This window comes from Brevundimonas sp. UBA5713 (assembly GCF_002419815.1).
Classification (GTDB): Bacteria; Pseudomonadota; Alphaproteobacteria; order Caulobacterales; family Caulobacteraceae; genus Brevundimonas.
Window position 1 is genome coordinate 1 of record NZ_DIGV01000010.1, and the last position, 51,257, is coordinate 51,257.

The 51,257-nt window shown below is 61.0% G+C and carries 60 protein-coding genes, 1 tRNA gene and 1 pseudogene; 18 read left to right on the forward strand and 44 right to left on the reverse strand.

The window, feature by feature from the left end; genetic code table 11:
- From B3B04_RS01170 to folD, 3 genes are all read right to left on the reverse strand, one after another.
- On the reverse strand, positions 1 to 735 hold a 735-nt coding region (locus tag B3B04_RS01170; RefSeq protein ID WP_292038967.1), incomplete at its 3' end, for a TPM domain-containing protein.
- 12 nt (positions 736 to 747) lie between these two features.
- Positions 748 to 1,422 carry a LemA family protein gene (locus B3B04_RS01175; RefSeq protein ID WP_292038970.1) on the reverse strand — a complete coding sequence of 225 codons (675 nt, stop codon included), beginning with the start codon at positions 1,420 to 1,422 and terminating at the stop codon, positions 748 to 750.
- Positions 1,423 to 1,539: 117 nt separating this feature from the next.
- The gene (folD, locus tag B3B04_RS01180) at positions 1,540 to 2,466 is read right to left on the reverse strand and encodes a bifunctional methylenetetrahydrofolate dehydrogenase/methenyltetrahydrofolate cyclohydrolase FolD (protein ID WP_409516064.1); all 927 of its coding nucleotides are present in this window, start codon (positions 2,464 to 2,466) and stop codon (positions 1,540 to 1,542) included.
- Positions 2,467 to 2,568: 102 nt separating this feature from the next.
- Here folD and B3B04_RS01185 point away from each other — a divergent pair, with 102 nt between their 5' ends.
- Both B3B04_RS01185 and fni read left to right on the forward strand, forming a co-directional pair.
- Positions 2,569 to 4,350, forward strand: a complete 1,782-nt coding sequence (locus tag B3B04_RS01185; protein ID WP_292038973.1) for a PPC domain-containing protein — start codon at positions 2,569 to 2,571, stop codon at positions 4,348 to 4,350.
- Positions 4,351 to 4,372: 22 nt separating this feature from the next.
- Positions 4,373 to 5,407: a type 2 isopentenyl-diphosphate Delta-isomerase gene (fni, locus tag B3B04_RS01190; RefSeq protein ID WP_292038976.1), complete on the forward strand. Its 1,035-nt coding sequence runs from the start codon at positions 4,373 to 4,375 to the stop codon at positions 5,405 to 5,407.
- A gap of 3 nt (positions 5,408 to 5,410) precedes the next feature.
- On the opposite strand, the gene B3B04_RS01195 is transcribed toward fni, so the two are convergent.
- Positions 5,411 to 5,827 (reverse strand): hypothetical protein, encoded by a 417-nt coding sequence (locus B3B04_RS01195; RefSeq protein WP_292038978.1) that lies wholly within the window; start codon positions 5,825 to 5,827, stop codon positions 5,411 to 5,413.
- 122 nt (positions 5,828 to 5,949) lie between these two features.
- The gene (locus B3B04_RS01200) at positions 5,950 to 6,315 is read right to left on the reverse strand and encodes a response regulator (protein ID WP_292038979.1); all 366 of its coding nucleotides are present in this window, start codon (positions 6,313 to 6,315) and stop codon (positions 5,950 to 5,952) included.
- Positions 6,316 to 7,334: 1,019 nt separating this feature from the next.
- On the opposite strand from B3B04_RS01200, the gene B3B04_RS01205 reads away from it, so the two are divergent.
- From B3B04_RS01205 to B3B04_RS01215, 3 genes are all read left to right on the forward strand, one after another.
- Positions 7,335 to 7,673: a hypothetical protein gene (locus B3B04_RS01205; protein ID WP_292038981.1), complete on the forward strand. Its 339-nt coding sequence runs from the start codon at positions 7,335 to 7,337 to the stop codon at positions 7,671 to 7,673.
- A gap of 35 nt (positions 7,674 to 7,708) precedes the next feature.
- Positions 7,709 to 8,335 carry a hypothetical protein gene (locus tag B3B04_RS01210; RefSeq protein WP_292038984.1) on the forward strand — a complete coding sequence of 209 codons (627 nt, stop codon included), beginning with the start codon at positions 7,709 to 7,711 and terminating at the stop codon, positions 8,333 to 8,335.
- Positions 8,336 to 8,622: 287 nt separating this feature from the next.
- Positions 8,623 to 9,330, forward strand: a complete 708-nt coding sequence (locus tag B3B04_RS01215; RefSeq protein WP_292038987.1) for an SOS response-associated peptidase family protein — start codon at positions 8,623 to 8,625, stop codon at positions 9,328 to 9,330.
- A 600-nt stretch (positions 9,331 to 9,930) separates the two neighbouring features.
- Here the strand turns inward: B3B04_RS01215 and B3B04_RS01220 are convergent.
- Entirely contained in the window at positions 9,931 to 10,311 is a 381-nt protein-coding gene (locus tag B3B04_RS01220) for a hypothetical protein (protein ID WP_292038990.1), read from the reverse strand.
- Complete coding sequence (locus tag B3B04_RS01225; RefSeq protein WP_292038994.1) at positions 10,308 to 10,889, reverse strand: glycoside hydrolase family 19 protein; 582 nt, start codon at positions 10,887 to 10,889, stop codon at positions 10,308 to 10,310. Before B3B04_RS01225 ends, B3B04_RS01220 begins: the two co-directional genes overlap by 4 nt.
- A 574-nt stretch (positions 10,890 to 11,463) precedes the next feature.
- On the opposite strand from B3B04_RS01225, the gene B3B04_RS01230 reads away from it, so the two are divergent.
- On the forward strand, positions 11,464 to 11,670 hold the full coding sequence (locus B3B04_RS01230; protein WP_312128434.1) for a CsbD family protein: 207 nt from the start codon (positions 11,464 to 11,466) through the stop codon (positions 11,668 to 11,670).
- A 341-nt stretch (positions 11,671 to 12,011) separates the two neighbouring features.
- Here B3B04_RS01230 and B3B04_RS01235 read toward each other — a convergent pair whose 3' ends face one another.
- From B3B04_RS01235 to B3B04_RS01380, 30 genes are all read right to left on the reverse strand, one after another.
- Positions 12,012 to 12,257 carry a hypothetical protein gene (locus tag B3B04_RS01235; protein ID WP_292038998.1) on the reverse strand — a complete coding sequence of 82 codons (246 nt, stop codon included), beginning with the start codon at positions 12,255 to 12,257 and terminating at the stop codon, positions 12,012 to 12,014.
- Entirely contained in the window at positions 12,254 to 12,577 is a 324-nt protein-coding gene (locus B3B04_RS01240; protein ID WP_292039001.1) for a hypothetical protein, read from the reverse strand. Before B3B04_RS01240 ends, B3B04_RS01235 begins: the two co-directional genes overlap by 4 nt.
- 27 nt (positions 12,578 to 12,604) lie before the next feature.
- Positions 12,605 to 12,886, reverse strand: coding sequence for a hypothetical protein (locus tag B3B04_RS01245; RefSeq protein WP_292039003.1), 282 nt, complete (start codon positions 12,884 to 12,886; stop codon positions 12,605 to 12,607).
- A 198-nt stretch (positions 12,887 to 13,084) separates the two neighbouring features.
- Positions 13,085 to 18,721, reverse strand: a complete 5,637-nt coding sequence (locus tag B3B04_RS01250; RefSeq protein ID WP_292039006.1) for a hypothetical protein — start codon at positions 18,719 to 18,721, stop codon at positions 13,085 to 13,087.
- The gene (locus tag B3B04_RS01255; protein WP_292039009.1) at positions 18,714 to 19,160 is read right to left on the reverse strand and encodes a DUF6950 family protein; all 447 of its coding nucleotides are present in this window, start codon (positions 19,158 to 19,160) and stop codon (positions 18,714 to 18,716) included. The genes B3B04_RS01250 and B3B04_RS01255 overlap by 8 nt, the downstream gene beginning before the upstream one ends.
- Positions 19,160 to 19,816, reverse strand: a complete 657-nt coding sequence (locus B3B04_RS01260) for a hypothetical protein (RefSeq protein ID WP_292039012.1) — start codon at positions 19,814 to 19,816, stop codon at positions 19,160 to 19,162. Before B3B04_RS01260 ends, B3B04_RS01255 begins: the two co-directional genes overlap by 1 nt.
- A gap of 6 nt (positions 19,817 to 19,822) precedes the next feature.
- Positions 19,823 to 20,419 (reverse strand): hypothetical protein, encoded by a 597-nt coding sequence (locus B3B04_RS01265; protein ID WP_292039015.1) that lies wholly within the window; start codon positions 20,417 to 20,419, stop codon positions 19,823 to 19,825.
- Positions 20,419 to 23,127, reverse strand: a complete 2,709-nt coding sequence (locus tag B3B04_RS01270; RefSeq protein ID WP_292039019.1) for a tape measure protein — start codon at positions 23,125 to 23,127, stop codon at positions 20,419 to 20,421. Before B3B04_RS01270 ends, B3B04_RS01265 begins: the two co-directional genes overlap by 1 nt.
- A 61-nt stretch (positions 23,128 to 23,188) precedes the next feature.
- A complete protein-coding gene (locus B3B04_RS01275; RefSeq protein WP_292039022.1) occupies positions 23,189 to 23,560 on the reverse strand; it encodes a hypothetical protein in 372 nt (123 codons plus the stop codon).
- Positions 23,561 to 23,717: 157 nt separating this feature from the next.
- Complete coding sequence (locus tag B3B04_RS01280; protein ID WP_292039025.1) at positions 23,718 to 24,173, reverse strand: gene transfer agent family protein; 456 nt, start codon at positions 24,171 to 24,173, stop codon at positions 23,718 to 23,720.
- Positions 24,173 to 24,607 carry a phage tail tube protein gene (locus B3B04_RS01285; protein ID WP_292039027.1) on the reverse strand — a complete coding sequence of 145 codons (435 nt, stop codon included), beginning with the start codon at positions 24,605 to 24,607 and terminating at the stop codon, positions 24,173 to 24,175. Before B3B04_RS01285 ends, B3B04_RS01280 begins: the two co-directional genes overlap by 1 nt.
- A 70-nt stretch (positions 24,608 to 24,677) precedes the next feature.
- A complete protein-coding gene (locus tag B3B04_RS01290; RefSeq protein WP_292039031.1) occupies positions 24,678 to 25,091 on the reverse strand; it encodes a DUF3168 domain-containing protein in 414 nt (137 codons plus the stop codon).
- Positions 25,088 to 25,510, reverse strand: a complete 423-nt coding sequence (locus B3B04_RS01295; RefSeq protein WP_292039033.1) for a hypothetical protein — start codon at positions 25,508 to 25,510, stop codon at positions 25,088 to 25,090. The genes B3B04_RS01290 and B3B04_RS01295 overlap by 4 nt, the downstream gene beginning before the upstream one ends.
- Complete coding sequence (locus B3B04_RS01300; protein ID WP_292039036.1) at positions 25,503 to 25,862, reverse strand: phage head closure protein; 360 nt, start codon at positions 25,860 to 25,862, stop codon at positions 25,503 to 25,505. Before B3B04_RS01300 ends, B3B04_RS01295 begins: the two co-directional genes overlap by 8 nt.
- 173 nt (positions 25,863 to 26,035) lie before the next feature.
- On the reverse strand, positions 26,036 to 26,362 hold the full coding sequence (locus B3B04_RS01305; RefSeq protein ID WP_292039039.1) for a head-tail connector protein: 327 nt from the start codon (positions 26,360 to 26,362) through the stop codon (positions 26,036 to 26,038).
- Between the two features lie 3 nt (positions 26,363 to 26,365).
- Positions 26,366 to 26,602, reverse strand: a complete 237-nt coding sequence (locus B3B04_RS01310) for a hypothetical protein (protein ID WP_292039041.1) — start codon at positions 26,600 to 26,602, stop codon at positions 26,366 to 26,368.
- 110 nt (positions 26,603 to 26,712) lie between these two features.
- Entirely contained in the window at positions 26,713 to 27,963 is a 1,251-nt protein-coding gene (locus tag B3B04_RS01315; protein WP_292039042.1) for a phage major capsid protein, read from the reverse strand.
- Between the two features lie 18 nt (positions 27,964 to 27,981).
- Positions 27,982 to 28,866, reverse strand: a complete 885-nt coding sequence (locus B3B04_RS01320; RefSeq protein ID WP_292039044.1) for a head maturation protease, ClpP-related — start codon at positions 28,864 to 28,866, stop codon at positions 27,982 to 27,984.
- Positions 28,853 to 30,013 (reverse strand): phage portal protein, encoded by a 1,161-nt coding sequence (locus B3B04_RS01325; protein WP_292039047.1) that lies wholly within the window; start codon positions 30,011 to 30,013, stop codon positions 28,853 to 28,855. The genes B3B04_RS01320 and B3B04_RS01325 overlap by 14 nt, the downstream gene beginning before the upstream one ends.
- A 118-nt stretch (positions 30,014 to 30,131) precedes the next feature.
- Positions 30,132 to 31,688, reverse strand: a complete 1,557-nt coding sequence (locus B3B04_RS01330) for a terminase large subunit (protein WP_292039049.1) — start codon at positions 31,686 to 31,688, stop codon at positions 30,132 to 30,134.
- Complete coding sequence (locus tag B3B04_RS01335; protein ID WP_292039051.1) at positions 31,688 to 32,161, reverse strand: hypothetical protein; 474 nt, start codon at positions 32,159 to 32,161, stop codon at positions 31,688 to 31,690. The genes B3B04_RS01330 and B3B04_RS01335 overlap by 1 nt, the downstream gene beginning before the upstream one ends.
- A 101-nt stretch (positions 32,162 to 32,262) precedes the next feature.
- The gene (locus B3B04_RS01340) at positions 32,263 to 33,123 is read right to left on the reverse strand and encodes an AAA family ATPase (RefSeq protein WP_292039053.1); all 861 of its coding nucleotides are present in this window, start codon (positions 33,121 to 33,123) and stop codon (positions 32,263 to 32,265) included.
- An 850-nt stretch (positions 33,124 to 33,973) separates the two neighbouring features.
- Positions 33,974 to 34,243 carry a hypothetical protein gene (locus B3B04_RS01345; protein ID WP_292039054.1) on the reverse strand — a complete coding sequence of 90 codons (270 nt, stop codon included), beginning with the start codon at positions 34,241 to 34,243 and terminating at the stop codon, positions 33,974 to 33,976.
- 563 nt (positions 34,244 to 34,806) lie between these two features.
- The gene (locus tag B3B04_RS01350) at positions 34,807 to 35,337 is read right to left on the reverse strand and encodes a transcription termination/antitermination NusG family protein (RefSeq protein WP_292039056.1); all 531 of its coding nucleotides are present in this window, start codon (positions 35,335 to 35,337) and stop codon (positions 34,807 to 34,809) included.
- Complete coding sequence (locus tag B3B04_RS01355) at positions 35,334 to 35,636, reverse strand: hypothetical protein (protein WP_292039058.1); 303 nt, start codon at positions 35,634 to 35,636, stop codon at positions 35,334 to 35,336. The genes B3B04_RS01350 and B3B04_RS01355 overlap by 4 nt, the downstream gene beginning before the upstream one ends.
- A complete protein-coding gene (locus B3B04_RS01360; RefSeq protein ID WP_292039103.1) occupies positions 35,636 to 36,379 on the reverse strand; it encodes a hypothetical protein in 744 nt (247 codons plus the stop codon). The genes B3B04_RS01355 and B3B04_RS01360 overlap by 1 nt, the downstream gene beginning before the upstream one ends.
- A complete protein-coding gene (locus B3B04_RS01365; RefSeq protein ID WP_292039061.1) occupies positions 36,276 to 37,181 on the reverse strand; it encodes a helix-turn-helix domain-containing protein in 906 nt (301 codons plus the stop codon). The genes B3B04_RS01360 and B3B04_RS01365 overlap by 104 nt, the downstream gene beginning before the upstream one ends.
- A 214-nt stretch (positions 37,182 to 37,395) precedes the next feature.
- Positions 37,396 to 37,632, reverse strand: coding sequence for a hypothetical protein (locus B3B04_RS01370; RefSeq protein WP_292039063.1), 237 nt, complete (start codon positions 37,630 to 37,632; stop codon positions 37,396 to 37,398).
- Positions 37,629 to 38,036 (reverse strand): hypothetical protein, encoded by a 408-nt coding sequence (locus B3B04_RS01375; protein WP_292039065.1) that lies wholly within the window; start codon positions 38,034 to 38,036, stop codon positions 37,629 to 37,631. Before B3B04_RS01375 ends, B3B04_RS01370 begins: the two co-directional genes overlap by 4 nt.
- A gap of 140 nt (positions 38,037 to 38,176) precedes the next feature.
- Positions 38,177 to 38,380, reverse strand: a complete 204-nt coding sequence (locus tag B3B04_RS01380) for a carph-isopro domain-containing protein (protein ID WP_292039067.1) — start codon at positions 38,378 to 38,380, stop codon at positions 38,177 to 38,179.
- 82 nt (positions 38,381 to 38,462) lie between these two features.
- Between B3B04_RS01380 and B3B04_RS01385 the strand changes: the two genes are divergently transcribed.
- The gene (locus tag B3B04_RS01385) at positions 38,463 to 39,101 is read left to right on the forward strand and encodes a helix-turn-helix domain-containing protein (protein WP_292039070.1); all 639 of its coding nucleotides are present in this window, start codon (positions 38,463 to 38,465) and stop codon (positions 39,099 to 39,101) included.
- On the opposite strand, the gene B3B04_RS01390 is transcribed toward B3B04_RS01385, so the two are convergent.
- Entirely contained in the window at positions 39,098 to 39,979 is an 882-nt protein-coding gene (locus B3B04_RS01390) for a hypothetical protein (RefSeq protein WP_292039073.1), read from the reverse strand. The two genes, B3B04_RS01385 and B3B04_RS01390, sit on opposite strands and share 4 nt — an antisense overlap.
- Before the next feature lie 168 nt (positions 39,980 to 40,147).
- Between B3B04_RS01390 and B3B04_RS01395 the strand changes: the two genes are divergently transcribed.
- The 8 genes and pseudogenes from B3B04_RS01395 (at position 40,148) to B3B04_RS01425 (ending at position 43,676) form a co-directional block, all read left to right on the forward strand.
- Positions 40,148 to 40,378, forward strand: a complete 231-nt coding sequence (locus B3B04_RS01395; protein WP_292039074.1) for a hypothetical protein — start codon at positions 40,148 to 40,150, stop codon at positions 40,376 to 40,378.
- Positions 40,375 to 40,749, forward strand: a complete 375-nt coding sequence (locus B3B04_RS01400) for a hypothetical protein (RefSeq protein ID WP_292039075.1) — start codon at positions 40,375 to 40,377, stop codon at positions 40,747 to 40,749. Before B3B04_RS01395 ends, B3B04_RS01400 begins: the two co-directional genes overlap by 4 nt.
- The gene (locus B3B04_RS01405) at positions 40,746 to 41,315 is read left to right on the forward strand and encodes a hypothetical protein (protein WP_292039076.1); all 570 of its coding nucleotides are present in this window, start codon (positions 40,746 to 40,748) and stop codon (positions 41,313 to 41,315) included. Before B3B04_RS01400 ends, B3B04_RS01405 begins: the two co-directional genes overlap by 4 nt.
- Positions 41,312 to 41,626 (forward strand): hypothetical protein, encoded by a 315-nt coding sequence (locus B3B04_RS01410; RefSeq protein WP_292039077.1) that lies wholly within the window; start codon positions 41,312 to 41,314, stop codon positions 41,624 to 41,626. The genes B3B04_RS01405 and B3B04_RS01410 overlap by 4 nt, the downstream gene beginning before the upstream one ends.
- A complete protein-coding gene (locus tag B3B04_RS01415) occupies positions 41,623 to 42,048 on the forward strand; it encodes a hypothetical protein (protein WP_292039080.1) in 426 nt (141 codons plus the stop codon). Before B3B04_RS01410 ends, B3B04_RS01415 begins: the two co-directional genes overlap by 4 nt.
- Before the next feature lie 196 nt (positions 42,049 to 42,244).
- Positions 42,245 to 42,553: a hypothetical protein gene (locus B3B04_RS01420; RefSeq protein WP_292039082.1), complete on the forward strand. Its 309-nt coding sequence runs from the start codon at positions 42,245 to 42,247 to the stop codon at positions 42,551 to 42,553.
- A pseudogene (locus B3B04_RS14630) lies at positions 42,550 to 42,690 on the forward strand (helix-turn-helix domain-containing protein); the annotation flags it as partial. The gene B3B04_RS01420 and the pseudogene B3B04_RS14630, both read left to right, overlap by 4 nt.
- A gap of 17 nt (positions 42,691 to 42,707) precedes the next feature.
- Positions 42,708 to 43,676, forward strand: coding sequence for a tyrosine-type recombinase/integrase (locus B3B04_RS01425; RefSeq protein ID WP_292039083.1), 969 nt, complete (start codon positions 42,708 to 42,710; stop codon positions 43,674 to 43,676).
- Between the two features lie 73 nt (positions 43,677 to 43,749).
- Here the strand turns inward: B3B04_RS01425 and B3B04_RS01430 are convergent.
- The 3 genes from B3B04_RS01430 to B3B04_RS01440 form a co-directional block, all read right to left on the reverse strand.
- Positions 43,750 to 43,824 (reverse strand) — tRNA-Val (locus tag B3B04_RS01430).
- 83 nt (positions 43,825 to 43,907) lie between these two features.
- The gene (locus tag B3B04_RS01435; RefSeq protein WP_292039085.1) at positions 43,908 to 45,197 is read right to left on the reverse strand and encodes a dicarboxylate/amino acid:cation symporter; all 1,290 of its coding nucleotides are present in this window, start codon (positions 45,195 to 45,197) and stop codon (positions 43,908 to 43,910) included.
- Between the two features lie 113 nt (positions 45,198 to 45,310).
- Positions 45,311 to 45,994, reverse strand: a complete 684-nt coding sequence (locus B3B04_RS01440) for an HAD hydrolase-like protein (protein ID WP_292039087.1) — start codon at positions 45,992 to 45,994, stop codon at positions 45,311 to 45,313.
- A gap of 64 nt (positions 45,995 to 46,058) precedes the next feature.
- Between B3B04_RS01440 and glmU the strand changes: the two genes are divergently transcribed.
- The 3 genes from glmU to gor all read left to right on the forward strand — a co-directional run bounded on the left by glmU (position 46,059) and on the right by gor (position 49,566).
- Positions 46,059 to 47,408 carry a bifunctional UDP-N-acetylglucosamine diphosphorylase/glucosamine-1-phosphate N-acetyltransferase GlmU gene (glmU, locus tag B3B04_RS01445; RefSeq protein ID WP_292039089.1) on the forward strand — a complete coding sequence of 450 codons (1,350 nt, stop codon included), beginning with the start codon at positions 46,059 to 46,061 and terminating at the stop codon, positions 47,406 to 47,408.
- Positions 47,405 to 48,085, forward strand: a complete 681-nt coding sequence (gene rpiA / locus B3B04_RS01450; protein WP_292039091.1) for a ribose-5-phosphate isomerase RpiA — start codon at positions 47,405 to 47,407, stop codon at positions 48,083 to 48,085. Before glmU ends, rpiA begins: the two co-directional genes overlap by 4 nt.
- Before the next feature lie 98 nt (positions 48,086 to 48,183).
- Positions 48,184 to 49,566: a glutathione-disulfide reductase gene (gene gor / locus B3B04_RS01455; RefSeq protein ID WP_292039092.1), complete on the forward strand. Its 1,383-nt coding sequence runs from the start codon at positions 48,184 to 48,186 to the stop codon at positions 49,564 to 49,566.
- Here gor and B3B04_RS01460 read toward each other — a convergent pair whose 3' ends face one another.
- The 3 genes from B3B04_RS01460 to B3B04_RS01470 form a co-directional block, all read right to left on the reverse strand.
- Positions 49,567 to 50,004, reverse strand: coding sequence for a molecular chaperone DnaJ (locus B3B04_RS01460; protein WP_292039095.1), 438 nt, complete (start codon positions 50,002 to 50,004; stop codon positions 49,567 to 49,569).
- A 7-nt stretch (positions 50,005 to 50,011) separates the two neighbouring features.
- The gene (locus tag B3B04_RS01465; RefSeq protein ID WP_292039096.1) at positions 50,012 to 50,845 is read right to left on the reverse strand and encodes a division plane positioning ATPase MipZ; all 834 of its coding nucleotides are present in this window, start codon (positions 50,843 to 50,845) and stop codon (positions 50,012 to 50,014) included.
- A gap of 96 nt (positions 50,846 to 50,941) precedes the next feature.
- On the reverse strand, positions 50,942 to 51,257 hold a 316-nt coding region (locus B3B04_RS01470), incomplete at its 5' end, for an SPOR domain-containing protein (RefSeq protein WP_292039097.1).

A 51,257-nucleotide genomic window follows, 5' to 3' on the forward strand; every position in this document is an offset into this window, starting at 1 on the left:
ACCGCCGCCGCTGCTGGCCAGCGAGGACAGAATTTGCGCCGTCGTCCAAAGGACCACGCCTGCGCCGTCTACCGCACCGGAAACGCGGCGACCACGGCCACCCGCAGCGGCACCGGCCACGGCACCCCCGACGGTCACCACGCTAAAGACCAGGAAGATGATGCCAATGATCAGAAGCCCGCCATCATCCTCCTGTGTCGCCACCATCTCTGCCGCGCGCGCTTGCGCTTCTTCGGGATCGAGCGTCAGTTGCGTGGCAATGGCATTCACACCGGCATCGATGCCGCGGAAATAATCGCCCTCGCGGAACGGAGGCAGGATGTCATTGCGGATGATGACCGAGGAATACGCATCGGTCATAACGCCTTCGAGGCCATAGCCGACCTCGATGCGGACCATGCGGTCGTTGGGGGCCACCAACAGCAGGATACCGTTGTTGGCTTCGCCCTGACCAATGCCCCAGTGACGGCCCAGCCGATAGCCGTAGTCGGCAATGTCGTAGCCACCCAGCGTCGGCAGGGTGACAACCACCAACTGGTCTGTCGTCTGGCCTTCCAGCGCCTGTAGCTTGGAGGTCAGCTGGGCTTCCTGCTCGGGGGTCAGAATTTCGGCATTGTCGACGACCCGACCGGTCAGCGGCGGAAAATCTGCGACATTCTGGGCCATGGCCGGAAGCGGCAGTGCCGTTCCCAACCACAGACCCAGAACAAACAGAAGGGCGACGGCCCTTTTCATCGATGTGTCGCCTTAACCGGCAGGTGCGGCAGCGGGAGCCGAGCCCGGCGCGACCGGAGCGGCATTACCGCCCGGTTGAGCAGCGGGGTTAAGGGCGTCGAAGTTCACGTTCGGTGCGTTTTGTGCATCGGCCGTAGCGGTGAACAGCTGCATTTCCTTGGAGCCCGAGTGCAGGGTCTTGGCCCAGATGATGCTCGGGAAGGTGCGCAGGGTGGTGTTATAGTCGCGAACGGCTTCGTTATAGTCGCGGCGGGCGATCTGGATGCGGTTTTCAGTGCCTTCCAGTTGCGACTGCAGCGTCAGGAAGTTCTGGTTCGACTGCAACTGCGGATAGGCCTCGACCGTCACCAACAGGCGCGACAGGGCGCTGCTCAGCTCGCCTTGGGCGGCCTGGAATTGTTGGAAGGACGCGGGATCGTCAGCGTTGACGTTGATGCTGGTGGCCTTGGCGCGGGCTTCGATGACCTGCGTCAGGGTGGTGCGTTCCTGAACGGCGGCACCTTGGACGGTGGCGACCAGATTCGGCACCAGATCGGCACGGCGCTGATACTGGCTCTGGACATCGGCCCAGGCGGCTTCGGCGCGTTCCTGCTTGGTCGGAATGGTGTTGTAGCCGCAGGCACCAACGGCCGGAGCCAGAGCGATCACTGCTGCAACGGTTGCCACGCGGGGGGAAATACCAGCCATTTAGCGTCCTCCTGTCGGTCACGATGACCGATGCTGAACATAGGATAGGGGGGCGAAGGGGCCTCTGCGCAAGAGGAAAGGCCCCATCGCCCTGTAAAAATACGCCTCGATGGACGTTTAGCGGGCCAGCAAGTCGTCTGGCTGGACGCCCGCGGTGCGACAGGCGGCGGTGTAGGTGTTCACCAGCAGGCAGGCAATGGTCATCGGGCCCACGCCGCCCGGAACCGGGGTGATGCGACCGGCGACCTTGGAGGCTTCCTCGAACGCGACGTCACCGACCACACGGGTCTTGCCTTCGGCGGCCTTGACCGGATCCTTGGACGGCACGCGGTTGATGCCGACATCGATGACAGTGGCCCCGTCCTTGATCCAGTCGCCCTTGATCATTTCCGGACGACCCACGGCGGCGACCAGAATGTCCGCGGTGCGGCAAAGGCCCGGCAGGTCCTTGGTGCGCGAATGGGCAACGGTGACGGTGCAGCTTTCGCCCAGCAGAAGCTGGGCCATCGGCTTGCCTACAATGTTGGAGCGACCCACGATCACGGCGTTCAGGCCCGACAGATCGCCCAGCTGGTCTTTCAGCAGCATCAAACAGCCCAGCGGCGTGCACGGCACCAAGCCGTCCTGACCCACGGCCAGACGGCCCGCATTCACCACGTGGAAGCCGTCCACGTCCTTGTCCGGCGAAATCGCGTCCAGCACGGCGTTGGCGTCGATGTGGGCGGGCAGGGGCAGCTGCACCAGAATGCCGTGGATGCCGGTATCGGCATTCAGCTCGGCGATCAGGGCCAGCAGTTCGTTCTGGGTTGTGGTGTCCGGCAGGCGGTGCGTGTCCGAACGCATACCGGCCTTAAGCGTGGTCTCGCCCTTGTTGCGGACATAGAGCTGGCTGGCAGGGTCTTCGCCCACGATGACCACGGCCAAACCGGGCTTCACGCCCGTTTTGGCTTCCAGCGAGGCGGAGGCTTCAGCCACGCGCTCGACCAGTTTGGCGGAAAACGCCTTGCCGTCGATGATCTGCGCAGGGTTGATTTCGGCGGTCATGTGGCAAAGGCTCCTGACGGTACGGAACAGATTTGGAATGGCGGCGATTTACAGTGACCGCGCATCCACGTCTATGATGTGCGACCACTTGAAGGGCGATCCATGAAAAACTCTCTGTTTCTGGCGTGCAGCCTTGCTGTGCTGTCTTTGGCGGCTTCGCCTTCATTGGCTCAGGAACAGGGAGGGCCGATCACGATCGGCAGGAGCGTTTCGGTGGCTGTGCCGGACGAGGGCGTTGATTACGTGCTGGAACTGCGCGTCGGCCAGAGAATCGAATCCGTAATGCGTTCCTCGGATATCGATTCCTATCAGGAGATCTATCTGGAGGGTGCCACCGACGATGCCTTGGCCAGCAACGACGATGGCTTTAGTGACAGTGTTGATTCCCGTCTGGTGTTCACACCCGGCGAGGCGGGACGCTACATCCTGCGCGTCGGTGCTCTAGGCTTTCAGGAATCCGGTCAGGCTACGCTGGAGGTGAACAACGCCCCCGCGCGTGAGGCTCGTGCCAACCGCATTGCCATTGGCCGCACTGTTAATGGCCGCCTCGGCTCGCGCAGTGCGGAAGATGATGAAGGCAACAGCTTTGACCTGTATCGCCTGCGACTGGATCGCGGGGATCGCGTCGCCATTCGCCTGAAATCCGATGACTTCGACCCCTATCTATCGGTCGGACAGAGCCGCAATGGTGTCTATCAGGAATTGGCCAGCAATGACGATGGCGAGGATCTGAACTCCTATCTGGTGTTCACGGCTCCCGAGAGCGGCGAGTTCGATATACGCGCCCGTTCTCTCGCGGGTAGTGCCGAAGGGCGTTATGCCGTCAGCGTCGAGAACGGACCGCCACGTCCGGTTTCTTTGCCGCTGGCAATCGGCGAGCCGGTTGCCGGTCGCATCGATGACAAGAGCCCGCAGAATATGAGCGGTGGCCGATCAGTCTACTACAGCCTGAATGTGCGGGCTGGAGAGAGCTACGAAGTCGCGCTGACCTCGGACGACTTTGACACCTACCTCGAGGTTTTTGATCCTCACGATAAAAGCATTGCTGCCGATGATGACAGCGGTGGTGACTTGAACTCGCGGCTGCAGCTACATCCCGAGGAAGACGCGGTCTACACCATCGAGGCGCGCCCCTTGTCGTCGGGTATCACTGGCGATTTCGAGATCAAGGTCGAGACCGTAGCGCCGCCGCCGCCGCCGTCTTCGCTGGCATTCAACACCAAGGTCGATGGTGAAATCACCGACGAGGATGCGTCAGCGGACAGTTACCGATACGACGCCTATACGGTGTCCTTGACCGAGGGGCAGCGAGTTCAGGTGGTCATGCGCTCGGCGGACTTTGATTCCTATCTGGAGATCGGACGGGATGCCAAACCTTTTGAAACCCTTGCCGAGGACGATGACGGTTTGGGGCAGGGGCTGAACGCGCGCCTGCTGTTCGAAGCCCCCGAAGCGGGCGACTATGTGATCCGTGCCCGTCCGTTTGGCGATGATCGCGGAGCCTATGATATCGAACTCAGCGATCGTGGACCTGATCCCAAACCGGGCAGCGTGCTGGTGGGAAGCACCGTCCGCTCCTCGCTTTCCGATCGAGACAACACGGCCGATGGCGGGGCGTTCTTTGACGACTACGTCTTCCAGGCCAAGGCCGACGAGAAGCTGCGCTTTATCATGGCAGCGCAAGGCTTTGATGCCTTGGTGAGGGTTGGCCAGATCCGCAACGGCGAGTTCCGCGAGCTGGCGTCTGACGACGACGGCCTTTCGGACACCCATGCGCGCCTGAACTGGACGGCCCCGCGCGAAGGCGAGTACGTGGTGCGGGCAACCAGCTTTGCTCCCAACTCGACAGGCGAATATATACTGACGGTCGAACGTCAGCCCTGATGCTGTAACCTAAGTGGTGTAAATGTCCGCGTCCCCGACAGTCTCTCGCAAGGATCAGCATCTGGACGTGGTGCTGTCGGGCCGCGGGCAGCATCTCACCACGACCGGCTTCGAGGACTGGCGATTTGTCCACGAAGCCTTGCCGGACGTGGATTACGACCGGATCGATCTGGGCGCTGACTTTCTCAATCGTCGCTTGAGAGCACCGTTTCTGATCAGTTCGATGACCGGTGGCCCCGCGCGGGCCGCCGATATCAACCTGCGACTGGCAGAGGCCGCCCAGCATCTGGGCATTGCTCTTGCCGTCGGATCGCAGCGGACCGCGCTGGAAGACGGCGGTGGCGCGGCGGGCCTGGATCGGTCGTTGCGCGACCGCGCGCCCGAAGTGCCTATTTTGGCCAACATCGGTGCGGCGCAACTGACGCGCGGCTTTGGTCGCGACGAGGTCAAGCGGCTGATCGATATGATCGATGCCGATGCGCTTATCGTGCACCTGAACCCCCTGCAGGAAGCCTGTCAGCCGGAAGGTGATCGCGATTGGTGGGGTGTCGCCTCCGCCCTGCACGCCTTGATCCGCGATCTGGATAGGCCGGTCATCGTCAAGGAAACCGGCGCAGGTATTTCGGCCAAGACGGCAGAGCGACTGGTCGCCATGGGCGCGCATGCCATCGACGTGGCAGGGGCAGGCGGTGCCAACTGGGCGCTTATCGAAGGCGAGCGCGCAGAGAGCCCGTTGGACAGGGCACACGCCGCGGCATTTGCTGACTGGGGTATTCCAACGGCCCGTGCAATTGCCGAGGTCCGCAATGCCCTGCCGGACGTGGTGGTGATCGGATCAGGCGGCATCCGCGACGGTGTGCAGGCTGCCAAGGCCATCAGGCTGGGGGCCGATATCGTGGGCGTGGCCTCCGGCGTGATCGAGGCGGCAACGCGGTCGACAGAGGACGTCGTTGCCTATTTCCAGCTGCTGGAGCGTCAGCTGCGCACCACTTGCTTCTGCGTCAACGCCAGCAATCTGGCGGCGCTCAAGCGTGTGCCGCTGATCCTGAACAGCTAGGCGTCAGGGCTGTTCTTCTTCGAAGAAACGCCCGTCATAATCGCTGTCCTTGCGCTTGTCCGGCTGGGGTTTGTGAGCCTCAAAGCCGTCATCGCTGCGATAGACGCGCTTTTCGACGGGCACGTCACCGGTTCCCGTCTCTGCCGCCCACGCACCGTTGTCCCAGGTCACGTAGTCGTCGGCGTCTTCGACGGGGGCGGCGCGCTGTAGGGTTTCCGCGTGGTCATAGGCATCGGTCAACTCGCCAACGGATAGTTTGCCGCTGGTTTCGGCCAGTTCCGGCTCTTTGGGGGCGACCACGTCGATGTGCAGGGCAGGGCCGTCAACGGTCTGGCCCGGTCGGCTGTCGGAGCAGCCTGCCAAGCCCAGAGCCGTCAGTATCAGTGCAGCCGAACCCCAAACAGAAGCCTTGTTGTACATCGTGACCTCTTACTCAAACCACGCGGACTTATATCCCCATTGCCGCGATGGCACCAAGGAAACCGCAAAGCCCGGCGATTAGCCATCCCCGACAAACGGGATCGGGCGGTTTGAGGCTTTGGTCAGGCGGTAAGAGCTTTCAATAGCGCGTCGCGCACCGCGCTTTCGGTAAAAGGCTTTTGAATCGTGGTGTTGCCCCGCCATTCCTCCGGCAGGCCCCCTTCGCCATAGCCGGTGGAAAAGACGAACGGCACGCCGCGATCTCTCAGTGTTTGGGCAATCGGAAAAACCAATTCGCCAGCAACATTCACGTCAAGAAGGGCTGCATCCATCTGGCCGCCGGTGGCCAGTTCAAGACCTTCCGTCACAGAGCCGGCCGGCCCGACGGTGGTGCACCCTAAATCTTCCAAGATTGTCTCCAACAGCATGGAGACAAGGGACTCATCCTCGACAATCAGAATGCGGCGATCCGCAAGGGTGTCAGTCATTCAAGCAACCTGAATTAGGCGGTGACACTGCGCGCGAGGAGTCCAAGTCAACACACCCACCCCCGCACAGCTTTCCAAGGGCCCCGAATAGGCCTCCGGCGCTACATACCGATATAGCAACGCCTGAAGATGACGTTGGTGCCGATATCGTGTCATTTTTTGTATGCGAACGTAAAATCTGCATACAGATCAAACTGTAAACAACAGTGGTATGACGCGTGGGGAGGGGAAGATGGTGGACGCGACAGGGATTGAACCTGTGACCCCCTCGGTGTGAACGGGTCTCCCTGCGGCTAAAACATTGAAATGTATAGGCCACACCGTGCCTTATTTTGCCATTTGACCGTGAACAGAACAAGAATATAGGGCCCTTCCGGTTCAATCGAACCAGAGAGCAACTAGGGTTTGGTTCACAATCTGTTCTTTTCGCGCTATGCCCCGCTCATGTGTGAGCCATTCGGACCAGACGTCAGGCTGTGTGATCTTCATCCGGGGGATCGGCTGGAACTGCATTGTCGGTGCGGCCAGAGGGTCGGGCCTGCGACTGCACACTGGCCGGACAGGACGAAGCGTGTGCCGCTGCGGACCTTGCAGCCGCGCTTGAAGTGCGACCGATGCGGAGCGCGCGGGCCAGCCATGACGGTTCGCGTCACAGGTCGGGGTGGTGAGCCGATTGTTCTGTGGGAGTTAGCGGGTCAGCGCATATTGCCGGGCCACTGACCCTACAGCCGCCTCTGCCATTGAAGAACGACGGTTTATCCTGAGAGGTTCCGATGATGCAGGTGGTATGAACTTGGGGCCAAGAAGACCGTCGACGTGCGCTTATGAACTCAAGCCTTAACGTCAGGCGCTAAGGCAATCGATCGCTTCGGTAAGCACAAATCAATTAGCGCACTAGCTTATCAATTAAGCTCCATAGGATCCTCAGACGTATTCGTTCCAAAACAACAATTATTTATCAGTCGGAACAAAGTTAGCTCTTTTTACCTTTCATTTTCAGGCTTTTTAGAGGTGTGACTATGAAATGGCTAATACCCACTATCGTGTCGTCCGGCTTGTTGCTTGCTGCCTGCGGTAACGACAATTCTTCAGACCGTGGCAGTGTCGAAGGACCAGTTGTTTCGCCGTCCGAAGCTCCACGTAATTCTGCCACCGGTGACGAAAATATCTCAACCCTAACGCCCGGGGCGAACTCCTTCACCGAAGCGCAAGCTAGGGCGGCGATCGAAGGCCAAGGATACACAGACATCGGACCGCTGACCCAAGGTGACGATGGAATTTGGTCCGCAACGGCGACGAAAAACGGAAACAGCACCACGGTATCTGTCGATTATAAGGGCGCTGTAGTTCCCAAATAACAGGCATTTATCACTTGCATTTCTCGAGGATTACCATGGAAACGATTACTCGACTTTTCGACCATCACACCAATGCACTCGCAGCCGTGTCGGCACTTGAAGCTGAAGGCTTCAGCGCCTCGGACATCAGCATAGTATCCAATAATGCTGACAACTGGCATGCAGGCCATCGACATCAAAACGATGCCGTTTTAGCGGATGATGATAACGAAGTTGCTGAAGGCGCCGGAAAAGGTGCCGTGACAGGCGGTGCTCTTGGTGCAGGTGCCGGTGTTCTCGCGGGTCTAGGCATGCTGGCTATTCCGGGACTTGGGCCGGTTGTTGCCGCAGGCTGGCTGGCATCAGCAGCCGTAGGTGCGGCAGTCGGGGCTGCGGCCGGCGGGGCGACTGGCGGACTGCTCGGTGCTCTTAAGGAAGCAGGTCACAGCGATGAGGACGCCCACATCTATGCAGAAGCTGTTCGACGTGGCGGCACGCTAGTCAGCGTAAAAGTCCCTGATCATAAGCGGGAACGTGCTGAAAGCATTCTCGCATCCCATAGCAGTTTCGAAGCCTCGACGCGCGGTGTTACCTACCGTGAGGAGGGATGGGAGCGATTTGACACGCAGTCAGCCCCTTACACATTAGAGCAGATCAACGCCGAGCGGGCGCGGTACCGCTAAGCTAAAAGGCCCTCGGAAACGGGGGCCTTTTCTTTACTTTGGGCCATTATTGCGTGTTGTTGTGGCCTTGCATCCATACGGGGTGCAGCTGCAAAATTTTGGCACCAGCTGGCTGAGCTCGGCGGATGTAGTCATTGCAACAATAATTTATGGAAACCGCGCTGACCAAGCCAGATGAGCCTAATGTGGTCGCACGAGATTGGGGGAGCAGCCGTATTGGCGGGTGCTGCTCCGGTCAGCCGCCTCTGCAGGTGATTAAATGAAAGCTGCTTCGAAAGGTTCCGGCTATGTGCAACCTATATGCCCAAAAGGCCGGGCCAGCGGCCATCATGAAGGCGGCGCAGGCCGCGCGTAACGCTGCCGGTAATCTGGAACCGGGTGACATCTATCCTGACTATGCCGCGCCGATCGTGCGGATGGAGGGAGACGAGCGCATCCTAACCACAGCCCGCTGGGGCATGCCGTCATCACGTAAAGCGATCCTCGACGCTGCCACGAAGCGAGCGGACAAGCTGCGGGCTAGGGGCAAAGAGGTCGATTTCGACGAACTGCTGAAGATGGAGCCGGACGGGGGGACCACAAATGTCCGCAACACTTCATCCCAGCACTGGAAGCGGTGGCTGACGCCAGAGCACCGGTGCCTTGTGCCTTTCACTGCATTCAGCGAGCCAGGCAGAACTGCTGATGGCAAATATCGTCCAGTGTGGTTTAAGCTCTCCCAAGACGAAGCAGATCCGCTAGCTTTCTTCGCGGGCATCCACCTGCAAGGCTGGGAAGGCGTACGCAAAATCAAGACCGGCTGGGAAACTGCCGACCTGTACGCATTCTTAACAACCGATCCTAGTGAGCCAGTGAAGTCTGTTCATCCAAAAGCCATGCCGGTGATTTTGACCGAACCGGACGATATTGAGATGTGGATGAATGGGCCGTGGGATTTGGCGAAAGTGCTACAGCGCCCCTTACCAAATGATGCCTTGGTCGAGATTTTGGTCTGAACGAGCTGCTGAAAGTCCATATTTCGATCGGCACTTCGACCACGGAACCTCTGTTATGCTTAACTGTTGCGGTTGGTTGGGAGGATTACCATGACAGGCCACTGGTTAGCCGACATCACGTCTCTCTGTGGTCAGATTGATCAGTTGGACCGTCTTATCTCCGCCACCGATCCTCAGAAGTCGGTTCATGGACGCAACCTGAAAGATCTTCTAAGATCGATGCGTGAGCGGCGGATCAAGGAAGTCGAATTGATTTTGCGATCTACCCACACCCCGAGTTGAATGTCATCAACGTGTAGCTGAAGCTATAGGACGTTCACACAAGTCAAAGAACGGGGCCGAGATCTTTGCTCGGCGTTGGTGGGGTGGGCATCGTTATGAGTTCGCGTGGTTCCCCTTCCCAATGTTCAAGTACTGGGACCTTACAAAACGCCGTTCCGCAACGGATTCGGATGCCGGGGCGGGCACCTAAGTCCACTCATACCCATATCGACGTGCCACCGACACAGTCGCGCGACGGTGTCCCAGCCGCGTTCGCCCCACATTTCTAGCGCGATCACATGGTCTATGAAGGCCTGTTCGCTTTCGATCCCCGCAGGGTCAGCGAGTGGCTTGGCTTCGAGCGTCAGATCGGCAATCGGCGGGTAGATCCGCGTCTCGGATGCCTTGGTCGCGCAGCCAGACGCAATACAGGCGGCGCTGAACAGGGCTAGAGGGAGCATCAGGCAACGTAGAGACCGCATCGGTTCGTTCCTTTTCGCGGTTGAGGTTGACTTGGATATCGAACAGCCGGTCTTCGCTGGCCTGCGTGTCGGCCTGACGCGCCTGTTCGAGCGTTTGCGAACGTTCTTCAGATGCGCGACGGACTTGGGCCGCTTCCCTTGCGTTCTGGCGAGCACAGGTGGCTAGCAGCACCAAGGTCAAAGCGATGATGGCGACGACGGCCCAGCCGAGAGTGCTGAGTGAACGGATCCAGCTCATAGGATCAGCGCCTTGGCTTTGGCTGTCTTGACCCTGCGATCTTCAAGCCCGTTGGTCCCGCCGTTGATAGCCCGGGTCAGGCCGAGAAGGTCGTCAGCATCCGCCTTGGCATTCAGGTTGCGCTCGGACCAATAGACACACCCGACAAGCAACCCAACTGAAGGACGGGACACCATGTCCGGGTGGCTTTCGAGGTCCATCCCGATCAGACGTCCGACGCGGCGGTAGTTCGCCCTACCAGTCAGTTGGATTGGTCCGCGGCCTTTGTATCTGCGACCGTCGCCGCTCTGGGTATTCCCGAGGTCTCTGCGGCCTTCATAGGCGGCACCGCTGGCGATCTCTTCCATGTATCGGAAGCCGCCGCTCTCATGCGCGCATTGCCCCATGAAATGGGCGAGCCTCAGCCCGCTGTTGAGGATGCCGTAGGTGCGGAAGTGCACGTTGGCGGCAAGGGCCAGTTCGGCGGCTATGGCCGGGCCTGCCCCCATTTTGGCGAACAAGGCCGTGAGCGTACCTCGTCCGATGATCCCATCAGCAGGCACGCCAAGGCGCTGCTGCAAACGACGAGCGTCGAGCATTTGTATGTCCTTGTTTTGTGTGAAAAAACGCGCTGAAGGCTTTCGCGCCCGTGACGCGTTTGCTATCAAGGCGGCGTTGCGAAGCTCGTCAGCGTCGCGATGCGAGGAGCAGCCTACCGCCTGCTCTGTGAGGCTATCCCATCCCCCCAGCCCGCATGGTCCTGCTTCAACTCGGGAAGCAGGACCCTCGCCGCTGATGATATTTCGTCTCAGGAATGCGGATATCGGGGATTTACAGAACGCTGAAAGACGAGCTATGGACAACCCGCCTCATATCTTGTGGCGTGCGAGGAGCTCTTACGAGAGCCGCTTGAGCGTATCTTTCAAGTCTAGTCCTGCGTTGATCTGGGGGATCGCCGCAGGACCTCGCCTCATACGCGAGGCGGTAATGCGCGAATACAAACCTAGCAACGTTCTGTTGGTCAGCGTAGCAACGCTGTTTGCCGCGGCGTTGGCCTATACGATCTACGATCTGAGGAGCGCGATAGTCCGGCTGTTTTTATAATTGCCCGCAACCACAAAGCTGTCCTTGCGTTAACTATTTACTGCGGGGGGCCATTAGGGAGAAACCGAAATGGCTGACTGGAAAGACCGCGTTGAAGGCAACTGGAACGAGTTTTCGGGCAAGGTCAAACAACAGTGGGGCAAGCTCACTGATGACGACCTGACCCAAATCAACGGCAATCGCCAAGAACTCGAAGGTCGCATTCAACAGCATTACGGGACCGACGCGCAGACGACGCGCCAACAGGTCGACGACTGGTATAAAACACAGTCCTGATGACAGAGAGGTCCGCTTCGGCGGGCCTTTTCTTGCCGAGGGCGCGGAGAGCGCTTATGGTCCTCATTACATGAGCACCTAAGTTGCATAATCTGGGGGAGCAGCATGCAGTCTAGATCTAGCGATGATCTCAAAAAGCTTGCGGCCTGCGGAGGAAGCATAGTTCTCTATGCCGATACCCGTCCCGTTGCCGAGCTAGTTAAAATTGCGCGAAACTTGGACCACGGGGCAAGCCTAACCCTTAACGGAATGACCTTGCGGCCAATTGAAGAATTATGTGAAGTCGCTTCCGCCGCCCCCGGAAGAGTAGTTTTCGTCGTCTGAGTTCCGAAGGCTGATGGTCACTGCCGACTCTCCGCACTCGTGTTTCGGCCAAAGTAGAAGCCGAGGATCAGCAGCATGCCGTCCTTGAACATCGACGCCACCAGCATCACGGCGTCGGCGTAACGCTCGGCCACCATGTCGCCCAGCCATGCGATCATGGGCAGGAACAGCAGGTTTCCAGCTAGAAAGCCCAGAGCGAGAATGGTCGTGGTGCGGGGCAGGTTGATGACCTTGGGCCACCAGCGGGGAGGGCGGCGGCTCATTCTTGGCCTCCGCGTCTGCGCTGGCGTGGCGGCGTCGCTGGTAACTCTACCGTCTTGCTGGCGCGGTCGGTGACGATGTTCGAGAGCGATCTTTGCAGGCCGCTCACGTCACGGCTGATGTGGCTGATGTCGCCTTGGGCGGTGTCCATTTGAACCGTCAGCTTGGTGACGGCATCGCGGATACCCTGCAACGCAGAGCCGTCACGCTCCAGAGTGGTGACGCGCTGGGACAACCGGCCCAGCATGAAGGCAAACACGGCCACCTGAACAAACAGGCCCGCGAACAGGCCAGCCATGGCGACCCAAACAGATGGCGTCATGTGCGCCTCCTAGTGATTTACAAAGGGTCAGCCAGCCTGATCTTCGGGCGGCGCGTCGTCTTCCGGCTCAGCTGCTGGCTCCGCATTCTCGTCCCAGAGGCGACGGACACGGTTGTGCAACGTCTCCATCACCCCTGCCGTGCTGGTCAGCAGGTTAGGCATCAGCGGATCGAGCGTGGTCATGCCCGCTACATTGCCCCGCAGCAGTTGGGTCAGCTGCTGGACCGTGAGATCAAGGGGCACGTCGGCCCCAATGCCTGCCTCGATAAGCGGCTGAAGCAGGGCACGATTGGCTTCTTTATCTGACATTGTCAGTCCTTGGGCTTTCGCTGATAGAAACGAAGGAGAGGTCATTTGCGGCCCACCGGTGCGTGTGGGCCGCGACAAGAGGGGCCTCCGAGAAGACCAGTACTGTGTCGCCCTGAAGCGCAGCATCTTCAGGCCAGCACTGGCCGGTGCGGAGGATGGTGCCGTCTGCTGGATCGACGACGACAAAATATGCTGAGGTCATCGCTTCATCTCCTGAAGGCGCATCTTTTTGGCCCCGACGGTTGCGCCCGCCTGAGAGCGCATCTGGACTTTCCACGTGTGAGAACCGGCAGGGGCTCCGGTGTCCACGGTGAAGGGGTGGATGTAGGTGGAGACGACCGAGTTGATCTGAACGTAGGTCTGGAACGGGTCCATGCTCCCTTGGACGTAGATGGTCTGCGCACCCAGCACGTCCATGATCTGCATGGTTTCAAGAACGGTCGACCCGCGCATAAAGCGCACCTCGACAACCGCGTTTGGCCCCTGCGAGTTTACGACGGACACTTGGGCACCAAAGTCGATAGACACCTCGCCGCCCGCTGTTGTCATGGCGACGCTCAGCAGATCGGTCCAAGTGTTCAGACCGACGCTTGTTGACGCGGTAGAGGCTGCCGAAGCACCCTTGGATACGGCACCGTTTTTGAGCTGGGGCGTGTCGATCGATCCCGCGACGACCAGGTTGCCTGCGATCTCGACATTGCTGCCAAACCGAGCCTTACCGCCCTCTACGATCAGGGCATCGATAACCTGATTGTTGACGACGTTTCTTAGCCTGATCTTGGTCGCTGTGAGCGAAGCGGCCGAACCGTTTGGGCCCGCAGTCAGGTTCACATCGAAGGGGTCACCCCCAGCGCCACCGGTGACATTGAACGCCACCGAGGACAGTCGGGTTTGCGCATCCGCCGCGACCGCAGCCGTGATGGCCAGCTGCGCCTCGACATTCGGCAAGACCGTGCCCGCAGCGATCTCTTCAGCGGTGGCCGGACGGATAAGCGCCCGGTTCCACCGGATGGTCAGCGGTTCGTCATTCTGGGCGGACCTGGCCTTAAGATAGATTTGATATCGGGTAATGTTTGCCCCGCGAAGGTCGATCAATCGGCGGACACGGTAAACCGCGCCGATGGTCCCAGGCGTCCCGATAGTATCCCGGATGTTTATGTTACCGGAAGACTTCACAATGGTGTTCACGTTGCGGGCCTGAACCTCAATCGTGGCCCCCACGAACGTGCCGCTCTGGCGTTGAAAGTCAGCCTCTAACACTACCCATTCCCCTTCAGGCGAGGCTGGGATGTTCAGTTGCGAAAGGCCATAAGTACCCGCGCCGGCGACGGCTTGCTGGACGGAGTTGCCGGTAGAAGCGTCTGAAACGCGCGTGGTAGTCCCTGCCGAACCCCAGATTGACCACGTGGCCGGAACCGTGGCTGAGGATGGATAATCAGTAAACGCAGGATTTTGGTTGATAGACCCAGTACTAAGCGCCGCTGCAAGGTTCGCATTCAGGGTCGCTTCCGCAGCCGCATCCGTCGCAATACTGCTTTGGGTCAAGGCTGTCGCCGCATGGGCTTGCGCCGCGACCTCCGAGGTCACATCGCGGGCCACAATCGGCCCAACCTCTACCGGGGTATTTCCCGAAACCAGATTATTGCGAACGCCGAAGCCCACCCACACCGCGTCATTGCGAGCAAAGTTCGCGGCACCGGGGACGCCTGACCCCATGACGAAACGGATGGTGTAGGTGACCGTCTCACCGGCCTGAATCGTGCCGATAGGTCCGACGGTGTTCCACGTCAGATAGGTCAGCGCCTCGGTAAATCGGAAGGCCGCGAACGCAAACTGACTGGGTGTAGTGTTCGGGTTATGAACCTCTGCCGAGAGTTCGATGACCCGTTGGTCCAACCACTGAACCCGCTGCTTCGGGCCACACAACGCGGTGCCGACATATCGCCCGTTGGAAACCGTGCTGGCCCCAATATTGGGACGCTCGGCTGGAAGGCCGGGAGAACTGGCAAGGGTCCAGTATTCCGGTGCCACGACAGGCGGAAACGTCGCCAGCGCTCCACCAAGGGCAAACTGAGCTGAGGTTCCCGCAGACACACTCGCGGCGACAGCATCATCTTTCGCGGATGACGCCTGATTGCGGTACGTCAGCGCCTGACTTTCAGCAGTTTCAGCACGGGTAGCCGCGCCTTCGGCGGCACTGGCGCTGTTGCCTGCCTCTGTGGCCTTCGTTGATGCCGTCGAAGCCGAGGTGACTGCCGCCGCCGCACTACTGGCAGCGCCATCCCTTGCGCTCTCTGCTGCGACTTTGCTGGCGTTGGCTGCTGTGGCGCTGTTACCGGCCTCGGTGGCCTTGGTCGAGGCTGTCGAAGCCGAGCCCGATGCCGCAGTGGCAAAGCCCGACGCCTGATCGCGCGAGGTCGCGGCGTTTGATGCAGAGGTCGAGGCGCTTGAGGCTGAACCAGCCGCATTAGTCGCAGAACCAGCCGCATTAGTCGCTGCCGTTTGAGCTTGACCTCGCGCCGTTTCCGCGCCCGTGCGGGCCGTCTGGGCTGCCGAGGCCGAAGACCCGGCAGCCGTCATACTGGCCGAGGCGTCGGACGCCGAGGTGGCCGCCGCGCTGGCCGCGTCCTCAGCCCCCGCCTTGGCCGTCATTTCGTGGACCGTAAGACTCCTAACAATACCCGGCCCGCCCACGTTGTTGTTGATTGCAAAACTAACCCACGCCGCCGCCGCGTTCTTCACGACGCGGGTAGCGCCGGGACGAGTCACACCAAGGGACACGAGGGTTTTAACCTCGGCCGTCTCGCCAGCCGGAATCGTAACCACCCCAGAGCCGACGCTGCTCCATGTCACATGGCCAAAATCAGAGTCGGCTTGCGATGCTATGTGACGAACGATGGCCGCCGCCCCGGATGGAGCGGATACAACAGACCGCAGTTCATAAACTGCGCCGTCTGACCACGGCAAACGCTGTTTAGGTCCGGCCATAGTCACGCCCGTAAACGTCGCGCCCGTCAGGTGGACCGCCAGAAGGTCCGGGCGGTCAGCACCTTGACCGCTAGTGGTGCCATGCGTCCAAAGCCGCGAAGAAATAGTGGCCGGGATAGAAGACACCGCCGCCGCCGTCGCTTGGCCCGCCGCCGTGGATGCCGTCACCGCTGAAGACTGCGACGCCCCCGCCGAAATACCCGCTGCGTCTGCAAAGCTAGACGCCTGGTTGCGGGACGTTTGGGCCGCCGATGCAAAGCCGTCCGCTTGATTGCGGGCGGTCGTGGCGAGTCCTGCTTGAGTGGAGGCCGTTGACGCCGACGCTTCTGCCGAGGTTGCCGCGTTCGACGCATTGGAGGCGAAGGTTTGTGCCTGTCCACGAGCCGTCTCTGCTGCGGTTTTTGCATTATTTGCCGCAGTGGCTGAAGTGCCTGCATTAGTGGCCGACGTGGCAGCCGATGACGCCGAACCCGACGCCGCCGAAGCCGATCCACTGGCGGCGTCCCTCGCACTTTCTGCCGACACCTTGGCCGCATTAGCAGCCGAAGCGCTGTTACCCGCTTCCGTGGCTTTAGTGGAGGCCGTCGTCGCAGATCCTGCGGCAGCGGTGGCACGGTTAGCGGCATCTGTGGCAGAAGCCGCAGCGGCTCCCGCCTGAGTGCTGGCGGTCGAGGCGTGACCAGATGCATTACTGGCGCTGGTTGCCGCATTCGACGCTGATGTCGCCGCAGCATTCTTACTGCTCAACGCAGAGGCCGCATCTCCCGCAGCTGCGGTAGCCGCATCCGATGCGGCGGTACTGAAGCCCTCCGCATCGCTACTGGCAATGATAGCATCGGCCTTGGCTGTGATCGCGTTTGCTGCTGCTGCTGCTGCCTCGGCAGCCGACTGTGCCGCCGAAACCGTATCGCCGAAAACCTCTTCCAGATCCTCGACTGCGGCCTCGTTGCTGGCCGAAATAGCCTCGACGCCGACCAGACGGTCCAGAACGTCTTGTACGGGCTCGCCTTTAAGGTGAGTGGTATCACCCGCCACCAGATTGCCCGCCGTAAAGGGGCCTTTGACATCCCGTACCGACAAGCCAGTGTCTGATGCGCGGTAGCTCAGAGCCAGCCAGAAGACTTCGTTGGGCGCGAGCTCGTGTAGCGGCACCGTCAAGGCGCTGCCGTTGATCGCCACGTCCTTAATCAGTCGCCATGGGCCAGTTGCGGACGGTCCTTTCTCAACGATCAGACTTTCCGCGCGGGCGTTGTCGATGCTGATGGTGATAGTGGCCATCGGCACTTGGACATTGCCAGGCACCGGCGTCGGCAGCGAGACCGACCAATCCCCACCAGCAGGCGGGCTGAGGTCTACGCGCGCCGAGAGCGCCGGTGTGGGCGGCGGGTTAGGTGTGCGACCTAAGGCCCAGTCAACCTTGCCGGCAGTCTCGGAAACGAAGGTGACGTAAACCGTAGACATCGCAGGCTCGAACTCGCGGTGAAGGACAAGGAAGTCCATACCGTCGAGCAGCATGCCCGGCTCGTCCACGGTGAACACATCGCCGGGCTCCAGGTCGCGGCAGAACGCCTTCAAGGGCCAACGGCCGGCAATGCCTTCACGGCTGTTCGCCAAGTCCAGAGCGGCCAGTTCGGCGGCCTGTTTGGCGCTCGGCACATAGGGATAGTCGCGTTGGTCCGAACGCACGCGGCCACGGTCTTCCGCCAGATAGACAGACGACGTGACCGGTGCCGCTGCGACCAGCTGCCAGTCATGGGCTTCGCTCAGGTAGCGAGGCGTGATCTGGTTCAGGCGGTTCAGCACATTGGCTGCTGTGTCCAGCTCAATCGGACCAGCAGTATCGGCAGCCGAGATCGTCATGACGGGCGACTTGGGAGCGCCGCGGCTGACGCAGCTGATCAGGCCCGCTTGGCGGCTAATGACTGCGCCACCGGCCTGCAGGAAGGCCGCGCGTATCTCCGACTTCGGCTCGTCCGAACGGGGCAGGGCAGCGACCACCCAGCCGTTCGCGTCAGCGATGTTGGCGGCGCGGGTGTAGGCGGGCCAGTGGATCGCGGCTGGGGAAGCCCCGAGACCTCCGACGACCTTGCCGTTTTCCTTCAGGCCCAAGCACCAGTTCAGATCCGCGATGATGGGATTGGTGATGGTGCGATATGTTGCGGGCACACCTAGACGACAGGTGCCGGAGCCACCGGGGAAGGTGTCGTCAAATCGGGGGTCATAGCCCTTGATCCCGCTCACCACATGGATGGGGGATGGCTCGCCCTGCGGATAGACCGAGAACTTGCTGTCCTGTTTAAGCACCCAAAGGAAGGAGGCTTTGCCAGAAAGCTTATAGTTGGCACCCCAGCCGGGCATGCTCGGATCGGACAAAGCCACATCGGGCTGATTGCCCATCGTGCGGCGCATCCACATCTGGCCGGAGTAGCGGCCCGTGGCGGCATCCCCCGAGAAGGTCACAGCCTCCTTGTCTGCAGTGAAACCGAGATAGCCTGTGATAGGCCCGGCGCCTGACACGACGCTGACGATGCCCTTGTACTCGTTATCCTTGCCCCACGTGTTCTTGTAGACAATGTTGCCGCCCACGCCGATGCGTGGGCCGATGGCGAACGGAATGCCGGCATTGGGATCGGCTACCCACTCGCCGGGCGCGCGTCCGCCGACGTTCGGCTTCATCAGGGCCTGTGCAGCGGCGCTCATAGCCATGCTGCCGCCCACAGTGACCGCAACATAGGTGGCTACTTGGCCAGCAGTTGCCGTGCCCGCAGCCACAGCCTTCATCGAACCAACAACATAGGCGCTGGCCGCCTTTACTGCGGCCCAAGCTGCTGCTGCCATCTCAGCCATGCGCAACCCTCCAGGCTACGGTGTCGGGGTGGGAAAGGTCGGGAATACCGACCGAGCATTTGCCGTCAGGGCCAAACGCGATGGTGCGGGCTGCGCCGTATTCATGAACAACTGACAGGGCATAGGAGAACGGGCCGTCTTCACGGCTGCGACCGGCCACAATGTCAGCAGGCCAAGCCATGGCCGGAGCGATACGCACGAAGCCCAGCGCATCCATGGCTTCCACCAGATCAGCGAAGCCCTTTTCTTTCAGGACCTTGGCTGCCCCTAGTTCAGAGCGGTAGCGAACACCCTTCAGGAGCGGCACGGCCACGCCCATCTTGTGCATGGAGTGAGCGGCCAGCTTCACGCAGTCGGCCACGCCCGGCTGCATCTGACGACCGGCAAAGCGCTTCAGGCAGGCGCGGACAGCCGCTTCGCGTCGAACAATCTCACGCATCAGTAAAGGTCCATCCGGCTGTCGAAATACCCGCCTCCGGAGCCGCCCATGCCCGGAGCCAGTGAGCCCCCGCCGTAGCTCATGGCCGGTTTGCGGATGCGCCAGAAGTCGCGCTGAATGACGCCTGTGACGTGGGACAAGCCCAGCTCGCCGGGCCAGATCGATTGGTGGAAGGAGTGGCTGAGGCGGCGCTCGTCGTTCGGCTCAAGGGCGCGTGCCTCTTCGGTCACCAGCTCCAGTCGCATGACGCGGTTGTCTTCATCAGCGGCCAGAGCGCCGTAGTTGATCTCGCCGCGAAACAGCAGCTCCACGCCGTAGACGCCGCCGGTGTCGGTATCGATCGCACCTTGGAATACTTCGACTGGTGCGCCCTGAGCGAGCGGGCTGGCCAGCACTTCTATGGCCTCGTCGGTGGCGGGTCGCAGGACGATGTGCCCCGTGGTGGCCTGATCGTCGATGCCGTCGGTGAAGTTGCTGACGCTTTCAATGGTGCCGAAGCGCGCGTCACGACCGGTGAAGGTCTCGCCACTCACCACGGCCTGACCCCCATTGAGCAAGCGCACGACATACGTGCCCTCGCCATCCGGCAGCTCGATGCGGACAGCCGTGAACGTCCGCGCTGGCTGGGCCAACGCGGCTTTAAGTGTAGGGTCCATGGATTGTTACTCCGCTTCCTCGATCCGGAAGTTCAGGGCGACAGCGCCAATCTGATCGACGGCAGCGCCGCCGTAGACCGGCACGTGGCCTTCGATAACAGGGTCTGCGATGCGGACAGTGGCGTCCGCCGCAGCGCTGCGGCGGATCATGGGCCAAACCTTGATGTCGGCCTCACCGCTGCTATTGGCTGTGACTTGGCCGTCGACGAGATAGAGATAGTTGCGGCCTGCCACGACCAGATTGATCCATTTCCCGTTGGGGATGACAACGCCGGGTGTCAGACCCTTAACGGGCAGGGTGGTGCCTTGGGCACCCGAGGTGCGCGTTCTAGGGGCACCATAGTTCCGCGCAGGCATCCCCGTCTCGGGGATCGCCATTATGACGGTATTCAGCTTGCCTTTGGCCAAGATCAGCTTGAAAGCTGCGCCGCAGGTGGCTGCTTCCAGTGCGGGAATAGCGACCTCAAACGCCCACCGGTCGCCGGTGCGCTCAAGAGGCAGGAGAGGACCGCCCCACGCCGGTTTCTGTGTAGATCCGGCCGTGACCGGTTCCTCGGAGAAGGTCGCCGAACGAGGCAGGGTAGGCAGGGTCAGTTGAGCCATTAGCGTCCCCTCGTCCTGAACTGGCCCTTGCGCTGCTGCTGGGCTGAAACACTGGCAACCTGCGCTACAGCCCCCAACCGTGCGGCGTTGGCCTTGGCATCCATCTGACGTAGCAAGTCCTCGGTCATTACAGCGCCTCGCATATCGAACTGGAGTGTCTGAACGACCGTGCCACCGCCACCGCCCAAGTGCAGGCCACGGACCTGCCCGCTGTTGAGCACAGTCCCGTTGGTCCCCGGCATAAAGAACTCGCTGTTCGGCGTGTTCTCGTTGATGCGATAAAGCCTTCCTGCCGTGACCGGCCCGCCAGCAGCGCGCCCGCCGCCGAAGCCCCCGCCGAACGCGCCAATGATTGACGACCAGAAGCCACCGCCGCCGCCCGCATTCATGCCCTTCATGGCGTTGGACAGGATGTTGAACAGGTTGTCCGCGAGGTTATCCAACATGCGATCGGTGAAGCGGTCGGCCATGTTTTCGAAGAAGCCCCCCACGTCGCCATCCATGGCGGCTTTGATGCCGTCACGGAATGAGCGGCGGAACTCGTCGCGCATGGCCCCTTCGCGGTCGGCATCGCTGAAGTCCGCGTACTCTTTGTTCGCGATGTTGCTGGCTTCCTTTCGGGACATGCCTTCGCGCTGGGCCATCAGCTCAGTGATGCGCTGCTCGACAAACAGGCGACGCTCGGCGGCCTCGATGGCTGCCGGATCACCACGAAGGCGAGCCAGTTCAGCTTCGATTTCAAGGCTGTCCATCAGCACGTCGCGCTCTTGTTCGCGACGCTTCTTGGCTTGGTCCTCTCGCTTGGCCTTCTCGCGGACCAGTACCCCCAAACGCTCCTCGGCCAGTTCGGCTTCGGTCAGCATCTGAATGTGATCCCGCGCCACTTGGGCCGCGTTCTCCATCTGGGCGTCGGTCAACTGCTTGGTGAGTTGCAGTGTGTCCAGACGGGCTCGGGCCGAGCGCTCGGCTTCCTTATCGCCGCGGGCTTGTGCTGCCTCGATCTGCATTTGAAGTGATAGAACTTGGCGGCGCTCGGCTAGCTCTTCGGGCGTTGGGCCACTTGCCTTACTGGTTTTGCCTTTGTCCTTCTCCACCAGCGGATCGACGCTCGGAGGTCGTGTGTTTTGAGCCTCACGCAAGGCATCGGATAGACGCTTGACGTCGGCCTCGGCCTTTTGCGCCTCTGCTTCAGCCCGCGCCGCATAGCTCTCGGCCCCGCGCGCGGCGGCATCGTTGCCACCCACCTGCGCCGCGCGTGCATTAGACCAGCCCGCTCCGGAGCTACTTGCGCGATAGGCATCAGCTCGGCGGCGCTCCTCAGCCGCGCGAGCCCGCGCGTCGTCAGCCTCAAGCCGCTGCTGGGCAGCCATCACCCGCATATCGTTGATGCGCTCTTGTGTGACTTGTCGCAAAGCGTTGGCCTTGTCGATGAGGCCCTTTCGCTCTTCGTCGCTTGCTGACGCTGCGTTCAATACGGCTTGTCGGTAATCGGCCAGCGCACCTTCGGCTGACGACTGGAGTGCCGATAGCTGGCGCTGCGCTACCGCAGTGCTGTTGTATCTGTCGATTAGCAGATAGAGCCCGCCAGCCAATGCCGTGACGGCGGTTACGACGAGGCCGATGGGGTTTGCGGCCATTGCCATATTGAGCGCGACCTGAGCACGTGTGGCTCCGGTCATGCTCGCTGTCATAGCGATTTGGAAGCTTGTTAAGCGCGCGGCGGCGACTGCGGCGGCAAGCTTTGCAGACGCAGCAGCAGTCAGCGAAGCCACCAGCCCTGCGCCGATGACACCCGTAAGCGTGACCACGATAGGGATAATCGTGTCTAGGTTCTCGGAAAGAGCCTCGATAGCTTGCGCCATGCGCGCTGTCGCAGAGAGACCGGTGTCAGCACGCCCAACATATTTGCCGAGTTCGTTATTCAAGGCCTGAAGCGCCTGGCCGACGGTCATCGGCAGATTGGCTGCTCGTGCTTCCAGTTCTGGCAAGCCGGTGAGCAGAGCCGCAAAGAACTCTTTCGACGAAACTTCTCCCTTTCGGATCGCCGCCGCCAGCTTCTGCATGTCACCTCCAAAGCGGGCCGAGCCATTGGCTGCCGCCTGCAAGATGATCGGAGTGCCTTCCAGAAGGCTATTCAACTCTTCTGCGCGCACCGTGCCTGCTCCCAGCGCTTGCCCCAGCTGGAGGAGCGGCCCCGCCGCTTCCTGCGCGGAAACACCTTGAACGCGAAGCGCGGCTGTAACGCCATTGGTCATAGCGATTAGCTGTTCGTCGGATGCCCCAAGCTGATTGCGCGATTGGCTCACGCGTTGGTACATCTGCGCTACGGCGTCGATTGCGACCCCGTTGCGGTTAGCCGCCTCGTATAAATCGTTCTCCACATCCTTGAGGCGCTGCCCCTCAAGCCCGGCAGCCTTCAGCCTGTTTTGGAGATTGGTGTACCCGTCTGCGTAATCGATAATCTGGCGCACCGAGAAGGCAGCAGCCATGATACCCGCAAAGCCAGCGATCTCCCTGCGAAGAGCGTCACCCATGGGCGAAAACATGCGGGCCGACTGGCGCTGTACATCGGTTTGAATGCGACGTAGGGCGTCGTTAGTGCCTTTCTGCGACTTGCGCAGCTCGCCGTTCATCTTGCGCAAAGATTTTTCAAAGTGCTCGGCGTTGGCCTCAATGCGCACCAAGAGACGTTCGATTTCTTCGGCCATAACGCCTCCAAAGAAAAAGGCCCGCCGAAGCGAGCCTCATCCATTCACATTTGCAGCACTCTCAGAGCCCTGCCACCGGCTCGCCTTTACCGGCGGGGTAGAGCACGTCGCGCTCTGTCATCCGCCAGCGTTTGCCATTCGAGCAATCCACGAACACCTGGGGGTTAGTGGGTGTTGATCGAGCCTCGGAATATTCCGAACGTTCGACAACTGTGCAGTCTGGTGAGCGCCCAACCCTATTGGCAGCGTTCTCTCGGAGGCGCTGAATTCGACCGGTGATTTCTTCTTCCCCGATCGTCGCAAACAGCTGCGGGAACTGCTGCTCTGTATACGGCTCGAAGACACTAGGATCGATATAGACAGGCGCTGCTCGTTCCTGCGGCTGAGCGCAAGCTCCCAACGATACCGCCGCCGCCAGTAGCAATCGCTTCATGTACGTCCCTCCATCAGAACCGGAGGTATAGCACGGATCGTTTAGCTCCAATGAGCCTCGCGCGCCGCCTTCACGGCCCGCTCAAATGCCTCATCGGATGGCGCGCCTGCCTTGTCCTCGACACCTTGCGAACGGAGCCAACCCCGATGGGCGTGCTTCAGCTGCCAGAGGGTGGCGTCTCGGATTTCTTGTGGCGACCACCCGAGTTGCCCGCCCGCTTGGTAGATGTAGCCGAAGCGGATTTTTCGGCGGGGGAGTGGGGCGTCTTCCCCGCCTGATCCTCCCCCTCGCGTGCGTCCTCGTCCGGAGCGCCCACTAAAGCCGCGCCGAGGATGCTCTGTACGAGAGGCTTATGGCTGACCAAGTTGCCGCTATCGACATAGCGGCCCACCAACGCCAGCGCAGACATGGCATCCAAACCGCCGCCGATTAGACCAAGGCGGATGGTTTGGATTAGGTCTTGCACTCGCCATGTGCCGAGAGAGACACGGCTCCACAGTTCCTCGGGGCCGCAGTCGGTCTTTTCTTGCAACTCTTCCAGCTGACCAATGGCCAGCCGGAAGCGATGCACGCCGTCACCGAAGGGGGCCTCGACTAAGGCGTTACGGCTCATTAGGTGCCTGCCGTGATGGTCGGCTTGTCAGCCTGAACCAGCGTGACCGAGGCCGTAGCGTATTCACGCGCCGTACCCGTGAGCGAAAACTCGGTCAGGATGTACAGCCCGGCGGCTTGGAAGGCCCCCGCTACAAGAACGCGAACGTTGAAGGTCGTGCCCACGCGGTCCAGCCACGTCTTCAGCGAGGTCTTGTGGACCTTGCCTTCACCTGAAATGGTGCTGTCCTCAGCTTCCACGGTGCGCACCGTTTTGTCCGGCTTCGACGGATCGGTGCAATTTGGGATCGTCTGGTCCTTGGTCGAGGCCGACATGTTGAAACTGCGCGATCCGTTGATCATGCAGTCGTGAGCGAACACTTCAGGCGAAGCGCCGTCACCAATCTGGACGAGGATTTCCTCGCCCGAAACCGTCGAGACGTAAGTATCCGGCATTGCGGATGCTCCTTCATTTTAGGGGTGGCCCGATGGATGCGGGCGGGGAGGACCGCTTGCGCGGGTTCTGTCAGGCCGCGGGGCGCAGCCAGTACCGAAGGCTGATGATCGACCGGCTGGTCAGTCCATCGGCTTCGCGTTGGGTTCTGACGGTGCAGCGGTGGCGGTCAACCGTCCAGCCCGTCACGGATAGCTTTTGATCTAGAGCGGCGACCATCGCTGCGGTCAGGCGCTTCACTTCTGGAAAGCCAACAGCCATCGACCAGCAATCGACCTGCGCAGCGATCTCATAAACCGTCCCGCAACCGTCATAGTCCGGAATGGTCTGCATCGGGCCGAAGGTGGCCATGGGATAGTCTGGCTTGTCAGGCGTGCGGTCGTAGAAACGGATCGCAGACCCAGAGCCGAGCAGGGCGGTAACCGCTGCGGATGTCTTGGCCGCAGCCAGCATGGCGGCCTGCAAAGGAAGTTGAGGGTCACTCATTTGCCCTTGGCCTCCTTCTTCACCGCCCTCGACATGGCTGACTTGATCCGTCGCGCAGCGCCCGCTCGGCGCAGCCTGACGACCGGCCAGAAGAAGGGCTCTGCAGGAACGATCTTGCCGCTCTTGGCGTCCTTGTGGCCCAACTCGACCGGTGGAGCCTTGGGCCTTCCTCTGGCGTCCTTGGCGTCTGCTATGACCACCATCGACACGTCACCAAGGATGCCGTCCTCGGTGTAGATGTGATCGCGGATTTGCTCGCCGTTGTTCGGGTCGTCGTCGCGCGGAGCGATAGTAATCATCTCGGCGGCCATAGCCTCTGCCTCGAAAAACACGCGCTGTCCGGTGGCCTTGCGAACTGCTGGCGACATGCGCTCAAACTTGCGCATCAGGCGCTCGATGTTTTCGATCTCACTAGCCATCATTCCCGCCCGAGACGGCCTGTATCAGCAGCCACTGGCGATTGCCGTCCATATCGCCAACGAAAGAAATGTTGAAGGTTCGGCTGCTATCCCGAGCGTCCACTATGCGGTCGGTATGGGTGATGGTTCGGGTCTGGCTGTCAGAACGCACCCAGCAATCCCACTGAGCCTTGCCCGCTATACGTCCGGCTTGGGTTTGCTCTCCGCCGCGTGCGGGGAGCAGGCTGGCCCAGCGCTCTATGCCGAGGTCTTCCCAGCCGGTGACAGGGTTTCCGTATTCATCCGCGCCTTCTTGGCGGCGCTGAAACTTGACCCTGTCGCGCAGGTCGCCCGCGCCTTTAGGCTTTGGCATCGTCTCGCCTTGGCGTCGGGACCTTCACAGCCTTCTTCGCCGTGATGGCATCCTGTCCGCACTGATTGCGCACGGAACCAGACCAGCCGGCCTTATACGCAATGCAGGTCCGGGGAGCCTCTGGCGGCACCCAATCGAAGTCCTCTGTGAACCTTACATGCATGATGGGCTCCTTAAACTCGCAGCCAGCGATAGGGGGCAAGTAGCGCCTTGGCGGTTGCGCTGATCTGGATGGGCGACGACACCGAACCGACTTGGCCGGTTTCGCGATATGCGTAGAGATCACCAAGCATCATGAGAGCAGCGGCTCGGAATGCGGCTGCAGGCCCTTCTCCGGCTGGCACTGTGGAGAGGTTGCAGTATTGCAGAACGTGCGACACCGCTGCGTCTGCGTAGGTTTCGATCAATGCGTCGTCGTCATCAAAGTCGACGCGCAGATGCTGCTTGGCTTCTTCAAGGCTGAACAGCGGGCCGGTTTCGGTGACGACGACGTTGAGCATGGGTTAGTCCTTGCTCTCGACCTTGAGGCCGAGGTTCTTGGCGACGGCTTCGGCACCCGACAGAGTTGGGTCGTTGAAGTCGATACGGTTCTGCTCCTCCGAAGTGCCCTCGCGAGGATCAGCGTCCACAGCAGGCTCGTTCGGATCAACTTGCATGGGCTGGATCGGAGCGCCGGAAGGGGCGAACTCTTTGGCCGGGGCTGCCTTTGCCTCGGTCTTCTTTTCCTTGGTCTCGGTCATGGTGGCCTCCTTAGCCATTGTGGGTTCCCGACTGGCCAGAAGGGGCGCGTCACGCCCACTCAGGAAAGCCGGGACCGGAGTGAACCGGCCCCGTCAGTCTGTCGCCGCTGTTAGGAAGCAGCAGCTACCTTCAGAGCGCGCATGGGCTCAGGGTTGTAGACCCCGCCGCCGACGCGCTTGGTGGTGTAGAAGTGGACGAAAGGCTTGTTGGTGTACGGGTCGCGCAGAACGCGAATGCCCACACGATCAACCACCAGATAGGTGGCTTCCATGTCGCCATACAAAGCGGCGATGGAGTTAGCCGCCACTGCGGGCATGTCCGGCACTTCGACGATGGTTTCGCCCGCCAGAGTGGCCGGTTGACCAGCGGCGTACGACGGCTGCCACAGGTAGTTGCCTTGGCCGTCCTTCAGCTTGCGCATCGCGGCTTGCGAGCCACGGTTGGTGTAGAGCTTCGCGTTGGCGCGGAACTCGCTCGGCAGGCTGTAGAACAGGTCAATGAAGCCATCGGCGGTCAGGTTCGACGCGTGGCCGCCGTTGACGGTTTGGATGGCACCCCACGGGTGGCGGGCAGCGTTAGCAGCACCTTCCACATAGGTTAGGATGCCGTGAGGCTTGTTCACGCCGTCGCCCGATAGGAAGGCAATACCTTCTTGGCGAGCAAACTCGGTTTGAACCTCGTCAGCCAGCCATGCTTCCAGATCGATGGCAGCGTCATCCAGCAGTTGTTGCGAGATGGCAGGGTTTGCGTAGATCTCGCCCAGCGGGAAGTCGAGCGAAGCGATCTGCGGGGTGCTGGTGGCCGGACGTGCAGCCACTTCACCGACCCAGCCGCTACCAACCGCGCGGTCAGTGAACAGCTTCTTGAAGCCGTTGGTGGTGATCGAGATAACGCGAGCGTTCGCACGGATCGGCGAAACCTGCTTCATCTTACCGGTGATGGTGCGATCCCATTCGACCGGAGCAAGGAAGCCGCCATCGGCATCAGTGCCCTTGGTCATGGCGGCCTGAACGTCGGCACCGGCATTGTCGCCCTTGCGCATGTGGGCCTTAAAGGCGTTCACGTACTCAGGGTCGCCTTGCAGATCGCCAATCACGGCACCGCCGTTGGCATTCGCGGCGATCTTGGCATTCAGATCGTCAATGGCCGACTGGTAGTTGTCGATGGCCGAGTTGATCTTTTCCAGCTTCTCGTTGACGAGGCCGTCTTCAGCCTTGGCCTTCAGCTTTTCGTCGTTCGTCTTCTTGAACTCTTCGAAGGCAGCTTGAACCTGAGCGATCATGGCCTTCGCATCGGTGGCGTCAGCACGCACAGTGCCACACAGGGCGCGCGGAGCGGCCCCGTTTTGATAGTCTTGCATGTGATTTTCTCCTGCGCTCTAGGCGCTGATGGTTTTGAGAAGTCCGGCAAGTGCGCCGGCCAGTTCAGGGTCAGCACCAGCGCCTGGCGTGGTGTCGGCATCAGAGGCAGCGCCTGGCGTGCCTTTGATCTTGTTGATGCGGTCGCGCGCTTGAGTGCGCGTTAGACCAGCAGAAACCAGTTGGAGCTCCATGGCTCGGAGCTCGTTGACGCGGCGATCTTCGGCCTTAGCCTTATCGTCGGTCGTGATCTTGTCGGCGGAGAGTAGGGCGTCGGCAAACCCGTGCTCGATCGCTTGCGAACCTGACATGAAGGTCTCGGCATCCATCCACTTCGCGATGTCGTTAGCTTTCTGGCCCGAGCGGGCCGCATAGACATCGACCATGGCTGCGTCGAACGGTTCGAGGAAATCAGCCGTCTCGCGCATGTCGTGACGGTTGCCCATCGCGAGGACCCAGCAATTATGGATCATCAGGAAGGATGCTGCGCCGATTTCGATAGTATCACCGGCCATGGCGATGATGGATGCTGCGGATGCCGCCATACCCATCACTTTGACCGTCACGTCGTACGGGTGCTCGCGCAGGACGTTGTAGATGGCGATGCCTTCGAACATGTCGCCACCGGGCGAATTGATCTGAACCTCGACCGGCCCCGCAATGGCGCGGAGTTGGCTGGCCACCTTCTTTGCAGTGACACCGCCGCCAGTCCAAAAGTCCTCGCCGATGATGTCGAACATCGTGATGACGTTATCGCCGCGCTCTAAGGCCCTCACGCCAGCCGCGTCATCCGACCACTTGTCGAACACTTGCGGCTTGGTGAAAGCGTGCACGTCTCGCGTTGCCGGTTGGGGCATGGCTCCGGGACGCGCTTTGGCGAACACCCGCAAATTACTCTGGCGCATCTTCGCCTCCTTGTGGTGTGGGCTGTGCCGAGCCTTGGCTGAGAACATCGCCGCCTTCTTTGTCCGGCATGTCGTTCAGTCGGCGCACTTCGTTCTGGGTCATCCATGCGGGCTGACCTCCCGCGCCAAGAGCCTTGGCGAAGAAGTCGCCCTGATCCTTCGTTGACCCACGCAGCAGAGCATTGGGATTGAACTTGACCGAGAACCGGTCCTTTTCAGTTCCGACCAACAGAGAGCGCTCTGCCGCCTGCTGCCATGCCTCAAACCACGGACCCAAGGCGTACTGCACGAAGAACTGGCCCAGCGCCTGAATGCCGGACCCCCAGCTGGTCTCGTCGACCATCAACAGCGGGCGGGGGACGCCGGTCACGCGGGCGATCTCTTCGACTTGCATCCGTCGAAGCTCGGTGAGCTGGGCGTCCTTGGCGTTGTTGGCCAAGTTCTCCCATTTCATGCCCTCTTCGAGGATCAGGTTCTTACCGGCGTTAGCAGCGCCTTCCTTCTCCGCCAAGCTGGCTTTCAGCCGTTCAAAGGCAGGATCGGAGAGCTTGCCCGGGTGGGTCAAAGCTCCGCCGATAAATGAGCCGTTGCGGAACAGACGGCCTGCCGCCAATTCCGCGCTCAGCGCCAATCCAATGGCGTCCCGTGCCTGCTTAACGAGCGACAGCCCGTTGATGCCATCCAATGACAGGCCGCGTAGGTGAAACACCTCGTCAGCGCGAAGGACGCGTGCACCGCCCTTGGGTGGCGAATATTTATAGCTAAGCGACCAGTCGTCATTCTGGATGGGCGTTACCCAGTCGGGGTTCAGTGGAACCAGCCGCACGATGTCGTCGCGACCTGTGCGAAGCTGGCGCGAACGGATAATCAGCGCGTAGGCGTTACCCTTCACTAGTGCCCGCAGCTGCATGAGAGAGCGGAAGTCGAACGCCGTCTGCCAGTTATTCGGCTCGCGATGAAGGATGCGGAAGAGCGGGTGATCCGCTTTCTCCTTTGTCTCCTCGTCAATGACGTGGAGCGGGAGCATCCCAATAGCGTAGCTAATCAGGCTCACCGCACGGAACATCGCCGGGTTCCGAAGAGCCGTTTCAGTGTTGACGGTCGCGCCAGACGCAGCCTCAAAGCCGTCGCGCAGAAACTCGGCCACCAACGGGTCGTTCAGTGAATAGAACACGCAACCGTCACCGACGTCGGCTCGCGGGGCTGGCTGGCTGGAGGGTTTGGCTCCGAAGGGCCAGAGACGTGAGAAATCCATTCTGCCCCTTTCAGATCATCCGGATGCCGCGGGCCTCGTAAACCGAAGCTTCATCTTCCACTTGGCGCTCGCGAGCCTTCAGGCCCACGGCCATGCACAAAGCCACTGCGCCGTCGATGCGGAACCGAGCCTTCTGCTTGTCCAGCTTGCGGCCTCCGGTGGCGTCGTTCGTCGCTACCGCGTTGGCCATATTCCATGTCAGCACCGGATTGCCCGGATGCACCAATGTCTCGTCCAGGACTTCCATTTCCAGCGCATCAATCGCCGGGGTCATGTCCCTATATCCTTGGCCCCACGGCACCAGCCGTAAGCCGTCCGACTTGTCGCCGTCCTTGTGCGCAGCCAGCCCGATAGCGTCGAACTCGCGCAGCAGATGGTCGATCTGCCAGCGGTCGTAAGCCATGCCTCGGACCTCGTAACGCTCGCAAAGCTCTGCGATGCGTTCGGCCACCAAGCGCGGCGAAATGATCCTGCCCGGGGCTGCTTCGATCCATCCTTCGTTGACCCACTGGCGATAAGGCACGCGGTCTGCGCGTTCTTGATCCTCCAGCAAATCCTCGGGTTTCCAGAACCACGACTGAACGCGGCTTGCACCTTCCGCCGATACACCCACCAAGGCCGTAAGGTCGGTTTTGGCCGATAGGTCGAGTGCCAGATATATCGGCTCGCCGTCTTCCAAGGCCGCGTCACCAGCGCGACCCAGCCAATCGTCCCGTCCGATCAGCGGCGAGTTCATGTTGACCCGTTGGTTCAGCACCAACACGCGGAACGTGTTCTGCGCCGAGGGCATACGCTTGGCCTTTTTGGCCTGTTCCTCAAGGTCTTTGCGGCTACGGAACAGTCCGAGCGCAGGGTTTGACGCCAGCCACGCCGCCTCGTCCAACACATCGCAGCCTTCAGGCGCGGTATATACGTGACAGACAATGTGCGGGTCTTGGCTGGCCTTCGCGTCGTCAATCCAGATTGAGAACAGGTCGCCGTCTGAGGGAGCCTGCGTTGAAATCGCAATCAGCAGCGGGTCTTCGTGAGCGCCCTGTGCAGTTGTGATTGCGTCCACGAAATCATCTTGCGGGCCTTTGACCTGACCCACCTCGTCCAGAATAGCGAGAACGGGCGAAAGGCCGTGCGCTGTAGTGCCGTCCGCCGCGATTGCGCGATACTCGACGTTGAGCGCCAAGCCGATAAGCGACTTACCCGAAGGCACAATCCGCACCAACTGGCTCAATTCTGGCGAAAGCTGCACCATCTTGGCAGCCAGCTTGAAAACCAGAGCCGCCTGATCCCGCGACCGAGCGCCCGAAACAATCTGGCTATTTAGCCGCGCCTCCGGTCCCGCGATGTGGGCTAGAAGCAAACAGGCAATCAAAGCCGACTTGCCGTTTTTCCGACCTATCGAGAGGTAGGCTTCCTTTGTGCCTTTGGGGTTGTCGTAAACCTCTAGGATGAACTTCTTCTGGAAGCCAGCCAGAACAATCGGCTGGCCGACCTTTGCGCCTTCTGGCACCCGCAGATAGCGGTGAATGAACTCTATGACGCGCTCGCCTCGCGTCGGGGTTTTACGCGCCATTAGTTGACTGAAGGACGAGCCAGTAAGTCGTCACCCTCAAGAGGATTGTCGCCCTCGACGCTTCGAGCGTGAGCGCGGCGCTTTCCAACGTCTCTTGCCTCGCCTGCGGCGCGGCCATGAATGCTCAACGACTGGCGGGCCGATTTGATCTGCGCGTGCAGACCATGAACCACAGCCACCCGAGGGTTTGCATAGACCTTGCCGTCGCTCGGCACGATTACCTCGCCCTCCTTGCGGAGCTTGGCGCGGTTCGTAACCAGTTGCGCCATCGCGTTTGCTAGGTCCGAAACATAGGCCAGATCGTGGTCAGTCCATTCCGATTTAGCCCGCGCCTTCATGATGTCGTTCCAGAAGGGCAGGGCGTCATCATCAAGCGGAGCGTGCGCCGGAGGCAGCAGTTCCTTTGTTGCGGCGGCCATGACCTTCACGGCTTGCGTTGCGCTGTCGATGCGAGCCTTGCGTGCTTTAGTCATCGGCCCTCCGCGCGCGCGAGAAAACTGTATTAGCGTTGACGAAGTGTGGGGGCCGCCGGTGTCCAAGGCGAAGGCTCCAGAGTTTTAACCGCCCCCTCCCATCAGGAGCAGACCACCACATCGCCCTGTCTGGGCTGATACTGCGACCACCAACGTCTGACGATGCGCTCTGCCTCATGGCTGCGCCTATCGCCCGCCTGTCTATCCGTCCTTATGCGCCTGATGCATTCCTGCTCGGGGGTAGCCAGCACCACCACGTCGCAGCCAAGGGTGTCAGCCCACCACTGTCTGTACGGTGCCTTGGGCTCGGTGAGGATGATCCAAGCGTGTGGCCACTTGCCCTTCGCCTTAGCCCACATCAGGTCAGCTATCTGTTCATTGCGCTGCCTTAGCACGTCGCCGATCTGCTCGCTGGTCAGGTCAATCGCCCTTACGTCACCAGGCTTGCCGAACAGGCTGGCCGCTATGGTGTCGAAGCAGATGATCCTGTCGTGCTCGGCTGCCTGTTGTCTCACATATGTGGACTTGCCCGAGGCCGGAGGACCGCACACCAGCGTGGTTGGCACATGCACCTTGCGGAACCATGTCGGGTGTGTCTTGGCCGTGCCTATAGGCTGGGTTGCGTTGAGGCTTCCCATGTTGGCCGGATGCTGTGCGTCGGTCGGCCAACCATCCGCGCCTACCGCGAACGAGTAGCCTGCCTTCTCTTGCCTTTGCTCTGTCTGGTCGTGGCATGGAGCGCACAGGGAAGAGAAGGGGCCAGCAAAGAAACCATCAGGTGTGGCCTTGCTGTCCTTGTCCTTGTGGTTGCAGACCGTGGCCGCAGTTATGAGCCCGCGCTCTAGGCAGGTCTCGCATAGTGGGTGTTCCGCAAGCTGTGCGGATCGGGTCTGCTTCCATCGCGCTGTGCTGTAGAGGCGTCGGTACTGTTGCGCCTCTAGGCTGCGATAGTCGCGGGCCATTGATCTCTCCGAGTGTCCCAGCCTTACGCGCTAAATGAACCGTCTCCGGCCTGCGGGACGCGTTGCCTAAGATTTACAATGTAAGGGCACTTTGGGTGACCATGGCATCACAATAAAAGTGGCGCGAGAACGGGCTTAGCGTGGATTTATGCCTGCCCGTATTTGGATCAAAAGCTTTGGTATAAAATATTCTTGCGGTTTTGTCTCACTGGCGCTAACTCAGTTCTACACATGACCGTTTGGATTGAATTCCATTCGAGACATGGAGGGGGAACAAAGGGGGTCGAGGGGGCCCCCTTTGTTTTATCGGCTTTCTGCTAGTTGTCGGTATGCCTCACCCACGCTCTGCGGCTTTCGTTCAGATAGCTTTCGATGCGTGTCCGCTGCGCAAGTGAGGCAAGCTTGTCGCGGGCCAGTGATCCTTGCTCACACTGGCTTAGCCCTACGCTGCTTGGGGCGCGGGACCGCGTAAAAGAAAACCCCCAGCCGTTAAGCCAAGGGTGTGGTGTCTGCGAGGCAGGGCTTGATACCTGCTAGCTGCGTTCCCGAGGCTTGGCGCTCCGGCCAAGAGCACAGTCGCCGTTTGCCTCCCACCTTGAGGGCGGAACCTACCCCATACGCGTGTCCTTCCACGCCGCTCGCAGATTGGTGTTGCCTGTTCAGGCGAATGGGGTGAGCGGCAGCCGGAGGGGACCAACTACCGCCCTTGGGGGGATACAGCGCTTACTGAAACTGGTGGTCCCTCACAGCCCTAGCCAATGGCACGGCTGGGCAAGCCAGCGTATTCGAACTGTGAAGGCTGTTCTGCGCTGGGCGATCAACTCCAGCGGCCCGCTGGTAAGCGCGAGACTTAAACCACAGCGGCGACCGGCGTAAGGCTTCGCTCGTTCCCGTTCATGCTGGCTAGGGCTTCCTTAGCTATCTCGGTCATGCTGTCCGCCAGCGAAGTTTCACAGGCCGCGAAACGCATAAGCTCAATCTTCTTCAGCGCTTCCGTGGCCACCCTCAGCTTGGACTCGAGATCGCGGATCGTGGCAGCGGCAGGCGATAGATCGGTGAACTCGTCGCTCATCCAATCCAACCAATCAGCAATTTCACTCGGTGTCGTGGTGTTGGTCATTCTGCTTCCCTTTAGTTTTTGGATGCACGAATTAGACACCGAAATGAAGGGGGGCGGCCAAAAGCGGGCACACGCCCTCAACAGGGTACCAAATGGTACCGGGATCGGCGTGAGGCCGAAGCCCCTACGTATTTCATCCGCCGGTCGTCCCGCACGCGATAGCGTGAATTGCTCCTAGTATCAATTCTATGGAGAATTCGTCAACCCCATAAATCCGTGGCGACCAATCAATCGTAAGGGTCGCCACTATAATCGTCGGGATATCAAGCTTGACCGTTGACCGCTGTTATCAGAATGTTATCGATTGTCGTGCGCAAGGCCTTTTGCCAATCTAGGGAACACCTTCTCATGCCTGTAAAGCTCAGCCTTGAGGAGTATGATCGCGTCATGGATAGGTGGAGAGAGGCGCAAAAGGCCACGAAGGAAGCCGAAGCGGCGTGTGAGCAGCATAGAGCCCAGCACGGGGTCCTTGCAGAAGAACTCGTGGAAGTCTTGGTCGATGCAAAACACCACGAGTTTCGAATTCTATCCCGGCTGAATCGTTAGCTGACACCACTGGGCCGTTATGCAGCTTGCGCAAACGATCCGTTTCCTTCCAGTGCGGCAACCACCAACTGCAAACCTGCTTCACCCATCGCCTGTAGGTCAGCAAGGTTGGCCTTTAGCTTTTCAGTCTCGGCTTGGGCTTCCTTGGCGTCGCGGGTGTGGTCGTATCGGCCCTCGGCTTCCTTCCGCGCGAAGCGGGCGATCTCGGCATGCGCCACCGGAGCAGGAGCCCCGTTCTGACCGAAGACCACCGCCTTGATCCCATCGATCCGGCGCACTTCCCAGAAGCTTCGCCCGGGCTTGAGCTGGAAGAAGATGTAACCCACGAGGATCGGCTTCTGCACCTTCCTGCGGGCGGCTCCGCGTCCACGGTAGCGGGTCTCCTGCGGGTAGTAGGCTGGGATCTTCCTTTCGTCCAAGCCTGCCCTAGCCTTGGCCTCGCACTTGGGATTGACTCGGCCGATGTACCACTGGGTTTCGGCATCAGGTCCGAGGCGAGCAATGTCAGCTGCTGTGACCATGAAGTCGTGACGGGTAACATCAATCACGCCGCCACCTGCATCGTGGCCCCACGCCACAGCTGACCGTCATGGGCGACCCAGAAGGTCTTGCCTCCATGAACCACCGCACGAGGAAAGCCACCCTCTGCCAGACAGGCCTTCACCAACTTGGCATCGTCACCGAGGCTCAGTGGAACGCCCATGCTCTCATAACCCAGCCCAAGCCGGACAAGACGGCTCTTCACTGCATCCTCGCCACGGCTCAGAGCAGCGGCCATCCTCTTGACCGACGTGCGAGCCGAATGGTCGCGTAGGTACTCGTCCTCGTATTCCATCCACTTTGCCATCAGGCTGCCTCCTCATTTTGAACCACCGGCGCGACGATCACGCCTTGTTCGATCAGTTTTGCCCGCATCTCCGCGCTCATGTGGCTTCCGGCCTCCAAGGGGGCGCTGGGCGGGCGGTGAAGGGTGCGACGGGCTTTCATCGCCATCGCGGTCGGGGTGCCGTCCAAGGCCTGCTTGACCTCGCTGACCATGGCCTTCACCTGCTCGGGGCTGTCCTTCACCACCGGCTTCGGCTCAGGGGCCTTGGGCTGGGCGGCCTGCTGGATCGCCGTCTTGGCGCGGTGCCATGCGCGGCTGAACTTGCTCACCACCGTCGTTTCGCGGGCCAGTGCGGCCAGCTTGCCCGGCTTGGGGGCCCACTCGGCATCGGGAAGGGCGACATAGGCCTTCATGCCCGCTTCGATCGATGCGGCCGTCAGACCTTTCAGGGCTTCGAAGTAGTCCGCCCAGAACATGGTCCACTCGGCATCGGTGCGCTTCGTGCGCAGATCACCGAACGTCTGCTCGCGGCTGCGGATGATCCCGACGATCTCCTGCGGCGTGGCGGGCTTCAACGCCTCGTGCCGCAGGGCAGGGAGCAGCATGGCCGCTTGCCCGCGCAGGATCTCGCTGCCCGCAATGGCCTTGATCGCCACCACGTCAGAAGTCTCCTCGAGCAGCCACGAGCGCAGCGGCCCCTCCAGCGCCGGTAAACGAACGCTCTCGGTTTGCACGGTTGGCGGATTGATGGTCGTCGCCTGCATGGTTGGCCTCCGGAATAATCAAGGCTTTGCGGTTGTCCGCGATGCTCTGGGCAATGGCGGCGTCGAAGAACTTCCAGGTCGAAATCGGGGTGCCCGTGCGCTGGGCCAACGAAGTCACCACCGGCAGCACGTCATGCTCCCAGCTCGCACCGTCTCGCTTCCACGCGGCCAGTCGGCCCATCGTGGTCACCAGTCCGGGCTGTCGGCTTACGTCGAGGCGAACGGTCTTGGCGGCACGGACCAGAGCCATCGCCCAGTCCATCGCCTGACCTTGGGGCCAATCGTCACCACCGGCGTTCACAACCGTGCCCTCGACACACACCACCGGTTCGCAGTGGTTCGCATCGTTCGCACTCGCGCACGCAGCAGCAGCAATTCCTTCTGACGTATCCTCTGACGGTTCAAACGTAGTGAGCCCGGACACAGTGTCCGGTGAGGGTGGACAGGGTGTCCGGTTGGTTTGGACAGATTGTCCGGTTGGTTGGACACGTTGTCCGGTTGCTGCGCCACTACCGGACAGATTGGCCGCTTGCTGAAAAGCCAGCAGCACAATGGCGTCCGAGGTGCGCGATCCGTCACGACGACGGCGCTCCTGACGCGCAATCACGCCCTTGGCCTCAAAAGCCTCCAGAACGCGGCGCACAGTGCGGTCCCAACACGCTGCCTGCTGGGCAATGCTCTCCTGTCCGGGGAAGCATTCGCCATCCCCGTCGGCATAGTTGGCCAGCACCAGCAGAACGGCCTTCTCGGTCGAGCTTTCGACCGGATATGACAAGGCCCAGCTGATCGCTTGAACGCTCATCGCCGCTTACCAGCCGCCAGTGCCGCGTGAAGGGTTTCGCGCTGGGCTTTGTCGATGTGCCGCGTTTGGCCATGGCGCGCACGTGCGGCCTCTCGCTGCTGGCGATAGTGGCGCTGGAAGCGTGCATACGCTTTGGCGCTGGAGCCGCGACGGGCCCACAGCCCAGCAAAGCGCTGAAAGCCGCGGTGCGCCCAGTACAGGATCTGCCCGCCCATTAGTTCAGCCTCGCCTTGGGCACACCGGCACGCAGGACGGCCGCGTGCGCACGGTCCAGCATGGCTTCGGCGTTCTCGGCCACGTCCACAGCCTTGTGAGCAGTTTCGACCAAATCCGCATGCATCCGGTCCAACGCCTCGGCGCTGCAACCGGCCTTGCGGGCATCATCCAGGGCAATGACCGCCAGCGCCGTTTCGCGCAGGATCGCTGCCACGTCTTTCATCGCGGTGCTCATGCGCCCACCCCGTTCAGAACGTCGTTGATTTCGGCCTTGGCCTGCAGCGCGGCATCGCGGATGCGGCGGGCTTCGGCCTCGGTGATCTTTCCGTCCTTGCTGGCTAGCCAGATCATGCCTTGCAGGCTGGCTGCAGCTTCCGTGGCCTCGCTGGCCTCGGTCATCAAATCGACCACCGCCATATCTTCCGGCTCGCTGAACAGGTCGATGATCTCGCGCCGTTCGGCAGAGGTCAGCGGCATGGCGGCCAGACGGTGCAGCGGAATGCTGGTGTCCGGATGGTCGGCGCTCTCATAGTGGGACCAAACCCCCGGCGACACGCCGGCAGACCGGGCCGCAGCTTCGTTCGAGCCGATGCGGATACGAATGCGCTTGGTCAGCGTCTTAATCAGCTGGGTGCTCATGTTCACCAAAGGTTCTGGATTGGGGTTTGGATGACGCTGGCCTGACCACTGCCTACAAAGGCAGCATGGGAAACACCGTCATCTGCGTGGATTTCAGGACCGGCTTGCGAATGAACCGTGTGGCTTGGCTGGCGCATGGATCAGGCCGCCTTCAGCTTTTCAGCGGCGGCGGCGGCGAGCTCGTCCAAGGTGGCGATCTCAGCCTTAGCGATAGCCGCCCATCGTGTGGCTGGAATGCTGTCACATCGCTTCCAAGCGTGTGCATTGTTGGGGTCTTCGCCGAGCGTCCGAGCAAGAGCAGTCGGTCCACCAGCGTCACGGATGATGTCGGAAAAGGTCCTCATGCAAACATCGTATGAAACTTACGATTTAGAGGCAAGAGAAAATCGTAAAGTTCTTACGGCGCGTGCATCGTATGAAACATACATGAGCACCACCGATGATCGTGATCCAGAAGTTGTTGCCCGCGGCGAGCGCCTGCGTAAGGCCCGCCTAGCCGCAGGATTCGACAGCGTGGCAGAGGCTTGCCGCAAGCTGGGCTTCAACCAGAACAGCTACTATCTGCACGAGAATGGTCGCGGCACCTTCTCGTTTAAGATGGCCCAGCAACGGTATGCCCCAGCCTACAGGGTCAATGCAGAGTGGCTTTATAGCGGCGTCGGTAGTCCCGACGACAACGTTACGTCCGATACTGTCCCAGTCGTTGGCTACGTCGGAGCAGGGTCAGTCGCGACCCTGTTTGCTGAGGGGCAGGGACCTTTGGACTACGTTGAGCCGCCGCAGAACGCGACAGCCAGCACCGTTGGGCTGAAGGTGCAGGGTGTCAGCCTTGGACCGGTCTGGGACGAAGCTATCTTGTTCTACGACGATGTCCGCTCGCCCGTGACGCCTGACTTGCACGGTCGTTTATGCGTGGTAGGCCTTCCGGACGGGCGCGTGCTCGTAAAGATGCTCAAGGCCGCCAACGATGGCACCTTCCATCTACTGTCGAACACGTCTGAAGAGCCGCTGCTCAATCAGGAAGTTGAGTGGGCGGCGCGGGTAAAGGCGGTTCACCCTCGTTAGGTTTCTTTGGTGGGCTCCGCGTTCAGGATATGAAGCTTTACAAGCACATCGTCTTTGAACGACGGCTTCGCCTGGACGTTTAGTGGAAGCGCTTCATTGAAAGCTGCCGAATAGACGTTCGGAAACTCGTCGAAGGCTGGATCTCGGATGTCTGCGGCGATGAAACGGCCCGGATCTTCGACCAGTTCCACTTTGGCATTGCGGCTATGCCGAGTAAGACTATCAAATTTAACGTGAAACTGTTCCATATCGCCAACCGTAATGCTGCCACCTGATCGCACAGCTTCTGCTATCGCGACGTCAATTTCGGTCGCTGTTCGCATGTCGCCGCCGCCAATCAGAAGCACTTCGGAAGTCCGCCCTACCGGGGCCACGATTTGCTTGGCTTGAGGTAGCATAGTCTCGATGGCGTCTTGGACGGCAGACAATGATCGCGCGTGCATCCGTTCCATCGTTGCTCGTTCGTCGGCGCGGTCGTTGAAGCTCGAGCGCTGAGTTTCCTGAAAGATTTCTAGCAGCTGTTCCATATGTTGTGACGCATCCTTTTTGCGGCCGCCATGATACAGCACCACTGAGCTCAAAAGATGTTTGACGTAGTCCGACCCAAGGGAGACCGATACCTCGTATACAAACGGTAGTACGCCCATTGCACCGGCGATAAATCCGGATATCTCGACACATGCGGCTCTGGGAGCCGCGACTTGCACCCTAATATCCGTGCGTTTGCGGCCCAACTTTTCGGTCGGGTGATGACAAGCCCACAAACCCTTGTGAATGGCTTGGTCTACGCCGACTAGCGATTTACCTAAAAGCCCCATGTCGATCGCGTGTCGCGATGCGTCGGCACCGTCAAACCGCAAAATAAAATCGTTAGACATCAGCACCTACCTCAAGCCCTTGGACTGCTTGATAGTGCCGAAGTTGATAGCGCAGCGTTACGTCAAATTGGCAGCCCTTTTTCGGTGAGTCGTAAGAACATTACGAAATCTGCTTGACGTGCGATCGTATGTTTCTTACGGTTTAGAGATCAACCGATGGGAAATCACATGACCCGCGTCCTCGACATTCTGGAAACGCCCCGTCACCCGCATGAGGTGATCACTGAGCGCCTACGTGAACTGGCTTGCCGCGAGCCCATGCCAGACCCGCGCGCCGTTCCGTTCAACGTCCCGACCGTCAGCAAAGCCCGCTGGCACACCATCCTCTCAGGTGTGGTGCTGGTGACCTTCCTTGGCCTGATCTGGTGGGCCCTGCTTTCTGTTGGAGGCGCAGGATGACCAGCAATGCTAACGCCCCATGGTGGTACAGCGATAACGGCGAGGATTTTAACGGGCCGTACGACACGCGAGCGGAAGCGCTCGAAGCTGCTCGCGAGGACGAACTGGAGTTCGCTTCACTGGTCCAAGCCCTCCCAGGCTTTTCAGCATGCCGTTATATTCCGCCCGCGTCTCGGCTCGTTGAGGACGCTGTCGATGCTGCTTGCGATGATGGCTTCATGGGTGAGGACGGCCCGCCAGAATACGGCGGAGAAGATTTCGTTGCTGCATGCAGCGAGCTTGATGCCCTCGAGGACACGCTCCCGCGCACATGGCGACTGCGGATGGTCGGCACTCAAGAAGATGGCGTGCCAACGGGACTAGCCGCATGACCCACCCCCTTACCACCCACCACAGGACCGGGGAGGCGGCTAACAACCCCTCTCCGGATGTGGCCCGATATAACGTGACCACCGTCCCCACGATCAAGCGCGACGTCGACCTGTTCGGCCTAACCACTGTTCGGATCGATCAAAAGCGCACAGCGGATACGGTCGGCGCGCCGGTGCTGTACGTCTCGGCCTACGTCGAAGATGCGGCGGCTTTTGCACACCGCGTGGCCAATGCTCTGAACTGCGTGCCGCCTGTGGCTGCAGCACAGCCCGTTGCTCCCGATCATCCGACCGCGTGGGCGGGCCAGTATCCGCTGCCTGATTTTGTGGAAGAGGTGGATTACGAAGCGGCTTTGTTCCTGCCGGAAAACCTCACCGAGGCGAACTGGAAGGCATGGGCCGCCACGATCAACCGCTACATCGATCTGGCAACCACCGCGGTACAGTTGCAGCAGATGGAATGCGCCAACGTGCTGGGCCTTCGCGCCTGTCCGTCCGCACTGCGTGGACCCATCGGTCGCAAGCTGCATGCCCGTTACATCGAGACGGAGGATCAAGCGGCATGATCGACCAGGACCACCGTCACCTAACCACCGAACAGGCCCGTCTGCTGCGTCACCTGCGCCCAGAGCGTGTCTTGTCCCGCGCCGCATTCCATGGCCGACCGTTCCGCCTAGAGGACACCCCGCACACCTTCCCCGAAGAGCTGGTGCTGGGCCTCGTCGACGACGGCCTGCTGCGCGTCACCCAACAAACCAGCGGCTGGGCCAAATACGCCCCCTGCGCCTTCACCGTTCGCCTCGCCACCGACGGCGAGAAGATCCGCGCAGGAATCATCACAGGTGCCCGCCAACCCGAAACAGGAAACGCTGCATGAACGCCGCCCTAACTGCCGAGGAGCGCGAAACCCTACAGGCCGCCAATCGTATCAAGCGCAGCCTCAGACGTGAGCGTCGCCGCAACCTTCTGGCCCAGCGTCCGCATGAAAAGAAACACCGCGGACGTGAGCGCGACACCGGCTATCTGGCCTACCTGCGCCGCCAGCCCTGCGAGGTGCGCCACATGGGCGGCTGTGATGGCCCGATCCACGCGGCGCACATCCGCTACTCGGACGCAAAGCATGGGGTGAACCCCGGCATGGGCCGCAAGAACCATGACCGCCACGCCAATCCGTTGTGTGAGCGCCATCACCTCCACGACCAGCACCAGCGTTCCGAGCGGGCGTTCTGGGCCGAGGCTGGCAAGGACCCATACGAAGTGGCCGCTGGTCACTATGAAGCATACAGGAGAGCAGCATGACCGACAGTAGGAGTGTTCACCCCGCCTCCGGCTCCGTACCCGTCGAGGATGGCTTCTACTGGGTGCGTCGTCGTCAGAACTGGCAAGTTGCGCAGTGGGAGCACTCGTCGTTTTGGCTCTGCGCTGACCAAGGCGAATACGAGCCGGAATGGTTCGACGAAATCGACCCCCGCCCAATCACAAGGGAGCCAAACCCATGAAGCTTAGTGTTTACGCTGTGCGCGTGGCCGAAACGCGCGAGCCTGTCGGTATCATCGCTGCCAAAGACCCTCAACACATCGCGAGCATCGTTGATGAACTCTGCCCGACGCAGGGGATGGAATATCTGCCGCTGGGTGCTGGGGGGATTTTCGTTGCTGAGACCACGAAGCAATGGCCCGACCCGCGAGAGCCCGATGAAATGACGGACACGCCTTTCTCTCATGTGTCTGAAGGCTGGAGCGGCTGTGTCCATAAGGACGATGGCTGGCTGCCCATGCCATCTAGTTTGGAGCCAACCGAATGACCTACGCCTACACGCCTGAAACCTTGGCGGACCTGTGGGAGGTATCCTCCGGCACCGTCCGCAATCTGGTCCGAGACGGCCAACTCAAAGCCTTCCGCATCGGTCGGCAAATCCGCATCCGGCCTGAAGCAGTTATCGAATACGAGGAACGCCAATGTCTGAATGGCGCATCAAACTCTACCGAGGAAAATACGCCGCTGTCAGGTCGGTCAATGGCGCGACGGAGCGGTACTCGCTACGCACCGCCGATTATGCAGAGGCCCAGCGCAGGCTAATCGACTTCCAGCTTCAGCCGGAGGGCGAGCTGGTACGCGACCTGATGGCCGTCTATCTGGCCGACAAGCGCAAGACGGCCATCCGCTGGAAAGACCTTGAGGGCGCGTGGAAGCAGGCCGAGCCAACGTTCGGCCACCTGCGCCCTGACCAGATTACCCGCGACCTGTGCCGCAAGTATCGGGATATGCGCTACGCCCAAGGTCGCAAGCCCGCGACCGTGCGCAAGGAGCTTGAGACCGTCCGTGCCGGCATGTTCTTCTCGAAGTCGGGAAGGGCGGCCATCTTCGAGCTGCCCCCTCAGCCGAAGCCGAAAGAGCGTTTCCTCACGAAAGAAGAGGCTCGCCAACTGGTGAAGGCGGCAAGGCCATTCCCGCACATCCGCGCCTTTATCGTCCTATCCCTGACCACTGCGGCCCGCCAATCCGCATTGCTGGAACTGACGTGGGATCGCGTGGACTTCAAACGAGGCCGTATCTCGCTCTCGCTGGGCGATGATCTGGACGAGACCCGCAAGCGCCGCGCAGAGGTGCCGATAAACCGCCGCGCACGGTTGTACCTTGAGGCGCTCTATCGCGCTCGCACATGCGACTATGTGATTGAGTGGGGAGGCCACCGCGTGCTGTCGGTCAAGAAGGGCTTTAAGGCCGCTTGCGACAGGGCAGGGCTGGAAGGCGTCACCCCGCACATCCTTCGCCACTCAGCGGCGTCGTGGATGGCAATGGCTCGCGTGCCGATGCTCGACATCAGCAAATACCTTGGCCACACCGACATCATGGTCACGGCCAGACGGTATGCAAAGGTTCACCCCGATTACCTACGTCAGGCGGCAGATGCGCTGGAATGGTAATTGTGGCGGTTCAAAAGCACCTAAGAGCAAATAGGGCGTTTGAACGATAGGCGTTGTATTTATTGGGAAAAGATGGTGGACGCGACAGGGATTGAACCTGTGACCCCCTCGGTGTGAACGAGGTGCTCTCCCGCTGAGCTACGCGTCCATCTTCTGGAACGGGTTCGATGCGAACCGCGTCGGGAGGCGGTCATTTAGTCCGCGAATCTCCCGACCGCAAGTCTAAAATTTTCAAATACCTGCGGCACGCGTGGCTTCAGGGGTTTCGGCCTCCGGATCGCCCGGCAGCCACTGGACGCGACCGTTATAGATATCCTCGTCCAGAATGCCTTCTTCCTTGGCCACGAGGACAGGGACCAGCATTTGACCGGTCACATTGGTGGCCGTGCGCATCATGTCGACGATGCGGTCGATAGCGACGATGTAACCGATGCCTTCCAGCGGCAGGCCCGCCGTGGCCAGTGTCAGGGTCAGCATGACGATGGACGTGCCCGGAACGCCAGCGGTGCCCAGCGAGCCGAGAACTGCGGTCAGGCCGATCAGGATGTACTGGGTCAGGCTGAGGTCCAGCTGGAAGTACTGGGCGATGAAGATGGCGGCGATCGACGGATAGATGGCACCGCAGCCGTCCATCTTCACATTGGCCCCCAGCGGCACAGCAAAGGCGGCATAGGCTTGAGGCACGCCCAACCGCTCGACCGTCTGGCGAAGAGTGATCGGCAGGGTGCCCAGCGACGAAGAGGTGGCAAAGGCGGTCTGCTGGGCCGCGAAGGCTCCACGGAAGAAGCTGATGACCTTAAGCCCGTGCAGCTTCAATAAGCCCGAATAGACCACCAGAATGTGGAACAGGCAGGCGGCATAGATCGCGAGAATGAATTTGCCCAGCGGCAGCAGGCTCTCCCAGCCATAGCCACCGACCACCGAGCCGATCAGGGCGAAAACGCCAAACGGGGTCAGCTGGATGATCCAGCGGGTGATGCGGAAGACGATGGCGGCACCTTCGTCCACGACGCGGCGGGCGGTCTGGGCGCGGTCACCCAGTGCTACAAGGGCCGCCCCGACGAAGGCCGAGAAGAAGATGATCTGCAACACCTTGCCTTCGCTGAGCGCGGCAAACGGATTGCGGGGCACGATATCCAACAAAACCTGCAGCGGCGTCGGGATTTCACGTGCCTTGACCTCGCCCAGCGGCAGCTCGCTGAGGCCGATACCGGGATTGATAATGTGCGCCGTCGCAAAGCCGACCAGCACGGCCAGCAGGGACGTGATGGCAAACCAGACGATTGTGCGAATACCCAGACGCACCGCACCCACGCCTTCGCCCAGCTTGGCGATGGACGAGGCGATGGTGAACAGCACCAGAGGGGCGACCACCATGCGGATCAGGTTCAGGTATACATCCCCGATCGGTTGCAGGATCGTAGGGGCCAGATCGCCCAGCAATAGACCTGCAACCACACCTAGGCCGAGACCGGCAAAGGTGCGTTTCCAGAGGGGAATGGCAAAGAAACGACGGATCATGGCACCACCTGACATAGTGTGCCTATGTCTGAGCGTGCGCCTCTCGGGGCAACCGCCCAAACGCCAGCAGCACCCCCAGAAGTTCTGAACCGTCGTTTAGTTCAGCTAAAGGTTCAGCCCGTCAGGCGTGCCAGCGCTGGCTCGAATTCATCATAATGATCAATAGTGATGTCGCCGCCGATCTGTTCCAGCGGTACGTCGCTGTAGCCAAAGCTGACAAGGATGCAGGGGATGTTGGCGGCCTTGGCCGCGCGGGTGTCGGTGGTGGAGTCGCCGACCATGATCGCCTTGGCCGGATTACCGCCGACCTTCAGCACAGCTTCACGGATATGGGCACCATCCGGCTTCTTGGCCGTGACGATATCGGGACCCACGATAGCGGCAAAACGGCTGCTGATGCCCAGCGTGTCCATCAGATTGATCGACAGGTCGGTGCGCTTGTTGGTGGCCACCACAAGCGTCGCGCCACGCGCGGCCAGACGGTCAAGCACATCAAGGCACGAGGGGAAGGGCGCGGTATCGACGGCGATATTGGCGTTGTAGTCGGCAAGGAAGGCATCAAACAGCGTCTTGCTGTTGTCCTCGTTCCACTCGGCACCGGCCTCTGCAAAGCCGTTCTTCAGCAAGGCCAGTGCGCCGTGACCGACCAGATGGCGGGCCGCCGATACGGGGCGTGGCGGCAGGCCTTCCTTCTCCAGAAGCCGGTTCAGCGTGCCGATCAGGTCGGGCGCGGAGTCCACCAGAGTTCCGTCCAGATCAAAGGCAATCGTCCAGCCTTCCAGATCGCGTTCGGCCATTGGTGTCTCCCGTTCAGGCTTTGGATGGTTTAGAGCCATAAGCGACTAGCCCCCGGGACGATTCATGACCAGCATTTCCACACGCCGCGCCGCCATCATTCTTGCCGCAGGGCAGGGCACCCGTATGAAGTCGTCGCTGCCCAAGGTGCTGCACCCCGTCGGGCACCGCGCCATGGTGGATCACGCCATCGACGCCGCCGAGGCTTTGGGCTGTGAAAAGATCGTTGTGGTGGTCGGCAACCATTCGCCGGAAGTGCGCGCCCACATCGTCAAGCGACTGGGCGAGGACGCCATCGCCGTTCAAGACCCGCCGTGCGGCACGGGCCACGCCGTGCGTGCTGCCGAAGAGGCGCTGAAGGACTTCGATGGTGAAGTGGTCATCACCTATGGCGACGTGCCGCTGCTGAAGGCCAAAGACATCGAGCCTGTGTTCGGCGGCAAGGGCGTCAGCGTCATCGGTTTCGAAGCCCGCGATCCGGGTGCTTATGGTCGTTTGGTGATCGAGGGCGAAACCCTTGTGGCCATCACCGAGGCCAAGGAAGCGACGCCTGAGGTGCTGGCCATTCGTTCGTGCAACTCGGGCGTTATGGCAGCCCCGTCCAAGATGCTGTTCGAACTTCTGGCTGATGTGAAGAACGAGAACGCCAAGGGCGAATACTATCTGACGGATGTGGTCGAACTGGCCCGTAAGGCTGGTCACGACACCCGCGCCGTGTTCGCCCATGAGGACGCCGTGATGGGCGTGAACTCGCAAGCCGAACTGGCTGATGCCGAAGCGCTGTTCCAGAAGGTGCAGCGCGAGACCTTTATGGCCAATGGCGTGACCATGAGCGCGCCGGACACTGTTCATTTTGCCTATGACACCCAGATTGCTGCTGGCGTTACGATTGAGCCGTTCGTGGTGTTCGGCCCGGGTGCAGTGGTCGAAAGCGGCGCACGTATCCGCAGCTTCTCGCACATCGAAGGGGCCAAGGTTGGTGCAAAGGCCGAGGTTGGTCCTTACGCCCGCCTTCGCCCCGGTGCGGACCTCGGCGAGAAGGTGAAGATCGGCAACTTTGTCGAAGTGAAGAACGTCTCGCTAGGCACGGGTGCCAAGGCCAACCATCTGGCCTATCTGGGCGACGGCTCGGTGGGTGCAGGCGCAAACATCGGCGCGGGCACGATCTTCTGTAACTATGACGGCTTCTTCAAACACCGAACCGAGGTGGGCGAAGGCGCTTTCGTTGGCTCGAACAGTTCTCTGGTCGCGCCGGTCACCATCGGGGACGGAGCCATGGTCGGCTCGGGGTCGGTGGTGACGAAGAGTGTAGGGGCGGGGGAGCTGGCGCTGGCGCGAGCACCGCAGGTCAACAAGTCCGGTTGGGCCACACGGTTCATGGACATGATGCGTGCCAAGAAAGCAGCGAAAAAGTGAGTGATATCCAGAAGAAGAATGCCGGCTATGCAGCGGCCCAGTACGTAGAGGCCGGCATGAAGGTCGGTCTCGGCACGGGCTCGACGGCGGCGTGGTTCGTCAAAGCCCTGGCCGAGCGCAACCTGCCGGACCTGAAATGCGTGCCGACCTCTGAAAAGACAGCCGATCTGGCGCGCGAACTGGGCCTCACGCTATCCACTCTGGAAGACACGCCGCGTCTGGATTTGACAGTTGATGGTGCCGACGAAATCGGCCCTGATCTGGCGCTGATCAAGGGCGGCGGCGCGGCCTTGCTGCGTGAAAAGCTGGTGTGGGAGGCCTCTGACCGCTGCATCGTCATCGCCGACGAAGCCAAGGTTGTCGAGCAACTGGGCCAATTCCCTCTGCCGATCGAAGTGGTAGCCTTCGGACACAAAACGTCCGGTGCGCGTATCAACGCCGTTCTGGCCGTCCATGGCGTGGGCGAGGCCACCGTACGCCAAGCCGATCGCGGCATGGTCCGCACCGACGGCGGCAATGTGATCTATGATGCGGCCAAGGGCGTGATCACCGATCCCGTCAAACTGGCTGCTGATCTGAAAGCTGTGACCGGCGTCGTCGAACACGGCCTGTTTCTCGGCCTGACCGATCTGGCCGTGATCGGAACGGATGAAGGCCACCACACCGTGTCGCGCTGACGTTCTGTCAGCACACTAACGTCTGGGCGAGGGCACACCCCTCGCAAGTGACGCTTCCGATCACTAGATGATCGGTCAGTTAATTGCCGGAGCCTCCCATGTCTCAATCTTACGACTACGATCTGTTTGTCATCGGTGCCGGTTCGGGTGGCGTCCGTGCTGCGCGTCTGACGGCGCTGGGTGGCAAGCGCGTCGCCGTTGCCGAAGAGTACCGCGTGGGTGGCACCTGCGTGATCCGGGGCTGCGTGCCCAAGAAATTCATGGTGATGGCCTCCGAGGTCAGCCACCAGTTGGAAACTGCCAAGGGCTTTGGTTGGACCATCGAAGGCGCGTCCTTTGACTGGAAAACCTTCCTGACCACCAAAGAGGCCGAGATTGCCCGACTGTCGGGTATTTATACGGCCAATCTGGGCAAGGCCGGCGTAGATGTGATTCAGGGTCGCGCTGTCCTTAAGGACAACCATACGGTCGAGATCGTGGGTACCGGCCAGACCATTACGGCCGAACGCATTCTGATTGCTGTCGGTGGGCGTCCGTTCAAGCCGGATGTACCGGGCATCGAACACTCCATCACCTCCGAAGAAGCCTTCCTGCTGCACGAACTGCCCAAAAAGGTGGTCGTGGTCGGCGGCGGCTATATCGCCGTCGAGTTCGCGGGCATTTATGCAGGGCTGGGCGTGGACACGACGCTCGTTTATCGCGGCAGCAACATCCTGCGCGGCTTTGACGAAGACGTGCGCGCCCATCTGACCCGTGAGATTGAAAAGCACGGCGTGAAGGTGATGCTGGGCTGTGAGCACACCGAGATCGTCAAAACAGAGAACGGCCTGCTAAGCCGCTTTAGCAACGATTGGGAGATCGAGACCGATCAGGTCATGTTCGCCACCGGCCGCCAGCCTTATGTGAAGGATTTGGGCCTGGAAAATGCGGGCGTGGAGCTGACGGAAAGCGGGGCCATCAAGGTCGACGACTATTCCAAGACCACGGCAGACAATATCTGGGCTGTCGGTGATGTGACCGACCGCATCAATCTGACGCCGGTCGCCATTCGCGAGGCTGTGGCCTTCCACGAGACGGTCTATAAGAACAATCCGCAGCGCTTTGACTATGAAGCGGTGCCGACCGCGGTGTTCAGTCAGCCGCCGGTGGGAACTGTCGGCCTGACCGAGGCCGAGGCACGCCGCGCCTGCCCGGGCGAGGTTGATGTATACGTCACCCGCTTCCGCCCGATGAAGTACGCTTTCTATGGTGCGGAATACCGCACACTGATGAAGCTGGTGGTCGAGGCCGAGACTCAGAAGGTTGTGGGCTGCCACATCGTCGGTCCGGATGCGCCGGAAATGATCCAGCTGGCCGCTATCGCCGTGAAGGCGGGCCTGACCAAGGATCAGTGGGACGCGACCTGCGCCCTGCACCCGACCGCAGCAGAAGAACTGGTGACCCTGCGCGATAAGCAGGCCCCGCAAGCCAGCGTCGGCTGATCAATCGGACAGAAGGCGGTCGCGCGCGGCATTGACCCGCGCGGCCAGCCCTTCGGACCCGCCCTGATCGGGGTGGGTGCGCGCCATAAGGCGTTTCCAGGCCGACTGAATATCGTCACGTGTCGCCTGTGGCCCGACGCCCAGAATCGCGCGCGCCTCGGCCACACTCATGCGGCTGCCGGGGGCTGGTGCAGGCTTGGGCGGGGGCACGCTGCGGATGCGCGATTGCAGCACCAGATAAAGGCCCGCCGCGAATAAGGCTGCGGCCCAAATATAGCTGCCCTTGGCTACGCAAAGGACGGCGCCTGCAAAACAGGCACCGCCCAAAATGGTCGCAGAGATGCGCCAGTGGCCCCGACGGGCCTTCTCAGTCTGTTTGCCCAGCCGCACCATGACCCAGAGAGCCACGGCGGCCAGACCCAGTCCGATTAAAAGCATGCCTTGATCAGGCCGCAGCCGTCAGGGGTGCCAGTGCGTCTTCCAGACCCATGTCGGCCATCAGGCCACGCAGTTCCTGACGCGCCGACACGTGAGACATGGTCACCGCCACCGGACGCACTTCGTCCGACAGGTCTGCCACGGTCAGGCCGAACGGGAAAAGTTCTCGATAGATCACGCGCTCGCGCAGGCCCGGGCCGACGCGGAAACCCACGCGCTTGGCCAGCTTGCCCATACGCTCTTCCAGACGGTCACGGTTGCGGGCATGCGCGCCTTGCAGACGGTTGGTGACCACCAGCCAGTCGATGGTGACCTGACGGCCCTCGGTAATGGCGCGGTGCTTGCGGGCTTCCCACACGCTCTCGGAATAGATGGACGGCTTCTTCAGCTCCAGCGTCACCGGATCGACCTGACCCAGCAGGTCGAAGTCCACGAAGCTGTCGTTCATCGGGGTGACGATCTGATCGGCACGGGCGTGGGCGGCGCGCGACAGCGGCGTGTCACCGCCGGGGGTGTCGATCAGAATGACCTCAGCGTTTTCACGGGCAGCATTAAAGGCCTCGTCGAAGCGTGCCAGTTGTTCGTCTTCTGCCGCGCGGGCCAACGCCTTGCCGTCGCCCATGTCGGCCACATAGGGTTGCGGCAGGCTGATACCATTGGCGGCCACCCACTCTGCGCGGTTGGCAAAGAAGCGCTGCATGGAATGCTGGCGCAGGTCCAGATCGATAATGGCGACCTTTCTGCCAGCGTGCAGAAGGCCGGTGGCGATGTGGATGGCGAGGGTCGACTTGCCCGCTCCGCCTTTTTCATTGCCGATGACGATGACCAGAGGCTGCGCCATTGTTCCCAAACCCACTTTAAACGGGCCGACTCATGAGCGAGGGCCCTGTATTATGGCGGGAAGATCGGGCCCAGCGCCCAAATCGTCAATGAAAGCTTAATGGAAGACTGTGGATGGCGTGACCGTAACGGTCGGTCGGCTGCACCATGGATCGGCCGAAGCCACTGTCTGGCAAAGGGTTTGGGCGCGGCCAGCCGAGGCCGTGACACGCAGGCGAACCATATTGCGTCCGTTAACGACCGCTGGCTCGAACTGCGGATCGAGGCCGCGCAGGTCGCCGCCATGAGGTCCGCGGCTCAGGCGCTCCCATGCGGTATGGGCCGAGCTGGCCGTGCTGAATGCGCCCAGTTGAACCGTGCGACTGCCGGTGTCGGCGGGGGCGGCCGACTTGGCCGGGGCGGGGGGGGGGGGG

Coding starts and splice junctions, on each gene's coding strand:
- B3B04_RS01340 (WP_292039053.1), bottom strand. CDS start 33,123: ATGGCCCGCGACTATCGCAGCCTAGAGGCGCAACAGTACCGACGCCTC.
- B3B04_RS01415 (WP_292039080.1), top strand. CDS start 41,623: ATGAACGCCGCCCTAACTGCCGAGGAGCGCGAAACCCTACAGGCCGCC.
- B3B04_RS01270 (WP_292039019.1), bottom strand. CDS start 23,127: ATGGCCGAAGAAATCGAACGTCTCTTGGTGCGCATTGAGGCCAACGCC.
- B3B04_RS01390 (WP_292039073.1), bottom strand. CDS start 39,979: ATGTCTAACGATTTTATTTTGCGGTTTGACGGTGCCGACGCATCGCGA.
- B3B04_RS01210 (WP_292038984.1), top strand. CDS start 7,709: ATGGAAACGATTACTCGACTTTTCGACCATCACACCAATGCACTCGCA.
- B3B04_RS01250 (WP_292039006.1), bottom strand. CDS start 18,721: ATGGCTGAGATGGCAGCAGCAGCTTGGGCCGCAGTAAAGGCGGCCAGC.
- B3B04_RS01175 (WP_292038970.1), bottom strand. CDS start 1,422: ATGGCTGGTATTTCCCCCCGCGTGGCAACCGTTGCAGCAGTGATCGCT.
- B3B04_RS01200 (WP_292038979.1), bottom strand. CDS start 6,315: ATGACTGACACCCTTGCGGATCGCCGCATTCTGATTGTCGAGGATGAG.
- B3B04_RS01295 (WP_292039033.1), bottom strand. CDS start 25,510: ATGGCTAGTGAGATCGAAAACATCGAGCGCCTGATGCGCAAGTTTGAG.
- B3B04_RS01410 (WP_292039077.1), top strand. CDS start 41,312: ATGATCGACCAGGACCACCGTCACCTAACCACCGAACAGGCCCGTCTG.
- B3B04_RS01265 (WP_292039015.1), bottom strand. CDS start 20,419: ATGGCTCAACTGACCCTGCCTACCCTGCCTCGTTCGGCGACCTTCTCC.
- B3B04_RS01230 (WP_312128434.1), top strand. CDS start 11,464: ATGGCTGACTGGAAAGACCGCGTTGAAGGCAACTGGAACGAGTTTTCG.
- B3B04_RS01400 (WP_292039075.1), top strand. CDS start 40,375: ATGACCAGCAATGCTAACGCCCCATGGTGGTACAGCGATAACGGCGAG.
- B3B04_RS01425 (WP_292039083.1), top strand. CDS start 42,708: ATGTCTGAATGGCGCATCAAACTCTACCGAGGAAAATACGCCGCTGTC.
- B3B04_RS01440 (WP_292039087.1), bottom strand. CDS start 45,994: ATGGCCGAACGCGATCTGGAAGGCTGGACGATTGCCTTTGATCTGGAC.
- B3B04_RS01245 (WP_292039003.1), bottom strand. CDS start 12,886: ATGTCAGATAAAGAAGCCAATCGTGCCCTGCTTCAGCCGCTTATCGAG.
- B3B04_RS01385 (WP_292039070.1), top strand. CDS start 38,463: ATGAGCACCACCGATGATCGTGATCCAGAAGTTGTTGCCCGCGGCGAG.
- B3B04_RS01285 (WP_292039027.1), bottom strand. CDS start 24,607: ATGCCGGATACTTACGTCTCGACGGTTTCGGGCGAGGAAATCCTCGTC.
- glmU (WP_292039089.1), top strand. CDS start 46,059: ATGACCAGCATTTCCACACGCCGCGCCGCCATCATTCTTGCCGCAGGG.
- B3B04_RS01330 (WP_292039049.1), bottom strand. CDS start 31,688: ATGGCGCGTAAAACCCCGACGCGAGGCGAGCGCGTCATAGAGTTCATT.
- B3B04_RS01355 (WP_292039058.1), bottom strand. CDS start 35,636: ATGGCAAAGTGGATGGAATACGAGGACGAGTACCTACGCGACCATTCG.
- B3B04_RS01255 (WP_292039009.1), bottom strand. CDS start 19,160: ATGCGTGAGATTGTTCGACGCGAAGCGGCTGTCCGCGCCTGCCTGAAG.
- B3B04_RS01360 (WP_292039103.1), bottom strand. CDS start 36,379: ATGCAGGCGACGACCATCAATCCGCCAACCGTGCAAACCGAGAGCGTT.
- B3B04_RS01220 (WP_292038990.1), bottom strand. CDS start 10,311: ATGAGCTGGATCCGTTCACTCAGCACTCTCGGCTGGGCCGTCGTCGCC.
- B3B04_RS01225 (WP_292038994.1), bottom strand. CDS start 10,889: ATGCTCGACGCTCGTCGTTTGCAGCAGCGCCTTGGCGTGCCTGCTGAT.
- B3B04_RS01395 (WP_292039074.1), top strand. CDS start 40,148: ATGACCCGCGTCCTCGACATTCTGGAAACGCCCCGTCACCCGCATGAG.
- B3B04_RS01345 (WP_292039054.1), bottom strand. CDS start 34,243: ATGACCAACACCACGACACCGAGTGAAATTGCTGATTGGTTGGATTGG.
- B3B04_RS01300 (WP_292039036.1), bottom strand. CDS start 25,862: ATGCCAAAGCCTAAAGGCGCGGGCGACCTGCGCGACAGGGTCAAGTTT.
- B3B04_RS01335 (WP_292039051.1), bottom strand. CDS start 32,161: ATGACTAAAGCACGCAAGGCTCGCATCGACAGCGCAACGCAAGCCGTG.
- B3B04_RS01275 (WP_292039022.1), bottom strand. CDS start 23,560: ATGAAGCGATTGCTACTGGCGGCGGCGGTATCGTTGGGAGCTTGCGCT.
- B3B04_RS01205 (WP_292038981.1), top strand. CDS start 7,335: ATGAAATGGCTAATACCCACTATCGTGTCGTCCGGCTTGTTGCTTGCT.
- B3B04_RS01365 (WP_292039061.1), bottom strand. CDS start 37,181: ATGAGCGTTCAAGCGATCAGCTGGGCCTTGTCATATCCGGTCGAAAGC.
- B3B04_RS01280 (WP_292039025.1), bottom strand. CDS start 24,173: ATGAGCCGTAACGCCTTAGTCGAGGCCCCCTTCGGTGACGGCGTGCAT.
- B3B04_RS01465 (WP_292039096.1), bottom strand. CDS start 50,845: ATGGCGCAGCCTCTGGTCATCGTCATCGGCAATGAAAAAGGCGGAGCG.
- B3B04_RS01290 (WP_292039031.1), bottom strand. CDS start 25,091: ATGAGTGACCCTCAACTTCCTTTGCAGGCCGCCATGCTGGCTGCGGCC.
- B3B04_RS01315 (WP_292039042.1), bottom strand. CDS start 27,963: ATGCAAGACTATCAAAACGGGGCCGCTCCGCGCGCCCTGTGTGGCACT.
- B3B04_RS01320 (WP_292039044.1), bottom strand. CDS start 28,866: ATGCGCCAGAGTAATTTGCGGGTGTTCGCCAAAGCGCGTCCCGGAGCC.
- B3B04_RS01305 (WP_292039039.1), bottom strand. CDS start 26,362: ATGCTCAACGTCGTCGTCACCGAAACCGGCCCGCTGTTCAGCCTTGAA.
- B3B04_RS01420 (WP_292039082.1), top strand. CDS start 42,245: ATGAAGCTTAGTGTTTACGCTGTGCGCGTGGCCGAAACGCGCGAGCCT.
- B3B04_RS01195 (WP_292038978.1), bottom strand. CDS start 5,827: ATGTACAACAAGGCTTCTGTTTGGGGTTCGGCTGCACTGATACTGACG.
- gor (WP_292039092.1), top strand. CDS start 48,184: ATGTCTCAATCTTACGACTACGATCTGTTTGTCATCGGTGCCGGTTCG.
- folD (WP_409516064.1), bottom strand. CDS start 2,466: ATGACCGCCGAAATCAACCCTGCGCAGATCATCGACGGCAAGGCGTTT.
- B3B04_RS01375 (WP_292039065.1), bottom strand. CDS start 38,036: ATGAGCACCCAGCTGATTAAGACGCTGACCAAGCGCATTCGTATCCGC.
- fni (WP_292038976.1), top strand. CDS start 4,373: ATGTCCGCGTCCCCGACAGTCTCTCGCAAGGATCAGCATCTGGACGTG.
- B3B04_RS01370 (WP_292039063.1), bottom strand. CDS start 37,632: ATGAGCACCGCGATGAAAGACGTGGCAGCGATCCTGCGCGAAACGGCG.
- B3B04_RS01310 (WP_292039041.1), bottom strand. CDS start 26,602: ATGACCGAGACCAAGGAAAAGAAGACCGAGGCAAAGGCAGCCCCGGCC.
- B3B04_RS01405 (WP_292039076.1), top strand. CDS start 40,746: ATGACCCACCCCCTTACCACCCACCACAGGACCGGGGAGGCGGCTAAC.
- B3B04_RS01260 (WP_292039012.1), bottom strand. CDS start 19,816: ATGGACCCTACACTTAAAGCCGCGTTGGCCCAGCCAGCGCGGACGTTC.
- B3B04_RS01215 (WP_292038987.1), top strand. CDS start 8,623: ATGTGCAACCTATATGCCCAAAAGGCCGGGCCAGCGGCCATCATGAAG.
- B3B04_RS01460 (WP_292039095.1), bottom strand. CDS start 50,004: ATGCTTTTAATCGGACTGGGTCTGGCCGCCGTGGCTCTCTGGGTCATG.
- B3B04_RS01185 (WP_292038973.1), top strand. CDS start 2,569: ATGAAAAACTCTCTGTTTCTGGCGTGCAGCCTTGCTGTGCTGTCTTTG.
- B3B04_RS01380 (WP_292039067.1), bottom strand. CDS start 38,380: ATGAGGACCTTTTCCGACATCATCCGTGACGCTGGTGGACCGACTGCT.
- B3B04_RS01435 (WP_292039085.1), bottom strand. CDS start 45,197: ATGATCCGTCGTTTCTTTGCCATTCCCCTCTGGAAACGCACCTTTGCC.
- B3B04_RS01235 (WP_292038998.1), bottom strand. CDS start 12,257: ATGAGCCGCCGCCCTCCCCGCTGGTGGCCCAAGGTCATCAACCTGCCC.
- B3B04_RS01240 (WP_292039001.1), bottom strand. CDS start 12,577: ATGACGCCATCTGTTTGGGTCGCCATGGCTGGCCTGTTCGCGGGCCTG.